Consider the following 49,738-nt stretch of genomic DNA (forward strand, 5'->3'; position numbering starts at 1 on the left):
AGTTTCCGCTGACGCCGGTGCAGATCCTGTGGGTGAACATGATCACCGCGGTCACCCTGGCCCTGGCGCTGGCGTTCGAACCGCCTGAGCCCGGGGTCATGCGCCGGCCCCCGCGCAATGCCGGCCAGCCGGTGCTGACGCCGCTGTTCCTGTGGCGCATCGGTTATGTCTCGCTGATCCTCATGGGCGGCACCTTCGGCCTCTTCCTGTGGGAACTGGAGGCCGGCGAAGGCATTGCGCATGCACGAACGGTGGCGGTTAACACCCTGGTCATGTTCGAGATCTTCTATCTGTTCAACTCGCGCTACATGACCGCCCCGGTGCTGAATCGCGAGGGCCTGCTGGGCAACCGCTTCGCATTGCTGGCGGTGGGCCTGCTGCTGCTGTTCCAGTTGGGCTTCACCTACCTGCCGCCATTGCAGGCGCTGTTCGGCACCGCCGCCATCGGTCTGACCACCTGGCTGCGCATCGTCGCGGTGGCGGCGTCCGTGCTGTTCATCGTCGAGCTGGAGAAGGCCCTGGTGAGGCGCTACACCAGCAACAGCAGACCTTGAGCTTGTGGCGGGCGGCGGGTAACCTGCGGCGATCTGCTTCAACAGACAGGCAACCCTTGCATGGCCGTGTCTCCCATCGTCGAAGTGCTCTGTCTCGGTGTCGACGCCGCGGGTCTCGGCGTCGGCGAGCAGCCGCAATTGGCGAACGAGGAACTGGCCTTTACCGTTGCGACGGACCGCCCGGCCGTGCACCAGGCCTTCTCGCGGTCGGGGCGCTGGGACATCATCCTGTGCAGCGCGGCGGCATTCTACGATCTTGCGGTGGACTACTGGCTGCAGGACGACGATGACGGTGAGCGGGTCGCGTCCTTGATCCTGGTGCGCGGGCCGGGGAGCCAGCTGGCACCGGCGGAGGCCGCGGCCCGCGGGGCGGCCGACCTGGTGACCCACGGCGATCGTGAGCATCTGGCGATGGTCATGGCCCGGGAACTGGCGGTGGCGCGGTTACGCCGCCGCCTCGATGAACAGCCCGCCACCCCAGGCCAGGCTGCGCTGCTGTTGCCGCGGATCATCGATTACGAACGTCCGGCGCCCATCAGTCGCGGGGCCGCCGCGGCCGAAACCGAAGCCGCGTTGCAGATCCCGCAACTGGCCGCCACCGCCGGCGAGATCACGGACCGGCATGTCAAGGCGTTGATCGAACACGGCGGCCTGACGCTGGAGTTCCAGGCCATCGTGCCCCTACGGCAGCGCCATGACCTTCGGGCGCCAGATGCGGGCATGTTCGAGGCCCTGCTGCGGCTGCGCGACGAGCAGGGCCGCTTGTTGCCGCCGGGGCGCTTTTTCCCTGCCGCGACGCGGCATCAGTGGCTGGGTCGGCTGGACCTCTGGGTCTTTCGGCGCGCGCTGTCGGTGCTGGCGGGCGTGCAGGCCGCCAGTGGCGAGATGCCCCGGCTGTTCCTGAATCTGTCCGCGGAGACGCTGCACGCCCGGGAGGTCGGCGATGCGGTGATTGCTGCCGTGGCCGACGCCCGGATCGGCTACGGCAGCCTCGTGGTGGAAGTGCAGCGCGACACGCTGATGCAGGACCCCCCTGCCCTGCGTCGCTTGGCCAAGACGCTGAAGGCCAACGGCCACGGATTGCTGCTGGAACAGTTCGGCAGCGCGGATTGCGGCCTGCTGAGCGCGCAGAAGGACCACCTGACCCATGTCAAGCTGGCGGCGGCGCTGGTCCAGGGTGGGGACCGCGCGTTGCTGCGCAGCGATGACATCCGGCAGTGCGTGCGTTGCGCCCGCAACCACGGCGTCCAGGTCATCGCGCTGGCAGTGGATGACCCGGCGATGCTGCCGGGCCTGCATGCCCTGGGGGTGGATTACGTCCAGGGGCACCTGTTCGGGTTGCCCAGCGAGAAACTGGTCTACCCGGCACTGGTGCGGACGGAACTTGGACCTCCCCAGGGGCCGACTCGAGGGTCATCTCAGCCCGGCTGATCGGCGCTGCAGATGCGGTTTCGGCATCATTCAGCGTGCGGCAACTCCGGCTCGACGACGCCGTTGCGCACCAGCACGCGATGCACCTTGCGGCTGGTTTTGGCCAGCCGCGCGAGGTCACCGAAATCGGGGCGTTCGCCCCGGCCCAGGCGTTGTTCCCAGTCGCTCAGCTCCGCCTCCAGGAACTCCAGCAACTTCACTGAGCAGCCATTGCACGCGCCGTCGCACAGCCGGGCCGCTGGTGATTCGAACGGCAACGCCGCCCGCACCTGGCCGATCAGCCGGCGCATGGCGGTGCGGGTGTCCGGCTTTCGGCGCGGTGCCGCGGCCGCCATGGGGTGCGGCTCCGCCATGCTGCTGTTGGCCCGTCAGTCGACCAGCTCACCCTCGACCACGGAGCCGAAGGCGAGCTGGCCGTCGCGCACGTCCACCTCGATGAGGTCGCCGGGGGAGAAATGCCCGGCCAGGATCTCCTGCGCCAGCGGGTTCTCGAGCTGGGCGCGGATGGCGCGTTTCAGCGGCCGTGCGCCGTAGACCGGGTCGAACCCGGCCTCGCCGAGCAGGTCCAGGGCCGCGTCGCTGATCTCGAGCTTGATCTCGCGGTCGGCCAGGCGCTGCTTGAGGTACCGGATCTGGATGCCGGCGATGGCACGGATCTGTGCCTGTTCCAGCGGGTGGAAGACCACGATCTCATCCAGTCGGTTGATGAACTCCGGCCGAAAGGCGACCCGCACCACCTCCATGACCGCATCCTTCATCTCGGCATAGTGTGCCTCACCCGCCTTCTGCTGGATGATGTCCGAGCCCAGGTTCGAGGTCATGACGATCACCGCATTGCGGAAATCGACGGTGCGCCCTTGCCCATCGGTGAGGCGCCCATCATCGAGCACTTGCAGCAGGATGTTGAACACATCCGGATGGGCCTTTTCCACCTCGTCCATCAAGATCACCGCATAGGGCCGGCGGCGAATGGCCTCGGTCAGATAACCGCCCTCCTCATAGCCCACATAGCCGGGCGGCGCACCGATCAGCCGGGCCACCGAGTGCTTTTCCATGAACTCCGACATGTCGATGCGCACCATGGCCTCTTCGGTGTCGAACATGAACTCGGCCAGCGCCTTGCACAGTTCGGTCTTGCCGACGCCGGTCGGTCCCAGGAACAGGAAAGAGCCGATCGGCCGGTTCGGATCGGACAGCCCGGCGCGCGAGCGACGGATGGCGTCGGCCACCGCGCGCACGGCCTCGCCCTGGCCGACCACCCGCTCGCCGATCACGGATTCCATCTGCAACAGCTTGTCGCGCTCGCCCTCGAGCATCTTCGACACCGGGATGCCGGTCCACTTGGAGACGATATCGGCCACCTCTTCCGCGCCGACCTTGTTGCGCAGCAGTCGGGTCTCGCCCTGCTCCGCCTCATCGGCGGCGGCCAGCTGTTTCTCCAGCTCCGGGATGCGCCCGTACTGCAGCTCGGACATCCGCGTCAGATCGCCGGCACGACGTGCGGTCTCCATCTCCACTCGGGCGCGGTCCAGTTCCTCCTTGATGTGCGCCGTGCCCTGCACCGCCGCTTTCTCGGACTTCCAGACCTCGTCCAGATCCGAGAACTCGCGCTCCAGCTTGGCGATCTCGGTCTCCAGATCGGCCAGACGCTTCTTGGAGGCCTCGTCGGCTTCCTTCTTCAGCGCCTCGCGCTCGATCTTGAGCTGAATCAGCCGGCGGTCGAGCCGGTCCATCTCCTCGGGCATGGAGTCGATCTCCATGCGGATCTGCGAGGCGGCCTCGTCGATCAGGTCGATGGCCTTGTCCGGCAGCTGGCGGTCGGTGATGTAGCGGTGCGAGAGCGTGGCTGCGGCGACGATGGCCGGGTCGGTGATCTCCACCGCGTGATGCACCTCGTAGCGCTCCTTCAGGCCGCGCAGGATGGCGATGGTGTCCTCCACGTTCGGCTCGTCCACCAGCACCTTCTGAAAGCGCCGTTCCAGCGCGGCGTCCTTTTCCACATACTTGCGATACTCATCCAGTGTGGTGGCGCCGATGCAGTGCAGCTCGCCGCGGGCCAGCGCGGGTTTCAGCATGTTGCCGGCGTCCATGGCGCCCTCGGCCTTGCCGGCGCCGACCATGGTGTGCAGCTCGTCGATGAACAGGATGATGTTGCCTTCCTGCTTTGCCACATCGTTCAGCACCGCCTTGAGGCGCTCCTCGAACTCGCCACGGAACTTGGCGCCGGCGATCAATGCGGCCATGTCCAGGCTCAGCAGGCGCTTGGTCTTGAGCCCCTCTGGCACCTCGCCGTTGACGATGCGCTGGGCCAGGCCCTCGACGATGGCGGTCTTGCCGACGCCGGGCTCTCCGATCAGCACCGGATTGTTCTTGGTGCGCCGTGCGAGCACCTGAATGGTGCGGCGGATCTCGTCATCGCGACCGATCACCGGATCCAGCTTGCCCTGCTCGGCGCGCTCGGTCATGTCGATGGTGTATTTCTCCAGCGCCTGACGCTGCTCTTCGGCGTTGGGATCATTCACCGACTCGCCACCACGCATCTGCTCGATGGCCTTCTCCAGCGCGCCCTTGCTGGCGCCGGCCTGGCGCAGCAGGTTGCCGAGTTCACCCTTGTCCTCGAGTGCGGCCAGCACGAAGAGCTCGGAGCTGATGTACTGATCGTTACGGGCCTGGGCCAGCTTGTCGGTCAGGTTCAGCAGCTTGCCCAGGGCGTTGCTGACGGTGACGTCGCCGCCGGTGCCGGAGACCTGCGGCAAACGTTCCAAGGCCTCGCCGAGGCTTGAACGCAGCCGGTTGACATTGACATCTGCCTGGGCCAGCAGGTGACGAACGGTGCCGCCGTCCTGGTCCAGCAGGGCCGCCATCAGGTGCACGGGCTCGATGAACTGGTTGTCGCGACCAACGGCCAGGCTCTGGGCATCGGCCAGGGCCATCTGGAACTTGCTGGTGAGTTTGTCCATTCTCATCGGTATGTCCTCATGGCGAAGAAATCTTGAAAATACTGATGTTTTTCGTTCTGTGCGCGAAATGCGGGGTCCGTTGCATCAATTCAAGCACATACGGGACGCGTTGGCCCGTCGGCGTGCCAATCCTACCCTTGTGGGGGTTACGGATTCCCAATCAGGGTGTTGCGTTGCAAACCTCTAGTGTATACTGACTGTTCCAGGGGCGCGTGCCAGTCTCTTTCGTAGCATCTGGCTGGGTAGGTCGACTGGGTCGCTCGGCTGGACTCGCCGGCCGCGCTGGCCTGGCGCCTTGGCAGGCCGCCCTGACCGCTCGCATGCAGCTGCCGAATACCGAACCCGTGAACAGTCCCTTCGACCGGATGCTTGCCGACACCAGCGCCGCCTGGCGCTGGCCCGACTACCAGTCTCTGCTCGAAGGGGCACTTCCCGGCGGCGCCCCTCTCGAAGCTGGCGATCCGGGGCGGGCGCCGGGCGGTCGGCTGCTGGCGTTGATCCGCGCCGCCTGCTTCATCGAGTGGCGCTACTATTCGGTGCTTGCCCCTGCCTTTCGTGGCATCGTCGGCCTGGCGCTGGTCAACCCCCGGGGGCATGCGCCGTCGCTGACCGAAAGCGGTCTGCTGACCATCGTCGCGGGCGTACTGCCCCCTATCGAGACCGCCGATCAGGCCGTGACTGATCCACCGGCACCGGTCGATTCGGCGGTATCGCCGGAAAGTCTGTCCTGGATGCACCTGTTTCCGACTGCCGCATGCCGCTTCAACCAGCCCGATGCCGGCGGATTGATCGCAGAGGACGCGACCTGTCGGCTGGAACTGCGGCACGACGGCGCCGGCGGCGCCGATCTGACGCTGCAGGTGGGGCTGGGACCGGGACTGCGACCAGCGCTGAAACTGGAGTTGCAGCACCGCGGCCTGACCGCGCTGGCCAATCCGCCCGCGGCCGGTCGCGATCTGCGGCGCGTGCCGGGTGGGCATTGGGTGGTGCACACGCCGTCGCCGGCGGCGTTGACCAGCGGCCGGCTGCGACTCGGGCCGGATCTTGAATCGGCGCTGTCGGCAGCCGTCGGCGACGGCGCCGGCGCCTTTGCGTCGCCCTCCTTGTTGCAGCGGTTGCGCGGCCAGGCGCAGGATACGGCGGCATGGCGCTCTGCCAACGGCTATTACGAGCACAGTTTCGGCATCCATCCGTTGCCGTTCCACGGGTGGGATTTCCTGTTCGTGCCGGATGCCGAGCGCGGCCAGTCCCTGGTGATGCAGACTTATCGCGGGAGTCGCCAGTTGCGCTACGTTGAGGTCGGCTGGCAGCAGGGTGGGCGACCCAGGCGGCACCGGTTCAACCACCACGAACTGCAACTGACCTGGCCCGAACGCATTGCGGACCCTGTGCTCGGGGTCGAACGGCCGGTTCGGCGCCGACTGATTGCCGAGGGCCGCGGACTGCGGCTGACGCTGGACGCTCATGTGCAGCATTGCATCCCGCTGCTGCGAAGCGCGCGTGCGGCGGTACGGCACTTCTTCATCTGCGAGGAGATCGGCCTGGCGAACTGGACCCTGACCGACGCCAGCGGCCAGGTGTTGGCAGCGGTTGTCGACCAGCCCTGCGGCGGTGAATTGGCCCATCGTCGCTGGCGTGTGCCGGCGGCGGATCCGGCCCGGTCATGAGCCCGGTCATGAGTATGCCGCCGCCGGAGGTCATCATCGTCGGCGCCGGCCCGGCCGGCTGCGCCCTCGCCTGCCGTCTGGCCCGCGCCGACGTCTCCACGCTGCTGCTGGACAAGGCGTCGTTTCCACGGGACAAGGTCTGCGGCGACTGCCTGAGCCCAAGGGCCCAGCACCATCTGGCGCGCCTGGGGCTGCTGGACGACATCGCCGCGGAGGCCCATGCGGTGTCGCGCATCGGCTTCCAGGCACCCAGTGGCGCCCGGGCATCCGCAGACATCGCCCGGGCGCTGCGTGCGGATGCGGCGGATCCCCGGTCGATGCCGGGCCGGGCGCTGGTGCTGCCGCGCCGGCGGTTCGACGAACGGCTGTGGCGACACGCGCTGGCGGCCGGCGCACAGTTTCGCGTCGGCCATGTGCGGCAATTACTGCGCAGCGGAGAGCCGGGCACGGCTGACTCCCGCTTGGTTGGCGCTGGCGCCGGTGTGTTCGCCGGCGTGGTGAATGACTCGGTCGATAGTTCGACGAACGGCACTGTCTGTGGTGTGCTGCTGAACGGCGAACCGGTCCCGGCGCGGCTGGTGGTGGTCGCCACCGGCGCTGCAACGGGGTTGCTCCGGCGGAGCCCCCTGTACCCGGCGAGGTCGGTGCCCAATCCTGTGCACAGGCCGATGAACAGAGAGGCGCACGGGCCGCTGCACAGCGTGGCCGCGCGCTGCTACCTCAGCGGCGTTGCCATGCCGGATGCCGGTCTGCGCTTCTTCTTCGACCACCTGCCCCTGCCCGGATATGCCTGGGTGTTTCCGACCGGTCCCCGCAGCGCGAACATTGGCTTCTGGTACAACGGCAAGCAGCGGCAGTCTGCGGCGGCGCTGCTGACGCAGTTGCTCGCCAGGCACCCGGTGCTGTCCGCGCTGGCGCGGGATGCGGAGACGGTGGGTCCCGTCGCCGGTTTTCCGATTCGCACCGATTTCCTGACCGCGCCCAAGGTGGCGCCGGGGCTGCTGGCCATCGGCGAGGCCGCGGGCCTGGTGAATCCCTTCACCGGCGAGGGCATCGACTACGCGCTGGAATCCGCCGAACTGGCGGCGGAGACCGTGCTGGAGGCCTTCGGTCGGCTTGACCGGCAGCGAGACTGGCCGCACCAAGGGCCGCTGACGGCCGGCGCCCTGGCCAGCTATCCCCGCGCCCTGAACCGGCGCTTCCGTTCGCTGTTCCTGGTCATGGCAACGGCCCATCGCTATGGCTTCAATCCCTGGGTGTTCAACCGTCTGTTCGGCGGCGGCGAGCGCGGACAGCCCCTGGTGGATACCCTGGTTCGGGTCTGTTTCGGTGCCGCGCCGCCGTTGAGCCTGCTGCATCCGATCCCCATCGCACGGCTGCTGTGGAGCCGCGCCGAGCGCTGATCAGAACCGTCCGCCGATCTCCAGACCGACCAGCGCGGCCGGATCCTGATCCTCGCTGTAAAGCCGTCGACCGCCCTCGTCTTCCACCCGCAGCTCGCCGTTCAGCGCGGCACCGGCATACAGCCGCAGCCCGAGGCCCGGCGAGAACCGGCGGCCGATGCTCGCGAGCACCGGAATGCTGCGGTGCTCACCCACCCCGGCGGCGAAGGTCCCGTTGCGGTCAAGCCGGAACCGGTCCGAGCGGTAGGCGGCACCGAGGGCGAGCTCGAAGCCCGAGTCCAGCGCATAGCTGATTTGAAGCCCTGCGGGACCTGAGGGGCTGGTGGCGGCGGGATTGGACAGGCGCAGCCGGTCGGTGATGCGCCAGTCGACCATGATGAAGGGAAAGGCGCTGGTCTCTTCGATCCGCTCGTAGATACCGACCCCGAGCCCCAGGGTCAGATCGGGCCGCATGGAACGGGCCACCGCCAGGCTGGCACCGTACTCCAGGCTATCGGAAAAGCGTGCGCCGGATTCGCCGGCGGATTCGATGCTCGGTGTCAGGCTCAGCAGCCAGCCCCCCTGAGTGGACAGACTGTAGGGCACCGCCACGCCATAGCGGTAGACCTCGCCCCAAGGCTTCCTGCCACCGAAGGGGCCTCCGAAGGCGCCCAGGCCGTTGAAGTCCCAGTCGCGATAATCGAAGCGCAGGCGCAATCCCAGTGAGGAGCGCTCGTCGAGCGCCCAACGGTGTCCGATGGATGTCAGCACACCGGTATAGCCCGCATCGCCGCCGGAATCGAGGTCGGCACTGGCCTCGTGCACGGGCACCACGGCGTAGCTGGTGCCAGAGGCTGCGAGCACCGGGGCCGGTACCACGGCGGGCAGCGTGGCCGTCAGGACGGCGATGATGCCCAGCGGTGCAGCCAGAGGGGCCGCGAACATACGAAGAATCTGCAAGGTCGGAATCTCCCAATGGGGCGAACGTGCCAGCCTCACCCACCATCATCGCACCTAGCAAGCATCCGGGACTGGGCAGTCGCGACAGAAAATCTAGCCGCCGTCGTGCCTGTACGGTCATGACGACTCTGGGTAGACTGGGGCAATGCTAATTTTTGGCCCGGACCGGATCAAGGCGGCGAAACAATCAGCGCCCCCCTGGGCCTTCCTGTATCAACCCGAGCCGTTCGACACGACCATGATAAATCTCCGCTACCTACCCCTGTTACTGCTGTTTGCCATCGCCCCCGCCCTGGCGGCGCCGTTGGACGTGGGCGACGCCCTGCCGGCGATGACCCTCGAAGATCAGCACGGCGTCGGCCATGCCGTCGACGACCAGGTGAAACTGATCGTTTTCTCCGCCGATCGCGCCGGCTCCAAGGTGGTCGAGGCCGCGCTGGAGGGCTGGGATGACGACCGGCTGGCCGCCGCCGGGATCCGCTACGTGGCGGACATCAGCGGCATGCCGGGGCCGATCACCCGCCTGTTCGCGCTGCCGTCGATGCGCAAGCAGCCCTATGCCATCCTGCTGGGGCGGGAACCGGCGCAAACCGAGGCCCTTCCGCGACAGGAGGATGCCGTGACCCTGATCCACCTGCAGGACGGCACGATCAGGGCGGTGGCCTTCGTGCAGACTTCCCAAGCGCTGGCTGAACGGCTGGCTGAAGCACAGGCCGACTGACAAGCCGAACACCAGGCAGAGAAACCGGCCGATAAACAGGCCGGACATCAGACTGAGCCGCTGGCCGAGGGACCGGCAGCCTGACATCGGGCGCCTCGGTTCGGTTCAACGAGCCTGGTTCCGATGTCGGGCGCTGGATGCCGAGGGCCTTGCTCACGCCCTCGGTATGACCTCCTCCGGTGTGATCCGGATGCCGTCCGTCAGGTCCCTCGGCGGCGAAACGATCACCCGATCGCCCGCCTGCACACCGCGGGTGACCTGTACCTGCTGATCATTGCCGATTCCAAGCGTGACCGGCGTCAGCAGGGCCTTGCCACCGACCACGCGATACAGGGCCCAGCCCACCCCTTCGCCGCCGCTGGGCCATTTGCCACTCGCACGCAACAGCGCCAGACGCGGCACGGACAGCGCGTCCTGACGGCTATCGATGTAGACCCGTGCATGCACGCGGTAGTCGATGCCCAGATGCCGCCCGGTCGCGGCCAGCTTGTCCAGCTCGCCGTCGTCGAACGCGACCTTCACCGAGACCCGCTGTTGCTCGACCCCCAGCGACGACACCTTGGTGAATCCCTGGGGATCCACCCGCGTCACGTGACCGGCCAGGGTCAGGTCGCCCAAGGCCGGACCGTGGATGTCGACCCTGTCGCCCGGGCGGACCAGGCCGGCGTCGTCGCTGAGCAGGTCCACCTGCACGCGCAGCCCGTCTGGATCGCCCAGGGTCAGCAGCAGGGTGCCGGCGGGCAACACGCGCTCGCTCTCGATCAGGCGTTCCAGCACGACGCCGGCTAACGGCGCGATGATCTGCGCCCTGGCCAGACGCCGCTGCGCCTCCCCGACACGCGCCTGGGCCGCGGCCCGCTGCTGTTCCAGCACTGCCGCCTGCAGTTGCTTGCGTGCCAGATAGTCCTGCACATACTTCGGCCCGAGCTCGAAGATTTGCTGCACGACCGTGATCATCTGGTGGTTCAACTCGGAGACCGCCAGATCGACCTCCGCCTCGGAGCTCTCGGTCTTTGCGCGGCGGTATTTTTCCTCCGCCACGGCACCCTGTTTGCGCAGCGTCTCCTCGGCCTCGGTCCACCAAAGGGCGAAGTCCAGGTGCGCCTGATTGGCAGCGATCAGGGCCTGCGCCGACTGCTCCAGCGTGCCCACGGCGGCGATCCAGTCCAGCAACTCCTGCAGCGCGGTCTCTTCGAGGCGGTTGTCGGTCAATACCGCCAGCTCCGCGTCCACCTGCGCCAGCTCTGCCTGAGCGACCTCCAGCGCCGCCTGTAGGTCGTCGCTGACCAGCCGCGCCAGCACCTCGCCGGCGGCAACACGGGTACCCGGCTCGACGGTGATGGCCTCGACCCGACAATCGAAGGGCATGGTCAGACGCGCGATACGCGGCAGGGTGGTCCGTGCCCGCTCCTCCACATAACTGAGGATCTCTCCCGCCGTGACCTTCACCACCTGCACCGGCGGACCGGGCCGCAAGGCCGCGTGCAGCGCATAACCACCGATCAGCAGAACGAACGCAGCAAGGCCAAGCCAGAGATTGCGGTGTTTCATCAGTTTCTCCTGTCCCGAATTAACCGCAGAGCCGCAGAGTGCGCATATAAAACAAATGGTTACAGAAAGTTTATTCTGCTTAATCTTTCTTCTCTGCGTCCTCTGCGCCTCAGCGGTTCGAATTCAACGCCAGCGGTGCGGCTGGCGGCTGGTGGCTGGAGGCTTCTCTCACTCCTTCATGCTCAATGCCTCATTCCAGTGCATGCAGTTGATCCGCCGCTGCACGATCAGTTGGGCGATCAGCACGAAGGCGATGGCCAGGCCGATGGACCAGAACCACCCGGCGGGGGTGATCACCGAAGGCATCATGTACAGGTCGTTCTTGTACTGAGCGTTCATGCCCAGCAGCATCCACCAGCCCAGGGGCAGACCCAGCAGGATGCCGCCGAGATTCAGCACCAGCGTCTCGCGCAGGTACATGGCCCCCACCTCGCCGTTGCGGTAACCCAGCACCCGGTAGGTGGCCAGTTCGCGCTGACGCTCGATGAGGCTGATCAGGGCGCCGTTGAGGATGGCGCCGAAGAAGATCACGGCGCCGAACAGGATCATGACATAGGCCATGCTGCCCATCTTGACGACGAAGGTCTGCCACATGTTGGCGCGTTCCTCGGCCATGTCCTGTACGCTGAGCAGCGTCGGCAGGCGCTTGAGCTCCGTGTAGAAGGCGGTGCGCTCCGCCGGTGTCTGCGCCGTTCGCAGACGCACCGCAGAGACGGCGGCGGACTCGCCGATGAGGCGATTCAGGTAGTCGTAATCGGCGTAGACCCCCAGGCCGAATAGACTGTCCACCAGATCCGCAACCGGTACCTGTAGCGGGGTCTGCAGGCCCTTGGTCGGCAGCAGCCAGACGCTGTCGCCGACGGCCAGGTCCAGCTGTTCCGCCAGCCGGCGCGCCATGAGCAATCCCTGCGGCGGGATCGGCACCACCGAGCCGTCGGTATTGGTGGGCAGGGTCATGGTGGCGTCCGGCGTCACGCCGACAACCGCGCCGCGGTGGCGATGATTGGCGTTGACCAGGGTGGCGGAGACGACGAACAGCGGCTCCGCCCGCAACACGCCCGGCAGACGGCGGGCCTCGGTCAGCGCACCGGCATCCAGGTCATCGCGAAAGCTTACCGCGTAATCTGCCAGCAGCACCTTGTCGAACTGGAACTGCACCATGTATTTCAGCGAGTCCAGCATGCCGAATGTGCTGACCAGCAGTGCCGTGCCCAGCGCGGCGGCCACCACGCCCACCCCGGAGCGCACGCGGTTGCGGAACAGGCTGCGCAGGGCCATCTGCCAGTAGAATCCGACCCGCCGCCAGGCGCCGGTCCAGCGTTCCAGCACAATGGCGCCACCCTCGGGCGGCGGCGGTGGGCGCATGGCCTCGGCGGGATCCAGCCTGGTGATGGCGCGGACCCCGTTCACCGACCCGAGCACCGCAAACACCAGTGCCAGGGCCACTGCGGCGGCCATCAGCCCCGGATAGAGCCGGTTGGACAGGTTCGGAAAGGTGAAGAAGCCCTGATAGAAGGCTGTAAGGCCGGCGGCCAGCAGGTAGCCCAGCAGCAGGCCGAGAGCGGCGCCGATCAGGCCGACGATGACGCCGACCTGGATGAAGTGCGAGAACAGCGCGCGGTTGTCGTAGCCCAGGGCCTTGAGCGTACCCACCACCACTCGCTGCTGGGCGGCCAGTCGCATCATCAGCACGTTCAGCACCAGCGCGGACACCGACAGGAAGATCAGCGGCATCATCGCCGCCATGGTACTCAGCCCGCCCAGCTCCGCGGTCAGGTTGAGATTGGAGTCCTGCTGCTTCAGCGGGGTCACGGCAAAGACACCGAAGGGATGCAGTTGCTCCGCGAGGGCCTGCAAAACCGGCTCCGGCGCCTGTCGGGCCGCCGGGGTCAGCCGGCCGACCAGGCTGTTGGCGGCGCCATCCATGCCCAGCACGTCCTCGGCAAAGGGCCGCGCCAGGTAGAAGACACCGTAGTTGGCCGGATCCGGAACGATGCCGCCGGGGGGAATCAGGTAGACGAATTCCGCCGAGATGCCGATGCCGACGATCCGCAAGGTGCGCTGCTGACCATCCAATGTCAGGCGCAACGGATCTCCGGGGCTGAGCCCGCGTGCGTCGGCGAAGGCCCGGGAGACAATGACCTCGTTCTCCCCATCGGCGCTGAACCAGCTGCCGGCGGTCAGTACCAGATCATTGATCACCGGCGTGCGCGTTGCAGGCATGCTCAGCAACAGGCCGGAGACGGGCTCGCTGACCCCCGGCAGATCGACGATGACCGGCCGCGAAAGGCGGCTGCGCAGCTCGGCCACGCCGTCGATGGCCTGCACCGCCGCCAACGCCGACAGCGGCAGTTTCTTCAGGTCCACCCAGAAGTCCGCCAGACGGCACTGGGCGTAGTAGGCATCCCGCGCCGAGGTGAGATTGTTGGTGGTGGTCTGCAGGCCCACCAGGGCCGCGATGCCGAAGGCGACGATGGCCACCACTGCCGCCAGCATGCCCCGGGCAGCGACGAAATCCCGCCGCAGCTTGCGCGCGAGGATGGTCATTGGGAAGCCTCCAGCCGCCAGCACCCAGCCGCCAGCGGAAGAGCCCCAGCCAAGCGCCGAGGCGCTGAGAACGCAGAGATCCTATGAAACAAGCGACAGCCACGCGCGCTTTTCTCTGCGCTCTCTGCGACTCTGCGGTTCATCACTGCGCGCCGAGTGGCGTAGGTGATCATTCGTCTACTGGCGGCTGGGGGCTGGCAGCTTCTTCACCAACTGATCTCCGCCGCGCATGCCCGGCGCGTATTGCGCGTTGCGGTGATGCCGTTCATGGTCAGGTGCAGCACCGCATGGGCGAGCTGGGCCACGGGCGCGGCATGGGTGACGATGACGATGGTCGCGCCGGTCTGTTCGTTCAGGCGCGTCAGCAGATCGAGCACATGGCGGCCGGTGTTGGCGTCAAGCGCGCCGGTGGGTTCGTCACAGAAGACCACCAGCGGGTTCTTGGCCAGGGCCCGGGCAATGGAGACCCGCTGCTGCTGGCCACCGGAGAGCTGGGCGGGAAAATGGTCGCGCCGGTCGTCGAGTCCCACCAGTCGCAGGGCCTCCGCCGGGTCCATGGGGTCGTCGGCGATCTGGGTTGCCGTCTCGACGTTCTCCAACGCCGTCAGCGTCGGCACCAGGTTGTAGAACTGGAAGACGAAGCCGACGGAGCGCCGGCGGTATTCGGTGAGGTGGCGGTCGTCCAGCACCGCCAGGTTCCGACCTTCGCACCAGACCTCGCCCCGAGTAGGACGGTCGATGCCGCCGATGATGTTCAGCAAGGTGCTCTTGCCCGCCCCGGAGGCCCCCAGGATCACGCTCAACTCACCCCGGCGGATCTCCAGGTCGATGCCCCGCAGCACCGGTGTTTCCACATCGCCGGAGCAATAGGTCTTGTGCACATCCACGCAGCGGATGGCAATGTCAGGGTCGGCTGTAGCATTATTGCCCATCACTGGTCGTCCGGCTTGCGCCCGATGAGGGCGATACTTGAAAAGTAGCCTGTTTTCCGCTGGATCGCCATTCGCGCTTGCGCGGAGTCTGCTGACGGGGTTGCAAGTTCAATCCTTACCATTGACAGATTCCTTCAGTGCCCCGTGTTGCCATAAGCTATTCTTTTCTGTTTACGCGGCCCAGCCTTCGCCGGCCGTGGTGACATTAGGCGATGTTTCCAAAGGAGATCGACGATGGCTGACTATGTGCGCTGGCTGAGTGAATTGGGCATGGACGACGTGGGCGTCGTCGGCGGCAAGAATGCCTCCCTGGGCGAGATGATCCAGCATCTGACCAAGGTCGGCGTGCAGGTGCCGGGGGGGTTCGCAACGACGGCTGATGCCTATCGCGACTTCCTGGCCATCAGCGGCCTGGACAAGCGCATCGCCGACGAGCTCGAGAACCTGGACGTCAACGACATCGCCGCCCTCAGCGAGGCCGGTCCGAAGATCCGCGGCTGGATCATCGAGCAGCCCTTCCAGCCGGAGCTGGACCAGGCCATCGCGGCCGCCTATCAGGAGCTCACCGCCCAGGCCGGCAACGCCGACTGCTCCTGGGCCGTGCGCTCCTCCGCCACCGCCGAGGACCTGCCGGACGCCTCCTTCGCCGGCCAGCAGGAGACCTTCCTGAACGTGCATGGGCTGGACAACATCAAGCACCGCATCAAGGAAGTCTTCGCGTCACTCTATAACGACCGCGCCATCTCCTACCGCGTGCACAAGGGCTTCACCCACGCCGAGGTGGCCCTGTCCGCCGGCATCCAGCGCATGGTACGCAGCGATCTGGCCGCCAGCGGCGTGGTCTTCACGCTCGACACCGAGTCCGGCTTCCGCGACGCGGTGTTCGTCACCGCGAGCTATGGTCTTGGCGAAATGGTTGTCCAGGGCGCCGTGAACCCGGACGAGTTCTATGTGCACAAGCCGACGCTGGCTGCCGGCCGGCCCGCCATCCTGCGCCGCACCGTGGGCGACAAGGCCATTCGCATGGTCTATGCCGAGCCGGGCAGCAACCCGCCGGTGCGCACCGAGGACGTGCCCGAGGCGGACCGCCTAAAGTTCAGCATCAGCGACGAAGAGATCGAAAACCTCGCCCGCCAGGCGGTGCTGATCGAGCAGCATTATGGCCGGCCCATGGACATCGAATGGGCCAAGGACGGCAACGACGGCAAGATCTACGTGGTGCAGGCGCGCCCGGAAACGGTGCAGAGCCGCACCGGCCAGGTCATCGAGCGCTATCACCTGCAGGGCAAGGGCGAGGTGCTCTCCACCGGGCGCAGCATCGGCCACCGCATCGGTGCCGGCAAGGCCCGCGTGGTTGAGTCCATCCGCGACATGGAGCATGTGCAGCCCGGCGACGTGCTGGTGACGGACATGACCGACCCGGACTGGGAGCCGATCATGAAGCGCGCCGCGGCCATCGTCACCAATCGCGGCGGGCGCACCTGTCACGCGGCCATCATCGCCCGCGAACTCGGCGTACCGGCCGTGGTGGGATGCAACGATGCCACCGACCGCATCACCGATGGCGCCGAGGTCACCGTCTCCTGCGCCGAGGGCGACACGGGCTACATCTACGCCGGCGCCCTGCCCTTCGAGCACAAGACCATCGAGCTCGAGAACATGCCGGCCTCGCCGGTGAAGGTGATGATGAACGTCGGCAATCCGGAGCGTGCCTTCGCCTTTGCCGCCACGCCCAACGCCGGCATCGGCCTGGCGCGGCTTGAGTTCATTATCAACAACACCATCGGCATTCATCCGAAGGCGCTGCTGGAATTCGACGCCCTGCCGGAGGACCTGCGCGCGCAGATCGCGCCGCGCATCGCGGCCTACCCGAGCCCGCGGGACTTCTACGTCATGCGCCTGATCGAGGGCATCTCGACCCTGACCGCGGCCTTCGCGCCGCATCCGGTCATCGTGCGCATGTCCGACTTCAAGTCCAACGAGTACGCCAACCTCATCGCCGGCCCGCGCTACGAGCCGGACGAGGAAAACCCGATGATCGGCTTCCGCGGCGCCGGGCGCTATGTGGCCGACAACTTCAAGGAGTGCTTCCGCATGGAGTGCGAGGCCCTGCGTTATGTACGCGACGAGATGGGGCTGACCAACCTGCAGATCATGATCCCCTTCGTGCGTACCCTGGGTCAGGCCAAGGCCGTCACCGAGGCGCTGGCCGCCGAGGGTCTGGAGCGCGGAAAGAATGGCCTCAAGCTGATCATGATGTGCGAGATCCCGTCCAACGCCGTGCTGGCTGAGGAGTTCCTTGAATATTTTGACGGCTTCTCCATCGGCTCCAACGACATGACCCAGCTCACCCTGGGCCTGGACCGCGACTCCAGCCTGGTGGCCGAGCACTTCGACGAGCGCGACCCGGCGGTGAAGAAGATGCTGTCCATGGCTATACAGGCCTGCCGCGCCCAGGGCAAGTACGTTGGCATCTGCGGCCAGGGCCCGTCGGACCATGCCGACTTCGCCGACTGGCTGGTGCAGCAGGGCATCGAGAGCGTCTCGCTCAACCCCGACACCGTCATCGACACCTGGATCTATCTGTCCGAACAGGCGAGCAATCGTTGAGCAGGTTAACCGCAGAGTCGCAGAGGGGGGGAGAAGAGTAGGGAAAACGTAGGGGTCGAATCCTTTGCGTATTCTCTGCGTCCTCCGCGCCTCTGCGGTTTACCCGCATCGACGCTGGGCTGTAGTTAATCGGCTTCCACGCTAGTGCTCCAGCTGCGACAGGTCGCGTACGGCGCCGCGGGCAGCGCTGGTGGTCATGGCCGCGTAGGCACGCAGGGCGGCGGAGACCTGGCGCTGGCGCTCCTCCGGCTGCCAGGCCCTGTTGCCGCGCGCCTCCATGGCATGGCGTCGCTCGGCAAGGACCGCCTCATCCACCAACAGTTCGATGCGACGGCTCGCAATGTCGATCTCGATCTGATCGCCCTCCTCCACCAGGGCGATCAGGCCGCCTTCCGCCGCCTCGGGCGAGATATGGCCGATGGACAGCCCCGAGGTGCCGCCTGAGAAGCGGCCGTCGGTGATCAGCGCGCAGGCCTTGCCGAGCCCTTTGGACTTGAGGTAGCTCGTCGGATAGAGCATCTCCTGCATGCCGGGACCGCCCTTCGGGCCCTCGTAGCGGATCACGACCACATCCCCGGCCCTGACCTGATCGGTCAGGATCGCCGTCACGGCCGCCTCCTGGCTCTCATAGACCCGCGCCGGACCACGGAACACACGCAGCACCGAGGTCGGCACGCTCGTGGTATAGCGCAGCTGCTCCGCCTCGAACATGCTCTCGTCGATGCCTGCGGTCTTGACGATGCAGCCCTGCTCGGCCAGGTTGCCGAAGAGCACGGCCAACCCGCCGTCTTGGCTGTAGGCATGCTCGCGATCGCGGATACAGCCCGCGGCCCGATCCAGATCCAGCGACTCCCAGGTCCGGGACTGACTGAAGGCGACCTGCGTGGGCACACCACCAGGCGCGGCCAGATAGCGCTCGTGGGCGGGCTCCGCGCCCGGACGCATCACGTCCCAGCGTTCCAGGGCCTCGCCCATGCTCTGACTGTGGATCGTCGCCACGTCCCGATGCACGAGACCGGCCCGGTCGAGCTCGCCCAGGATGCCGAACACCCCACCGGCCCGATGTACATCCTCCATGTGATACGTCTGGGTCGCCGGCGCCACCTTGCAGAGATTAGGCACCTGCCGGCTCAGACGGTCGATATCGGCCATGCTGAAGGCGACACCGGCCTCTTCGGCCGCGGCGAGCAGGTGCAGCACGGTGTTGGTCGAGCCGCCCATGGCAATATCGAGGCTCATGGCATTCTCGAAGGCCGCGAAGCGCGCGATGGAGCGCGGCAGCACACGGGCATCATCGTCCTCGTACCAGCGTCGCGCCAGCTCAACGATTAGCCGGCCGGCCTCCAGGAACAGCGCCTTGCGCCCGGCGTGGGTGGCGAGCAGCGAGCCGTTGCCCGGGAGGCTGAGCCCCAGGGCCTCGGTGAGGCAGTTCATGGAGTTGGCCGTGAACATACCGGAGCAGGAGCCGCAGGTGGGGCAGGCGGAACGCTCCATCTCCACCACCGCCTCGTCGCTCTTGCTGGCGTCGGCGGCGGCGACCATGGCGTCGACCAGATCGAGATGCAGCTCGCCGCCATCGTGCCGGACCTTGCCGGCCTCCATGGGTCCGCCGGAGACGAACACCGTCGGGATGTTCAGCCGCAGCGCGGCCATGAGCATGCCGGGGGTGATCTTGTCGCAGTTGGAGATGCAGACCAGGGCATCGGCACAATGGGCGTTGACCATGTACTCCACCGAGTCGGCGATGAGCTCGCGCGAGGGCAGCGAATAGAGCATGCCGCCGTGGCCCATGGCGATGCCGTCGTCCACGGCGATGGTGTTGAACTCCTTGGCCACACCGCCGGCGGCCTCGATCTCGCGCGCCACCAGCTGGCCCATGTCCTTCAGGTGCACATGGCCCGGCACGAACTGGGTGAAGGAGTTGGCGACGGCGATGATGGGCTTGTCGAAGTCCGCGTCGGTCATGCCGGTGGCCCGCCAGAGGGCACGGGCGCCGGCCATGTTGCGGCCATGGGTGGTGGTGCGGGAGCGGTAGTTGGGCATGATTCGGGACCTGTGGGGTGGCTGGTGGCGCCAGTATACCCAAGGCGCCAGGAGGATCGGGGGCGACGTGGCTGCCTGGCAAGGTCAGATGCTAAGCACGCCATGAGAAGACCCGGGCGCGCTGGCCAAGGAGTTTCTCAGGCAACGGGTATCCACCTTGAAACGGATGATATTCCCGCCTTCGGTATGCCTTGTGGTTCACGCTTTTCGATTCATTTGACCTGGCCGTATGGCGGCTCAGACCACGATGACCGGATCGCCATAACGGGCAACTTTCTCGTCGTGACTGACAAGCCACATGTTGCCGACTCGACTTTGGGCGATCAACAGGCGGTCAAAGGGATCGGCATGGTGCATGGGCAGGTTTTCTACTGCCGCGGCGTGTTCTGCCTCGATGGGCAGTATGCGATAACCCGAGGCGCGAAAATAGGAGATGGCCGACTCTCCGGAGATGGGCATATCGCCACGCTGCAGGGCGTGTTTTATGGCGATCTCCCACACCGATGCGGCACTCACCCAAAGGGTGTTTTCTGGCTCAAGGAGCAACTTGCGGGCTTCGGGCGAAAGTTTGGGATCATCGGCTATGGCCCAGAGAGCAACATGGGTATCGAGCAGGAGAATCATGACCTGTTGTCACCCAGAAACAGGCGGGCAACTTCCTCGTTATTGGCATCGATATCAGCCGGCACCCTGAAGGCGCCTTTTGCCACTCCTATTCTGTGTTCAATCGGGTTTGGCTGTATTGGCACCAGGCGAGCGGCTGGTCGGCCGTTACAGTCGATAATGATCTCCTGTTCCCGGCCGCTTTCAATGGACTCGACGAGTTCCGGCAGGTGCTTGCTGGCGTCGAGAAGACTTATTGCGGTCATAGTGCTCTCCGGATGACTACATGAATTGATTCATGTCGTGTGAGCAGCGGCAATTGCGCCGTGGTTTTGTGCTTTGCGATCAATCGCGCCTTGGCAACGGGGTCAATCTATCGTTGCCGATCATCGCCGAGCATCACGGCGTCGGCGCGTCCGGCGCGCACGTCCACCCGCCAGAGCAGCAGGGCACCGGCCAGGAACAGCCCCAGCAGTGGCAGCAACGACAGCCGTGGCTCGCCGGTCAGGGCCGCGGTGGTCCCCACCAGGAACGGCCCCAGCACGGCGGCGAACTTGCCGACCATGTTGTAGAAACCGAATAGCTCGGCAGTCCGCCCGGCGGGGATCAGGCCGGCAAACAGCGCCCGACTCAGGGCCTGGATGCCGCCCTGCACCAGACCGATGGTGACGGCCAAGGCATAGAAATGCTCCACCCGGCTCATCTGCGTGGCTGCCAGCACGACGCCGGCGTAGACGCCGATGGCCAGCAGGATGCCGGGCTTCGGCCCCCAGCGTGCGCCGAGACGGCCGAAGACCAGGGCCGCCGGAAAGCCGACGAACTGGGTGATCAACAGGGCCACCATTAGGCTGGAATCCGGGAACCCCAGGTCCAGGCCATACTTCACCGCCATGAAGACGATGGTGTCGACACCGTCGATGTAGAACCAGTAGGCGAGCAGGAACAGAAAGGTATTCGGCAGCCGGCGCACCTCCAGGAAGGTCCGCCACAGCTCGCCGAAGGCCCTGCGCACCGCACTGCCCAGGGCGTGGCGGCCGGCGCCCCGGCTTTCCGGCACGAACAGCACCAGTGGCAGCGAGAACAGGGCCCACCACAGGGCCACCCCCAGAAAGGCCGCCTGCACCGCCTGAGACTTGTCCGCGAAGCCGAAAGCGCCGGGCCAGAGCACCATGGCCACATTCAGCGCGAACAGCAGCCCGCCACCCAGGTACCCCAGTGCATAGGCCCGGGAGGAGATCCGCTCGTAGTCCTCCGGCACGGCGATGTCGGTAATCAGCGCGTCATTGAAGATATTGCCGCCGAAGAAACCCAGCAGTCCGGCAAGGTAAAGCGCCAGCGCCGCCTGCCACTGGCCCGCCTGCAGCCAGAACAGCGCTGCGGTGGCAAGCACGCCCAGCAGCGTGAAGCCGAGCAGGAAGCGTTTCTTCGCGCCGATCTGGTCCGCCAGCGCCCCCAGCACCGGGGCGCTCAGCACCAGCAGCAGACTGGCGGTGCTGCCGGCATAGCCAAGCCACTGGGTGCTCTCGGCGGGGGTCAGATCCGCGGCCCAGAACTGAGCGAAGAACACCGGAAAGAAGCCGGCGATGACGACGGTGGCGAAGGCGGAGTTGGCCCAGTCGTAGAAGGCCCAGGACCAGGACGCGGCCTCGCTCCGTGCGGGCGTCGGCATGCGCGACGGATTCAGGTCGGCTCGCCGCGGGCGATGAGCGCCATGCGCACCAGCTCGGCCAGGGAGTTGGCGCGCATCTTGTCCATGACCCGGGCGCGATGCACTTCGACGGTTTTGGCGCTGACCCCTAGGGCGGCGGCGATCTCCTTGTTGGACTTGCCGTCGGTCACCATGCTCATCACCTCGTGCTCGCGCGGCGTGAGCTCCGCTAGCCGCATGGCAATGGCGGCGCGCTGGGCCCGCAGGGCGCGTTGCTTCTCATCATGTTGCAGGGCGTTGCGGATGCTGTTCAGCAGTTCCTCGTCATCGAAGGGCTTTTCGATGAAATCCACCGCCCCCGCCTTCATCGCCTTGACCGCCATGGCCACATCGCCATGGCCGGTGATGATGATGACCGGGATGCGGATCTCCCGTCGGGTCAGGTAGGCCTGCAGCTCCAGCCCGCTCATGCCGGGCATGCGCACGTCCAGCAGCAGGCAGCCGGCGCGCCCGGGATAGTAGGCGTCCAGAAAGGCCTGGGCCGAGTCGAAGGTCTCCACCCGCATGCCGATGGACTCGATCAGCCACTGCAGCGACGCGCGCATAGCCTGGTCGTCGTCCACCACGAAGACCGTTGTCACCTGGGTCATCGGCTGCTGTCCCCCGCGGTTTGCGCAGCGGTCGGTCCGGCGGCGTCGGTCATGCCGTCGCCGATCGATGATGCTGCCACCGGCAGCCGCACATAGAAACGACTCCCGCGCCCGGGGGCGGATTCCGCCCAGATGGTGCCCTCGTGATTTTCCAGAATGGTCAGACTGATCGGCAGCCCCATGCCCATGCCGCTCTCCTTGGTGGTGAAGAAGGGATCGAACAGATGCGTCATGCGTTCCGGCGGGATGCCCGGGCCGTTGTCGGCAATGCGCACCAGCGCCCAGCCGTCCTCGACCCAGGTGCTGATCTCCAGCCGGCGCGCGTCGGCCGGCTGCTCCTCAAGTGCGTCCATGGCATTGCGGACCAGATTCAGCAACACCTGTTCGATCTGCACCAGATCCACGTTCACCGGGATCTCGCCGTCGGCCAGCGCCAGCTGCCACTGTAGATCGAGCCGGGTGGCCTCGAACTCAACAAAGCCGCAGACCTCGCGCACCAGGTAGTTGAGGTCCACCACCGAGCGGATCGGTGGCTGCTTGCCCACCAGGGCCCGCAGGCGGCGGATGATCTCTCCGGCACGCTGGGCCTGGCTGGAGATGTGGCGCATGGCGTCCACCAGCGCCTCGCGGTCGCCGCTGTCGTTCTGCAGCCGGCGGCTGGCGCCGTTGGCGTAATTGACAATGGCCGACAGGGGCTGGTTCAGCTCATGCGCCATGCCCGTGGCCACCTCGCCCATGGTGCTGAGCCGGCAGACATGCACCAGCTCCGACTGGTGCTGGCGCGACTCCTGCTCCGCCCGTCGCACGGCGGTGATGTCGCGCCCGTAGATGTTGACGTAGCCCGGATCTGCCACCGGCACGAACAGCAGCGAATAGATCTGGCCGCCCTGGTCATCCTCGTGCTCGCTGGTGTTGCCGTTGTCCAGGGCCGCACGTACCTCCTCGATCCAGGGCGTGGGCAGGCGTTCGCCGGGGGCGCCTCCCCAGTGGGCCAGCAACGGCAGGCTGGCGGCATTGGCGTAGGCGATGCCGCCGTCTCCCGTCACCCGCAGGATCGGGTTCGGGCTCTCGCTGGCGAAGCGCGCCAGGCTCTTGATCTCGCGCTCTGCCTCCTTGCGCTTGGTGGCATCGTGGATGTAGAGGGTGTAGACACGCTCTGCGTCGACATCGATGGGCACGATGGACATCTCCACCGGAAACCGCGAGCCGTCCATGCGCCGTGCCTGCAGTTCGCCACGGGCGAAGGGCGCCTGGGCGTCGCCATGTCGCCGCGTGGAGTCGCGCAGCATGGCGGCGAATGCGGCGTGCTCGGCGGGGTCGAGGAACTGCGTCGCGAAGTCCGCAGCGAGGATGTCGGCGGGGGTGAAGCGCAGCATCACCCTCGCCATGGGATTGTAGTCGATGATCTGTCCGCGCTGGCTCAGGGTGACGATGGCGTCCAGCGAGGCCTCCATGATGGCCGCCTTCAGCGCCTCCGTCTCGCGCAGTTCGTGGGCGTGACGCAGGCTCATCTCTTCCCGTGCCCGGAGCACCAGGTTGGTGAAGTGCTGGATCCAGTCTTCCAGCAGCAACAGCTGGTTGCCACCCTGCTTGAATCCCGGTTGTTCGATCTCAAGCGCCCGTTGCGAAAACCGCGACATGCGCGTCAGCACCTTGTTCAGCCGTACTGATACCAGGTAGATCAGCAGCGTGAACACGCCGATGAAGGCCAGCGCGGCGATGAGCCGCTGCCGGCGCTCGAAGTCCACCACCCGCTCGGACATCTTGGCGACGCTGCGATGCGGAATGAAGGTGGCGAACAGCATGTTCCAGTTGGACGCCTCGTACCGTGGCAGGGATTGCAAGGTGACCAGGTACTCCGCCGTCCAGTCCTCGATCAGGCTGCCAGGGAGCAGCGACTGCGGCTCGTTGCTGGCCAGGATGCGCTGCTCGTCGGCGTCTACCAGCGCCACCACGGAGCTGTCCGAGGACACTGTGCCCTCGGCGGCGGTGAGGAAGGCCGCGTCGATGGGGATCACCACCACCAGATGCCCCATGCGGTAGCCGCTGGCGTCCTCCACGCGATCGCTGACGATCAGAAAGGGCGCCGGGCCAGCGCGCGTCAGCACCGCATGCACGTCCTCGTCGTCGCCGATCCACTGGCCCGCGTCCGTCAGGATGTCCGCCGGCATGGCCTGCTCCACCGCCTGATAGACCTCGCGCACCCGCCCGCGGGTGTCGATCAGCAGCACGTAGCTCGGCGCCAGCAAGGCGTTGCGGTCGAAGAAGTCCGGCAGCCAGAAAGGCCGGAACCCCTTGTAGACCACTGGCGTGATGTCCTCTTCCGGAAACCAGAACAGCGGCTCGAGGTACTGGGCGAGCCGGCGATGGTTGGCCAGCAGCCGGGCGGTGGCGGCGTAGTTGGCCATGTGCTGGTCAAACCGCAGCAGGCTTTCGCGAGCGCGCAGGTCCAGGCGGGCCCGCAGTTCCTTGCCGAAGATGCGCTCGATGGCCCGGCTCTGCACCTGATCGAGCACGCCCCAGACGCCGAGACCGGCGATCAGGCCAATCAGGATCGCGATCACCGGCATCGGCAATCGCCGCAACAGTCTGTAGAATGGCGATTTGACCTTGCTGCCCGACTGACTCATCCCAACCGCGTCCGATGACTGATTCCGAGACCCCCGCGGCCTCCGCGTCCGCCGCCCCCATTACCGCCGAGACCCTTGCCCGGGCCCGCGCCCCGGGTCTGCTGCGCCGCCTCGCCACCATGCTCTACGATCTGATGCTGCTGTTCGGCGTCCTGGTGGTGGCGGCCGGCCTGTACTATACGCCGTTCCATCTGACAGGCCACGAAACCATCGCCGGACCCTTTCGCGTCGGCTTTCAGGTCTATCTGCTGGCGGTGGTGGCACTGTACTACGGCTACTTCTGGACCGGCGGACGCCAGACCCTGGGCATGCGCGCCTGGCGCACCCGGCTGGTGCGCAGCGATGGCGCCGGCTTGACTGCGGCGGATGCGATGCGTCGGCTGCTGTTGGCGGCCGTGACCCTTGCACCCCTGGGCATCGGCCTGTGGTGGGTGCTGTTCGACCGCAACTCCCTGACCTGGTACGACCGCCTGTCCGCCACCCGGCCGGTGCTGTCGGCACGCCCCGGACGCGGCGCCTGAACCTCTTCCAGAGCCCTATGCATTACACGTTGATTCCCGTCACGCCGTTCGCGCAGAACTGCACCCTGCTCACCTGCCCCGTTACCCGGGAGACCGCCGTCGTCGACCCCGGGGGCGAGGTGGAGCGTATCGTCGCGGCCCTGGAGCAGGATGGACTGCGTCCGGTGGCGATCCTGCTGACCCACGGCCATCTCGACCACGTCGGCGGCGCACCGGAACTGGCGGCCCGGCTCGGGCTGCCCATCCGCGGTCCGCACCCTGATGACGCCTTCTGGCTACAGGCATTGCCGCAGCAGGCGCAGATGTTCGGCCTGCCGCAACAGCCCGGATTCGAGCCGGATCAGTGGCTGCACCAGGGCGACGCACTCCAGGTGGGCGAACAGCGCCTGGAGGTACTGCATTGCCCGGGCCATACCCCCGGCCACCTGGTGTTCCATCACCAGGCATCTCGGCTCGCCCAGGTGGGGGACGTGCTGTTCCGTGGCGGCATCGGCCGCACGGATTTTCCCCGTGGGGACCATGCCGCATTGCTGGCGTCGATCCATGACCGCCTGCTGCCGCTGGGCGACGATGTCACCTTCATCCCGGGCCACGGCCCGGCGGGCAAGCTCGGCGAGGAGCGCCTGACCAACCCCTTCCTGCGCCGCTGAGTTCGTTCGTCACGCGGCCGAGACCCCAGTTCAAGCACGGGACCAACCCCCAGACAACCACGGAATCAACCGCAAAGCCGCTGGGCACACGGAGAACGGGCAGCGAAAGCCCGAAAACGCCGCGGCAACAGGGTACAATCCGCGTTCAATGTTTCGTAACGACGTCAGGCCACCATGTTCTTCAAGCGACTGTTCGGCACCAGGGCCGACGCTACCGCCGCGACGGACCCCACCCGACTGCTCGACATCGCGCTGACGGATCCCGACAGCGCCGCGCGACGCGACGCCTGCCGCGCGCTGTCGGACCTCGCCACGCTGCGGCGGGTCGCGGAGCAGGACCCCGATGCCGGTGTGCGCGATCTGGCCAACGCCCGTTACCGCCGTCTGCTGAGCGGCGCCGATGACCAGGCGCCGAGCCTGGATGCCCGCCTGGCTGAACTGGCGCGGATCGCGTCCCCTGCGCTGCTGGCTCTGGTCGCGCGGCAGGGCGATGAAGCGCAGCTGCGGCTCACGGCCATCCAGGCCGTGACCGACGAGGTGGTGCTGGCGGATTGCGCGCTGCAGGATCCGCTGGCGAGCAATCGCCTTCAGGCCGCGGAGCGGGTGCAGGGTCGCGATGCCCTGGAGCAGATCCTGCGTGGCATCGGCAACCGCGACAAACGTGTCTACCGGCTGGCCAAGGCCCGGCTCAAGGCCATCGCCGAGCGGGCCGAGCGGGCGCATCTGGTCACGGCCCGCTGCGAGGGCATCTGCGACAAGCTGTCGCGACTGGGGCGATTCGACACCTGGTCGCAGGATCATGCGCTGCTCATCCACCTGGACCAGCAGTGGGCCGAGATCGAAGGCGAACTGGGCCCGGACCAGCAGGAACGCCGCCGGCGGCTGCGACAGGCGTTCCTCGATGGCTACGAACGCCAGGCGCGGGCACGCGCCGAGGCCGAGGCGGCCAAGCGCGCGGCACCGGAAGTCCCGCCAGAAACTCCGCCGGACATCCACCCAAAATCCCAGCCGCAAGCCCAGCCGGAGGCCCAGCCCAAGACCTTGTCGGAAACCCCGGTTGATCCTACTCGGCAATCGTCTCAACCCCTCTCTTCGGCACCGGCGCCGGAATCCCCTGCGGATGGGCCGGCCGGCAGGTCGCCGGAAGCCCCGCCAGCCGCTGCGCCGGAAACGTCTGCACATGCGGCCCTGCCGCCATCTCGGGTCGAGACCGCCGCCGCCCTGCATGCGGACATCCGGGCGGCGCTGGAGCAGGATGCCGGGCCCGGCAGACGACGCCTGGCAGACCTTCGCCGACGCCTGGCGCAGTTGCCCGCGGAAGACGCCGAGGTGGCGGCCTGTGGCGCAGACCTGGATCGGTTGCAGCAACGTCTGGAGCGCCAGCGACACCGACTGGAGCAAAAGCTCGCCGCAGTGCCGGAGCGTATGCGACAACTGGACGAACTGGTGGAGCAGGGTCGGCTGAAGCAGGCCGAGTCGGTGTATCAGAGCCTGGCGGCCACCCTGGAGCATGCGCGCCAGGCGGGGCTCAGGCAGGCAGAATCCAGCGCCGCCGAGACGCATCTCAAGACCGTGGCACCACGGCTGCGGGAGCTGCAACACTGGCGCCGCTGGAGCGCCGATACCCATCGGGAGCAGCTCTGCGCCGAGATCGAGGCGCTGGCCGCGGACGCCGAGCACCCGCTGGAACCCGCCGCCAACCGGCTGCACGAGCTGCAGGCCGCGTGGCGTGGATTCGATCGCAATGGCGCCCCGGCGGATGAGGCCCTGTGGCAGCGTTTTCATGCCGCCGCTGAACAGGTGCAGCAGCGTTGTCGTCCGTTCCTCGACGCCCAGGCCAAGCTGCGCGCGGCCAGCCAGGCCCAGCGCGAGGCCCTGTGCCGGCAACTGGAGGCCTTTCTGGCGCAGGTGGACTGGCAGCGGGTGGACTGGAAGAAGGCCGCCCGCGCCCACCGCGAGATGCGTCAGGCCTGGGCCGCACTCGGGCCGGTGGCGCATGCCCGGCATCGCGCGCTGGAGGGACGCTTCCGCAAGTCGCTGCGTCGGCTGGAAAAGGCCCTGGACGAGGAACGTGCGCGCAACACCGCCCTGAAACAGGACCTGATCGAACGCATGCGCACCCTGGTCGACGAGCCCGACCTGGGCACGGCCATCGCCGCGGCCAAGGCGCTGCAACAGCAGTGGGCAACCACCGTCCCCAACCGCCAGCGCGACGAAAACGCCCTCTGGAAGGCATTTCGCCGCGCCAGTGATGCGGTGTTCGAGCGTCGGGCGGCCCAGCATGCAGCCCGGGACAATGCGTGGCGCGAGCACCTTGCAACCCGCCAGGCCATCTGTGCCGAGCTGGAACAGGAGGCCGGCGCGGCCGCCGATGCTGCCGCGCTACAGCGGGCGCTGGACGCACTGGAACGCCGCTGGCAGGACACCGAGGCACTCCCCCTGCCCCGCGATGCCGCTGCTGCCCTGCGGCGGCGCTGGGAGACTGCAGCCACAGCCGCCCGTGAACGGCGGGACGCGCTGCGGGACGCCGAGCGCTGGGCGGCGCTGGCACAGGTGCAGGCGCGGGCGGATCTCTGTGATCAGGCCGCACGGCGGCTGGTCGAGGCTTTCGGCGGCGATGATCCCGAGGCCCCCGAGGCACTGGCCCGACAGTGGGCCGCCTTGCCGCCGCTGGCGGGCCCGGAGTCAGGCTCGGACCCGGACACGGTGGAGCCCTCGCCTGCGGACGCGCCGATGGACGGCCCCCGGACACAGGGGCCCCCAGCAGAAGACGCTCTGGCGGACCGTCTGGAGGCGGCGTTTCAGCAGGTGCTGCGGGCGACCCGGGGGCAGGCGCGAGACGCGTTGCAACAGCAGATGCAGGACAATGCCCGGCGCCGTGTCGCGCTCTGCCTGCAACTGGAGATCAGCTCCGGCGTCGACTCCCCTGCCGAACTGCAGTCGGAACGCATGGCGTTGCAAGTGTCGCGCCTGCGCGAGCACCTGGAAGATCAGCATCGGCGCGAGCCGCATCGGGACATTCGCGACGGGGCGGACGACGCCCCTGGCCACAGCGATGTCTGGACGCTGTTGCAGGACTGGTACCGCGCCACGCCAGCGGCGGATGTCGACGGGCTGGATGTTCGGTTCGCCCGGGTGCGGCAGGCACTGCAGCGCCGCTGATGCATCGCCGAGTCATTGCCGGGTGATTGTCGATTCAGGGGAAACCTCCAGCGGCCCTCTGGTAACCCGCTATTTGGCAACCGATTGTCCATGAAAAAAATCAATCCTCAAAATTGAATTGCTTGCGTTTTGTCAAGATTTCCATCATCTTGAAATTGCTGGCGAACCAATCGTCTGCAGCACGACAGCAAGAAACTGACAGCACGTACCTGACAGCAAGCATCTGGAGGATTTCGAACCATGGAACATACCGCCGTCGCCGGTGACATCCGGCCCGACGAGATCCGCGTCAATCGCGTCACCCTCGCACAACCCTGGCAGTGGATCGAGCGTGGCTGGCAGGACATGATCCGGGCGCGCAAGTACAGCCTGACCTATGGCGCGGTCATCGTCCTGATCAGCGGCCTCATGACCCTGGGCCTGATGGTGGAGGGCCTGACCTTCATCGTGCCCTTCCTGGCCGCTGGCTTCTATCTGCTGGCCCCGGTGATCGGTCTGGGCCTGTACCAGATGAGTGCCCGCCTGGAACGCGGCGAGCCGCTGCATTTCTGCCATTTCCTCGAGGCCTGGAAGGGCAATCAGGCCCAACTCGGCGTCATCACCGCTGGCCTGCTGATCATCATGCAACTCTGGATGATGGCCAATTTCGTCCTCTTTGCCCTGCTCTACACCGGCATGCACCCGCCACTGGAGAACTTCTTCAGCACCGTGTTCCTGTCGGGCAAGAACCCGGCCTTCGCCTTCGCCAGCATCGGCGTCGGCTTCTTGCTCGCCTGGCTGGCCTACGCCATCAGTGCCATCTCCGTACCCATGCTGATGGATCGCAAGGTGGACGGCTTCACGGCCATCCGTACCAGCGTCAAGGCGGTGACCGAGAACTGGCCGGCGATGACCCTGTGGGCAGCGCTGATCGTGTTCTTCGTCGGCGTCGGCCTGCTGACCTTCTATGTCGGCCTGTTCATCGCCATGCCGCTGATCGGCCATGCCACCTGGCATGCCTATCGTGATATTGTGCCGGCGGAAGCCTGATCGGACGCGTCCGGATCCCGCGGCGTCGAATCTTACAGGCAGATAGCCGGTTAACCGCCGGCCTGCCATCATCGGCGCCGCGGGACACTGCACTCTTGGCCGGCGCCTCCGATCCGATGACTTGTTCGATCGGATACTCCCTTAACGGTTGCTGCCTCTCATGGTGCTGCGTTCCATCGTCGGCAATCGTGCCGCAACGTCGCTTGTCGCTCTGGTGGTGTTCTCCGTCGCGGCTGTGGCGGATCCGGACGGAGAGGACGATGCCGCCCTGGCCCGTCGGCTGTTTTCCTCAGGCGTGATCAAGCCGTTGTCGTATTTCATCGAGAGGGCGCATGCGCTGCGGGATGGCTTGCTGATCGAGGCCAAACTGGAGTATGAGAGCGAACACGACGCCTATGTCTACGAGATCTACCTGCTCGATGATAGCGGACAGGTGTGGGAGATGGAATTCGACGCTGCAACGGGTGAACTGTACGAATATGAAGAGGAACGCGAGGATTGAGCGCGCGTGAGGCTGCTCCTGGTTGAAGACGATCACGCGCTGGCCCAGGGCCTGAAGGAACGGCTGAGACTGGAGGGATTCGCCGTCGACTGGGCGGAGGACGGGATCGATGGCGGGTTTCTCGGTGGTGACATCGCCTATGATGCCATCATCCTCGATCTTGGCCTCCCCGGCCGGCCTGGACTCGAAGTGTTGCAAACATGGCGAAGCACGGGTGTCGACACCCCCGTATTGGTGTTGACGGCCCGTGATGCCTGGCATGAGCGCGTCGATGGTCTAAAGGCTGGAGCCGACGACTATCTGGGCAAGCCATTCCATGTGGAAGAACTCCTCGCCCGGCTTCAGGCCCTGTTGCGACGCACCACGGGCCACAGCAGCACCACCTTGACCCTGGCCGGCCTGATGCTGGACCAGGACCGTCATTGTGTGTGTTTGCCGGATCAGAGGGAGATCGGCCTGACCGGCATGGAGTTTCGCCTGCTTCGCTATTTCATGCATCACCCGGACAAGGTGCTGTCCAAGGAACGTCTGCTCACACATCTCTACGACCAGCACGCGGAACACGGCAGCAACCTGATCGAGGTGTATGTACGCCGGCTTCGGGAGAAGATTGGGTCCGCCCATGTGGTCACGCAACGCGGCCAAGGGTACGTGTTTCCCTCCAACCCCTGAACGGGAGTCACCGCCGCCGGACGGACAGGTCAGCGGATGCAATCGATCGAAACCCGACTTCACTTCGGCCTCGTGCTGAGCCTCGCCGCGTTGATCGGTACTGCCTGGTGGTTCGGGCATGAAACCCTGCATCGCAGCACCCAGGGCTATGTCTTGTCGCGTCTCGCGCATGATGCCGAGGCCTTGCTCGGTCGGCTCCGGCGCGATCCGACGGGGCAGCGACTGGAACCGGAACTGGCGGTCACATCCATCTACCACCAGCCCCTCTCCGGTCACTACTACATCATAGACAGCAAGCAGAACCTGCGGAGACGGTCGCGCTCTCTCTGGGATCAGGATATCGACTACGGATTGATGGGGCCCGGTGAGGTCCGGCACTGGAACAGCCGGGAGATCCTCGGCCAGCGCCTGCTTGTGCGCAGTGCGGGCTATCGGCTGGGCAACGACGAGGTCACCATCACGGTGGCGGAGGACCTGGCGCCTCTGCTGGAGGTCTTGCACGATTTCGAGCGATTGCTCGCCCTGCTGGCGATTTTCGGCTTCGGTCTAGCGATGCTGCTGCAACGCCTGATCGTGCGCCGGACGTTTCGAGCCCTCGAGCCGGTGTATCAGGACATCGAACGCCTGGAGGGTAGAGAAACATCGCAGCTGACGGAACAGGTTCCCAGCGAGATCCAGCCCCTGGTGCAGAAGGTCAATCGGTTGCTGTCCGTCTATGGCAAGCGACTGGAGCGATCGCGTAATGCCGCCGGCAATCTGGCCCATGCGCTGAAGACGCCGCTGAACCTGGTGCTGCAACTCCTCGCCCAGGATCGGCCTCCCCTGACTCCGGCGGAACGCGCGATTTGCCGAGAGCAGATACATCACGTTCGGGCGTTGGTGGAGCGAGAACTGAAACGAGCCCGCATCGCCGGTAGCGGGCATGCGGGTTCCAGCTTCGAACCGGCGGCGGAACTGCCGGCACTCAAGGCCTTGCTGCTGCGGATGTATCCGGCCAAGGACTTGGTGATTCAGTGCCAAGTGGACCTGAACGGCTCCACGGAGGGTTCGATCCTGGCGGATCGGGAAGACATGCTGGAACTCCTGGGCACCCTGCTGGAAAACGCATGCAAGTGGGCGAAACGGACCGTTGCCTGCCAGGTGGGCGCCGATCAGGACGGTGTTCGCATGTGCATCGAGGATGACGGGCCAGGTTGCAGCGAGGAGGAGCTGCGATCCATCGGCCTGCGCGGTGCCCGTCTGGACGAGCGCGTATCCGGCCATGGGCTCGGGCTCTCGATCGCGAAGGAGATTGTGGAACTCTACGGCGGCAAGATTGATTTTTACCGCTCGACCCGGTTTGGTGGATTCGGTGTTGCGGTGCGTTTGCCGCTTAAAACTGGCCGGGGGTTTGCAAAACACGAAACCCGACGCTGATCCTTCAGCGTCGGGCAGGCGCTCACGCCTTAGTCATCGAACAACAATGCAGTGCTGAGCCCGCGCTCGGGGCGGCTGAAGCTATGACAGACGGAACAATCGCGACGTTTGTCGTCCACATGCTCTTGATGCACCTCCACGAAGCTCATGCTGCCTTCCCACTCATGGCACTGGGTGCACACTTGCTGCTCCGGCCCCTTGAGCTGGTAGCCGAGGGTTCCCTGCAGATCCATGCGCACCGGACCACCCGACAGACTGCTGTGGCAGGCGCCGCAGGCCAGGGCACTGTCTTCGCTCTCCACACCATGGTTGATGCTTTGATAGGTGTGCACCCCTACGATTTCGTAGGGATCGTCGCGACTCATGCCCTCGGTCTGGTCCAGCCCGCTGAGGATCGCATCGGTAAAGCTGCCGGTACGGAAGAACTCGAAGGTGGAGTGCGCGACCAGGGTGTTGGTGACGTTGTTGCGGGCGTTCTTGCTCAGATGTTCCTTCATCGGATGCAGCTTGGCCCCGGGCGTGTTGACGCCACCATTGCCAATGCCGAGCACATACGCCTCACTGCCCGCGGGAAGGCCAAGGGCGCTGGTCTCGGCATCGCTCAGCGCAACGGTCGGGACATTGGTCAGGTCCTCGCCCAGGTAATACACCTCGCTGGTGCCGTCGAACCACTGGTAGGTCGGGATCAGATTGGCCAGCTTGTCCTCTCGTGGCAGCCAGCCGCCACGCCCGTTGCAGGCGCTGTCGGACCAGTGCGGATCCTCCCAGTCGCGGGCGACCTCGGTGGCCATGCCCTTGGCAAAGGTCGGGATGTGACAGGTCTGGCAGGCGACGCGCAGGGCATGGGTATCGCGGGCTCGGCCATCGGTAGCACTGTAGTCTCCGTGCACACGCTCATCGTGGCAGCCGGTGCAGGTCAGCCGCTCGGGCACATCGTTGGGCCGCAGGTCCACACCACGCCCCATGACCCGGTGTCCGCCAGCGTCGTGGCAGTCCGCACAGACCAGACCGGCACCCGCGTCGCTCATGTGCATGTCGATGTGGGGATCAGGATTTGCCAGTAGCGAGGACAGATCGCCACGCTTGGTGCCGTCGCCGCCACCGGCCTTTGCGTGACAGCTGAGGCAGGACGCCCGGGTGGTCTGATGTACCGTCCGGGCCGCTTCGACAGCGGAGATGTCCATCAGGGGTACCGGGGCACCGGCCAGGTCTGGATTGGTCGGATCCGCGGGGACGAAGTCGAAGTCTCCGGTGATCGGATCGACGATGGGGATGCCCGACAGTCCGGTACGCTCGATCGGCGGAAGCGCCGGATCAGGCTTGCCGTCGGCGCCCTGAGCGACGATCTGCAGCGTCTCAAAGCCGCCGGCCGGGTCCGGGAAGCGCTTGTACTTTTCCTGGTGACAGGTAAGGCAGTCGATATTGGCCAGTTCCTTTTGCTGTGCCTCGTAGGCCAGGCTCGCGAAGGCGTCCGGCGTGGTCGGGAAGCGGCCGTTGCCCACGTGGCAACCGGCGCAGGTGAAGCGCGGGCTGTTCAGATGCGCGCCGCAGTAGGTGTTGATGCCGCTGAAGCCGTCACCCGGGGCGCCGTTCCAGCGCTCTCCGGCAGGGCCAAAGATGTTGGTCACGTAGTCCGTGGGGCCGCTTTGCTGGTAATGCACAGAGCCGTGCATCTGCTCCGCCTCCGTCTGGTGGCAGGCGATGCAAGTGGATGGGCCGTCGTAGCGTTCGATTCCGGCGTGTGCATCGTTACTCGGTGGTGGTTCCGGCGGCTGCGGCGGCTCGGGCGGCTGCGGCGGTTCCGGATCGGTCGGGCCACAATCGGCAGGGGCGCGGCGCACGTCGGCCTCCACCGTGGTGCCATCCTCGGCAATGGCGCGCACGCGACAGGGTACCGGAGAGGGCTGGCGGCTGCGGATACGCCAGTCGTCGTCATCGTCGTCATCGCGACCGAGCACCTGTGCCGGGTCGGCTGCATTGACGACGGTTATCAGCAGATTGCGCTCGCGCTCGCCCTTGACCACCAGTCGACTGTAGTCGGCATCCCAGGAGGCCACTTCGATGGTGATGGATGGACGGTCATCAGGCGGTGTTTCGGGATCGGTAGCGCCGCAGTCGGCAGGGGCGCGGCGCACGTCGGCCTCCACCGTGGTGCCGTCCTCGGCAATGGCGCGCACGCGACAGGGTACCGGAGAAGGCTGGCGGCTGCGGATACGCCAGTCGTCGTCATCGTCGTCATCGCGACCGAGCACCTGCGTCGGGTCGGCCGCATTGACGACGGTGACGACCATGTCGCGACCGCGTTTCCCCTTGACCACCAGTCGACGGTCGTCGGCATCCCAGGAGGCCTTTTCGATCGAGAATCGCGTGTCGGAATGATCATCGTCCCGATCGCGATCCCGGCTGTGGCTGTCGGCTAATGCGGTCGGCAGCACCGCGCAGAGCAACAGCGCAAATCCGCTGCACCTTAGGGTGCTGTGGATCGCACGCATGGCAGTAGGTTTCATCGTTCCCCTCTTGTCTGGAAGCATCGGCATGTCGGCCCGCCAAACCCGTGCATGTCCCGCACGGTGATGGCCAGGCCTCTGGTTGCGATCCATCGCAACGGGCGCGGGTCTTGTCGCTGTGGTGCGGCGAGCCGTGTCTTGCGCCCGATCAGAGGGTAGCGAAGCAAGCTGAATTGAATCTGAACGTGCGCCGGAGCGGAGCCGGCAGAGGGTGCTGATGCTGCCTCTGGCGCCCTACCAGGCCGGCAGACTTTGGGGCGGCGGTGGCGCGGCTGGCGTCAGCAGCCCGCCATCGGCCAGCCAGACGGCAAAGCCGGCCAGGATCACGGCGAGCAGTAGCGCCCACAGCTTGCCGCCACGGGCCGAACGCATCCCTGGGTCGTCGGCTTCGGTCCAGCCGGTCAGCATCGGCCGCACCAGGTTCTTGCCGCGCAGCACGGCGTAGAACAGGATCGCCAGGATGTGCAGCGTGACCAGGCCGACGATGGGCCACAGCGCCTGGCGATGCCAGCTGGTCAGCCAGTCGCTGGTGGCGCGGCTGACCAGCGGATACAGCGGGCCGTTGAAGGCGATGTCGTCGTTGGCGAACAGGCCGCTGACGCTCTGCCAGAGCAGCACGGCCAGCAGCGCCAGGACCGACAGGGCGCCGAGGGGATTGTGGCCGACGCCCCGCCAGCGACCTTGGACATAGTCCAGCAGCCGGCCCGGGGTCGGCACGAACTGCGCAAAGCGGGCGTAGGTCGAGCCGAGTACGCCCCAGACCAGACGAAACACCAGCAGACCCAGGATCAGCAGGCCGATCCGGCCATGCCAGACCATCCAGTTGCCGCCCTGCAGGCCAGTGAGCAGGGCCGCGGTTACGGCCAGGAAAAGCAGCCAGTGGAACAGGCGTGTGGGTAGATCCCAGACTTTCAGACGCATGTATGCATTGCTCCTGTGGTTAGGTCGTTCGGTCAGATTTGTCCGTTCAGATTTTCCATGCACAAAAAACCCCGCAAAGCGGGGTTTTTCGAGGCGATGCCGGACCTGCGCGCCAAGGCGTTGCTGGTCAGGCGGTCGACAGCAGGCCCTTACATCATGCCCATGCCGCCCATGTCGCCCATGCCACCCATGCCGCCGGCCGGGGCTGCCGCCTCGTCCTTGGGCTCCTCAGCCACCATGGCCTCGGTGGTGATCATCAGGCCGGCCACGGAGCAGGCGTTCTGCAGCGCAGTGCGGGTGACCTTGGTGGGATCCAGGATACCCATGCCGACCATGTCACCGTACTCGCCGGTGGCGGCGTTGTAGCCGAAGTTGCCCTCGCCGTCTGCGACCTTGTGCAGCACCACGGAGGCCTCATCGCCGGCGTTGGTGACGATCTGACGCAGCGGCTCTTCCATGGCGCGCAGGGCGATGGCGATACCGACGTCTTGATCGTGATTGCCGCCGGTCAGGCCCTTGATGTTGGTCAGGGCGCGCACCAGCGCGACGCCACCACCGGGGACGATGCCCTCTTCCACCGCAGCACGGGTCGCATGCAGTGCATCCTCGACACGGGCCTTCTTCTCCTTCATCTCGACCTCGGTCGCGGCACCGACCTTGATCACGGCCACACCGCCAGCCAGCTTGGCCAGACGCTCCTGCAGCTTCTCACGGTCGTAGTCGGAGGTGGTCTCCTCGACCTGGGCACGGATCTGGTCGCAGCGGCCCTTGATCTCGCTGTCGGAGCCGGCACCGTCGATGATGGTGGTCTCGTCCTTGCTGATCTGCACCTTCTTGGCCGAACCCAGCTCGTTCAGGGTGGCCTTCTCCAGCGACAGACCGACTTCCTCGGCAATCACGGTGCCGCCGGTCAGGATGGCGATGTCCTGCAGCATGGCCTTGCGACGGTCACCGAAGCCCGGTGCCTTGACGGCGCAGACCTTGATGATGCCGCGGATGCTGTTGACGACCAGCGTGGCCAGGGCCTCGCCCTCGATGTCCTCGGCAACGATCAGCAGCGGACGACCGGCCTTGGCGACCGCCTCCAGCACCGGCAGCAGCTCGCGGATGTTGGAGATCTTCTTGTCATGCAGCAGGATGAAGGGATCTTCCAGCTCGGCGGTCTGGCTCTGCTGGTTGTTGATGAAGTAAGGCGACAGGTAGCCGCGGTCGAACTGCATGCCCTCGACCACGTCGAGCTCGTTGTGCAGCGACTTGCCTTCCTCGACGGTGATGACGCCTTCCTTGCCGACCTTCTCCATGGCCTCGGCGATGATCTCGCCGATGGACTCGTCAGAGTTGGCGGAGATGGTGCCGACCTGGGCGATCTCCTTGTTGTCGGAGCAGGGCTTGGACAGATTCTTCAGCTCGTCGATGGCGGCAGTCAGGGCCTTGTCCATGCCGCGCTTCAGATCCATCGGGTTCATGCCGGCAGCAACGGCCTTCAGACCTTCGCGGACCATGGCCTGGGCCAGCACGGTGGCGGTGGTGGTGCCGTCACCGGCGATGTCGGAGGTCTGGGAAGCGACCTCCTTGACCATCTGCGCGCCCATGTTCTCGAACTTGTCCTTGAGTTCGATCTCCTTGGCCACGGAGACGCCGTCCTTGGTGACGGTCGGCGCGCCGAAGGACTTCTCCAGCACCACGTTGCGACCCTTGGGGCCCAGGGTGACCTTGACGGCGTTGGCCAGGACGTTGACGCCCTCCATCATGCGGTTGCGGGCGTCAGAGGAAAACTTGACTTCTTTTGCGGTCATCGTGTGAGTACCTTGCGAAAACTGGTTTTAACTTGCATCTGGCCGGACAGGCCTGGGTGAGGTTCCGGTGCGGGTTCAGCCCTCGATGACGCCCATGATGTCGTCTTCGCGCATCACCAGGACCTCTTCGCCATCCAGCTTCACCTCGGTGCCGGAATACTTGCCGAACAGGACGCGGTCGCCGACCTTGACGTCGAGTGCGCGCTGATCACCGTTGTCCATGATCTTGCCGTTGCCAACGGCGATGACCTCGCCCTGGATCGGCTTCTCGGTGGCGGAATCCGGGATCACGATGCCGCCGGCGGAGGTGCGCTCCTCTTCCATGCGACGGACGACGACGCGGTCATGCAAGGGACGGATGTTCATGGGTGTTTCCCCTCAGATGTCGTGGACTGAATGATCTGTGCCCCACCAGGTCTCGGCGCTGGTGTTAGCACTCATGTTTTGCGAGTGCTAATAATAGACCCGAAAGCGCGTGTGTCAAGGGGCAGCAGGCTTGCCGTGACTCGGTTTTCCTGCAGCGATGCAAGGGACCCAGCGAAGAGATCGGAGGCGGACAGGGCGCGCTCAGAGAGGCTGGCAGGCCGTCGTGGGGAGCGTGGTCGACGTCCCTCGAGGTCAAGAGCGGTCTGAAGGCTCGGGCACGGCCGGACGGCCGTCAGTCTTCGCGGCGATAATCGCCTTCGATCACCCGTGGTTCGTCATGCCCCGGATGCACGGCGTGCCCCGCCGGAACCACCTGAAAGTAGCGCCGGATCAGGGCGTGGCGCAGCGGCGGCACCAGCAGCAGGAAGCCGACGGCATCGGTGACGAATCCCGGCAGCAGCAGCGCGAAGCCGCACAGCAGCAGCACGGCGCCGTCGAGCAATTCAAGCGCGGGCATCTGGTTGCGGTCGAGCAAGTCGCGCACCCGCATCAGCACCGCGATCCCCTGCATGCGCACCAGGTAGCCGCCCAGGGCGGCGGTGAACAGCGACAAGGCGATGGTCGGCAGGGCGCCGATGACATCGCCGACCTGGATCAGGAAGTAGAGTTCGATCAGGGGGGTACAGACAAAGATGATCAGCACGGGCAGCATGATGGGTTTCTCGCTCAGCCACGGCCCCGTCGATGGTGGCGGGACGTCCAAAACCAGAAGGTCTGTCCGGACATGCCGGTTTCAATTCCGGTTGCGCTTCGCGTTGAAGATTGGCCTCAAATGCGGCCCCGCATCGCCGCCGATTCCGGTACCCTATGCGCCCTGTACCAACTCTGTGACCACGCCTGCATGCCGGGGCCGCCACCATGTCCGAAGCCGTCCGCGTCGTTCTCTGCACCTGCCCCGATCAGGACGTTGCCGAATCCATCGCCGAGTCGCTGGTGGCGCGGCGGCTGGCTGCCTGCGTGAACATCCTGCCCGGCGTGATGTCAGTTTATCGGTGGCAGGACGTCATCGAGAAGGAAGAGGAAGTCCAGCTGCTGATCAAGACGACTGACGAGCGGATGGCCGAGCTCGTCGAGCAGATCCTGTTTGAGCATCCGTACGACGTGCCGGAGGTGATCGCGCCCCCGGCTGTCGACGGTCACGATGCCTACCTGGAGTGGGTCCGTCAATGCACGAGAGTACAACAATGATGGCAACAGACCACCAATCGACCGGAACGGACGACAGGACGGCCGGGCGCAAGCGCCGTGATGCGGGTCGCCTCGTCGCCCTCGGCCTGTGCGTCCCCCTGTTCATCCTGGCCCTGCTGACGGCGACCGGCGCCGTCGCAGAAGAGGAATTCCTGCAGCCGGACCAGGCGTTCCGCATCTCCGGCGAGGCGCTTGACGGCAATGCCGACGCGGGCGACGGGGTGCTGGTGCGCTGGGACATCGAGCCCGGCTACTACATGTACAAGAGCAAGTTCCGCTTCGCCAGCAAGACACCGGGCATGGAAACCGGAACAGCTGCGCTGCCGCCGGCAGAGACCCGGCAGGACGCGTTCTTCGGCGCCGTGGAGATCTATCGTGACCGGGTCGAGGCCCGCGTGCCGGTGACCCGCAGCGCCGATGCGGGCCGGGTCATCGAGCTCGAGGCCACCTCCCAGGGTTGCGCCGATGCCGGGCTCTGCTATCCACCGCAGAAGCAGGTGATCCTGCTGGAACTGCCCACGCTGGCGGCGGCACAGCTGCCCTCCCCGGCATCATCCGGACAGGCGACACAGCCCCAGTCGCTTGCCCGATCCCTTGCCCCGTCGTTCAAGCAACCAGGGAACGCGTCCCTGGGCCTCGGTCTGGAAGACGACATCCTGCCGGCGGAGGAGGCATTCCGCTTCGCCGCGGAGGTGGCGGCGCCGGACCGCGTGTCACTGCACTGGCAGATCGCCCCGGGGACCTACCTGTATCAGGAGAAGATCACCCTGACGCTGGAGGATGCCGGCGGCGTCCGGCTGGGCCGGTTCGAACTGCCCGCGGCGGAGATCAAGCCGGACACCGTGCGACCGGATGGCAGCATTGGCGACGTGGCCATCTACCAAGGCGACATCAGCCTTGATCTGCCGCTGTTGCGCAGCCGGGCCGAACCCACCGGCATCACGCTGGTGGCCGCATTCCAGGGCTGTGCCGAACGGGGGATCTGCTACCCGCCGGTGACCGAGCGTGTCGCGCTGGAACTGCCGGCGGCGCCTGAAACCGTCGTGCTGGAGACCGTGGCGCTGGCGTCGGCGGATGCAACCGGCGCGGCAGCCACTGTGTCTGGTGACGCATCGGATGCCCCATCCGGTGCCGACGAACGGGTCTCTGAGCAGGACCAGATCGCCGCCCGGCTGGCCAATGCCGGCGTGATCGGCGCCGTGGCCATCTTCTTCGGGCTCGGCCTGCTGCTTGCGTTCACGCCCTGCGTATTCCCGATGATCCCGATCCTGTCCGGCATCATCGCCGGCCAGGGTTCCACCATCACCACCCGCAAGGCGTTCATGCTGTCGCTGGCCTATGTGCTGGCCATGGCGCTGACCTATGCCGTGGTTGGCGTCATCGCCGGGCTGTTCGGCGCCAACCTGCAGGCCACGTTCCAGAACCCCTGGGTGCTGACGGTGTTTGCCGGCGTGTTCGTGGCGCTGGCGCTGTCCATGTTCGGCTTCTACGACCTGCAACTGCCCAGCAGCGTACAGACCCGGCTGACGGAGATCAGCAACCGGCAGGAGGGCGGCACCCTGATCGGCGCGGCCATCATGGGCGCGCTCTCGGCCCTGATCGTCGGCCCCTGCGTCGCGCCGCCGCTGATGGGGGCCCTGATCTTCATCGGCCAGACCGGCGATGCGGTGCTCGGCTTCTTCGCCCTGCTCGGGCTCGGTCTCGGCATGGGCGCGCCCTTGCTGGTCATCGGCACCTCCGCCGGCAAGCTGCTGCCCCGCGCCGGTGGCTGGATGGACGCGGTAAAAGCGGTGTTCGGCGTGCTGCTGCTGGCAGTGGCCATCCTGCTGGTCGAGCGGGTGTTGCCCGCCGCGGTGGCCATGCTGCTGTGGGGTCTGCTGCTGATCGCCTCCGGCGTCTACCTGGGCGCCACCACCAGCCTGGACCCCGCCGCGAGCGGCTGGCGCAAGCTGTGGAAGTCCCTGGGCCTGGCGTTGCTGCTCTACGGGGCGCTGATGATCGTCGGCGCCGCCGCCGGCGGGCGCGATACCGTGCAACCCCTGCGTGGGCTGATGCCAGCCAGTGGCGGTGGCGCGTCAGCGGCCCATGCGGAGTTCCGGCGCATCAAGACCGTGGCGGACCTTGAGCGGGAGCTGGCCGCGGCCAGCGCCGCCGGCAAGCCGGTGATGCTGGACTTCTACGCCGACTGGTGTGTGTCCTGCAAGGAGATGGAGCGCTATACCTTCCCGGATCCGGCGGTCGCCAGCGCCATGCAGGCCTTCGTGCTGCTGCAGGCTGACGTGACCGCCAACGACGCCGAGGACAAGGCCCTGATGCAGGAGCGTTTCGGCCTGCCCGGCCCGCCGGCGATGCTGTTCTTCGATCGTGACGGCGAGGAGATGCGCGGCTACCGGCTGGTGGGCTTCGTGCCGGCGGAGGCGTTCGCGGCGCATCTGCGCGAGGCGGCGCAATGACCCAGGTCGCCACAGCCCTCGGCGCATCCCGGCGCGAGGCGATGCCATGAATCTGGCCAAGGTGGTCATCGTCACTGTGCTGGCCGGGACCCTGAGCATCGCCATCGCGCTGTTCAGCGAGCACTGGCTGGCGGAGCGCGGTGCCGACACCATCGGCCTGCAGCAGCACGGCAAGCATGCCACCGCGCTGCCGGACCTGCGACTGGCGGACCTGAGCGGACGCCAGGTGGCCCTGGGTGAATGGGCCGGCAAGGTGGTGGTGCTCAACTACTGGGCCACCTGGTGTCCGCCCTGCCTGCGGGAGATGCCTGTGCTGGCGGCGCTGCAGGCGGAGGTCGGCGCAGAGCGCCTGCAGGTGATCGGCATCGCCATCGACCGGCTGGATGCGGTTGCCCGCTTCCTGCAGCAGCAGGACGTCGGCTACCCGGTGCTGCTCGGCGATGCGGACGCCATCGAGGCGTCACGGCGCCTGGGCAATCGCACCAGCGGGCTGCCCTTCACGGCGGTGTTCGACCGTCGGGGCACGCCCGTGTTCAGCCATACCGGCGAGATTCGCCGCCAGGAGATCGAGCAGCACATCCTGCCGCTGCTGTCGCGGGATGCGGGCTGAGCGTTACCCTGAGCGCGAGGCATTCCGAAGCCCGCGCGTGGCGATGGGGCAAAAAACCGTTTGGAAAATCCGGCCCCAATCCCTTACCCTATTCACTCCAAAGATTAGCGGCAGGTTCCTGCCAGTTCGTGCGTGATCGCAACGATTCGCCGACGAAGTTCAGGCGCTCGGCCTCTATTGGCTGCCGCCTGCAGGGTACGCCAGATTCACACCCAGACTCACACGAGGTTCGACGGGGTCCGCCATGGCCAGACTGCTTTGCCTCAACGGCCCGAACCTGAACCTGCTTGGGCGTCGTGAGCCGGACAAGTACGGACACGACACCCTCGATACCATCGCCGGGCGGCTGGTCAGCATGGCCGAGGCCGCCGGACACCAGCTCAGGTTCGTGCAGAGCAATGCCGAACATGAGCTGATCGACAGGGTGCAGCGCGCCCCGGAAGACGGGGTCGCCTTCGCCATCATCAATCCCGCTGGATACACCCATACCAGCATCGCGCTACGCGACGCCCTGCTTGCCGTGCGTCTGCCGTTCATCGAGGTCCATCTGTCCAACGTGCATGCGCGCGAGCCGTTTCGCGCCCACTCGTACTTCTCGGACATTGCCGCGGGCACCATCAGCGGGCTCGGGGCCATCGGCTATGAACTGGCACTGACAGCGGCCATGCAGCGGCTGGGCTGACACGGTCCGGCCCGCGCCGGGGCAACGCAGACAACCGCCTTACAGAACGAGACCCGTCATGGACATCCGCAAGGTCAAGAAGCTCATCGAGCTGCTCGAAGAATCCAATGTCGCCGAAATCGAGATCCACGAGGGCGAGGAATCGGTGCGCATCAGCCGCCATGGCAGCGCCGCGCCACAGCTGCTGATGCAGGGGCCGGCCGCGGCCCTGACCACGCCGGCTGCAGCCCCAGCCGTCGCCCCGGCAGCCGCGTCGGCGCCGGAGCCCGATGACGCCAATCTGGTGCGCTCGCCCATGGTCGGCACCTTCTATCGCTCGCCCTCCCCCGGCAGCAAGCCGTTCGTCGAGGACGGCTCCGAGGTGAAGGTCGGCGACACCCTCTGTATCATCGAGGCCATGAAGATCCTGAACCAGATCGAGTGCGAACGCGCCGGTGTGGTGAAACGCATCCTGGTCGAGAACGGCCAGCCGGTCGAGTACAACCAGCCGCTGTTTGTCATCGAATGATCGAGAAGGTCCTCATCGCCAACCGTGGCGAGATCGCACTGCGCATCCAGCGCGCCTGTCGCGAACTCGGCATCAAGACCGTGGCCGTGCATTCCGATGCCGACCGCGACCTGAAACACGTGCTGCTCGCCGACGAGTCGGTCTGCATCGGCCCGGCGCCGTCCCGCGACAGCTATCTCCACATCCCGGCCATCATCAGCGCCGCCGAGGTGACCGATACCGTGGCCATCCACCCGGGCTACGGTTTCCTGTCAGAGAACGCCGATTTCGCCGAGCGTGTGGAGCGGTCCGGCTTCATCTTCATCGGCCCCAGGCCCGACACCATTCGCCTGATGGGCGACAAGGTGTCCGCCATCAGGGCCATGAAGGAGGCTGGCGTGCCCTGCGTGCCGGGCTCGGACGGCCCGCTGGATCACAACACCAAGCGCACGCTGGAACTGGCCCGCCAGATCGGTTATCCGGTGATCATCAAGGCTGCCGGCGGCGGCGGCGGCCGGGGCATGCGTGTGGTGCATTCCGATGCCACGCTGCTGAACGCCATCTCGCTGACCAAGGCCGAGGCCGGCGCCGCCTTCGGCAACGATACCGTCTACATGGAAAAGTACCTGGAGAACCCACGCCACGTGGAGTTCCAGGTGCTGGCGGACACCCAGGGCAACGCCATCCATCTGGGCGAGCGCGACTGCTCCATGCAGCGGCGCCACCAGAAGGTGGTGGAAGAGGCGCCGGCGCCGGGCATCACGCCGGAGCAACGCCGCTTCATTGGCGAACGCTGTGCCGAGGCCTGCCGTCAGATCGGCTATCGCGGCGTGGGCACCTTCGAGTTCCTGTACCAGGACGGCGAGTTCTACTTTATCGAAATGAACACCCGTGTGCAGGTGGAGCATCCGGTCACCGAGATGATCACCGGGGTGGACATCATCAAGGAGCAGATCCTGGTGGCCTCCGGTCAGCCGTTGCGTTACACCCAAGACGACATCGTGCTGCGCGGCCATGCCATCGAATGCCGCCTGAACGCCGAGCATCCGGAGACCTTCATGCCCAGTCCCGGCCGCATCGAGGACTTTCATGCCCCGGGCGGCCCCGGCATCCGGCTGGATACCCACATCTACTCCGGGTACGTGGTGCCGCCCTACTACGACTCCATGATCGGCAAGCTGATCGCCCACGGCGAGGACCGCAATGCAGCCCTGGCGCGCATGTGCAACGCCCTGCGCGAGACCGTCATCGAGGGCATCCACACCAATATCCCTTTGCAGCGGGACATCGTCAAGGACGCGGCGTTCCAGCAGGGCGGCGCCAACATCCACTACCTGGAAAAGAAGCTGGGCATGTGAGCACATGAATGCGACACCCATGGCCTGGCTGCAACTGGAACTGGTGGTGGAGCGCGAGCAGGCGCCGCTGATCGAAGCGGCGCTGGAGAACGGCGGCGCACTGGCAGTGACCATCGACGACGCCGCCGACGACCCCGTGCCGGAACCGATCCTGGAGCCCTTGCCCAATGCCACGCCGCTGTGGCGGCGCGTGCGGATCACCGCTCTCTACCAGGACGATGCCAACGGCAGCCTGCTCGCCGAGCAGGCGGCGGCTCAGCTCGGCCCGCAGTCCCTGGCCCCGGCCTGGATCTCCCGGCTTGAGGACCAGCCCTGGGAGCGGGTCTGGCTCCAGGACCTGGGGCCGCAGCGCTTCGGCCGCCGTCTCTGGGTCTGCCCCCAGGGACAACGCCCGGCGCTGGGGCCGGATCCTGATCCGGACCCGGGAGCAGACGCGGCGAGCGAGCCGCCGGAACCGATCTGCATCGACCTCGATCCGGGGCTCGCCTTTGGCACCGGGCATCATCCCACCACAGCGCTCTGCCTGGGCTGGCTCGATGGCCTGGCGCTGACGGATCGGGTGGTGCTGGATTACGGCTGCGGCTCCGGCATCCTGGCCATTGCCGCGCTCAAGCTCGGTGCGCGCCAGGCCATCGCCGTCGACCATGATCCCCAGGCGCTGGACGCGACCGTCGACAATGCCATTGCCAACGGCGTGCTGGAGCGCCTGGTCATCGCGCGTCCGGAGGCGATGCCCGCAATCCGTGCCGACGTCATCGTCGCCAACATCCTCGCCGGCCCGCTGGTGGAACTGGCACCGACCCTGACCGCCCTGGCCGCCCCCGGCGCCGTGATCGGTCTGTCCGGTGTCCTGTCGCATCAGGCGGCCGGCGTTGCCGATGCCTATCGCGACGGCTTCCTGATGGAACCGCCGGTGATCCAGGACGACTGGGCGCTGCTGACCGGCCATCGGCTGAGCCCTTGACGCGGCGCGGCGAAGCCGAGACGTGGGCCCACATGGGCGCCCAGACCGGCACAGAGACAGGGACGGCCTACCGGGTATCGCCGTCGCAGTTGTTGCGGCCATTGCAGATCGGTCCGTTGCGGCTCGAGAACAACCTGCTGCTGGCGCCGATGGCAGGCATCACCGACCGGCCGTTTCGCCACCTCTGCCGGGCGTTCGGCGCCGGGCTTGCGGTTTCAGAGATGCTGTCCGCCAATCCCGCCCTGCGCGGCACCCGCAAGAGTGCCGAACGCACCGATCACCGCGACGAACCCGGGCCCATCGCCGTGCAGATTGCCGGCTCGGAGCCGATGCAGATGGCGGACATGGCCCGTCGCTGCGTCGACCAGGGCGCCGACATCATCGACATCAACATGGGCTGCCCGGCAAAGAAGGTCTGCAAGGCGGCCGCCGGCTCCGCGCTGTTGCGCGACGAGTCGCTGGTACAGCGCATCCTGCAGGCGGTGGTGGATGCCGTGCCGGTGCCGGTGACCCTGAAGACCCGTACCGGGTGGTCGCCGGAGACAAGGAATCTTGCACGTATTGCATACCTTGCGCAGGAGTCGGGTATCGCCCTGCTGGCGGTGCATGGTCGGACCCGGGCCTGCGGCTACAGCGGCCGGGCGGAATTCGACAGCCTGCGAGCCGTCCGCTCGCAAACGACGCTTCCACTGGTGGTCAACGGCGATATTCTGACCCCACTGGAGGCTCGGCACGCCCTGGACTATACTGGCGCCGACGCGGTCATGGTCGGCCGCGGTGCATTGGGTCGGCCCTGGGTCTTCCGGGAGATGGCGCACTTTCTGACCAGCGGAGAGCTGGCGTCGCCACCGCCGCCGGCCCTGATCCGCGAGACCCTGATCGCCCACCTGCAGGCCATCCACGCCCAGTACGGCGAGCGCCGGGGCGTGCGGATTGCGAGAAAACACATCATGTGGTACCACGCCCCGCCCGGGAGCCAGACCGGGAGTAGGACTTGGCGCCAGCCCGTTTGCCCGTCAGGGGGCCGAGCCAAGGACCCGACGGGAACCGGGTATTCCACAGAGACCGGATCGGAAGACGAGACCCCCATGCGGACCGAACACCCGGACACCAGCCAGTTCCTTGCGCACATCAAGCGCATCGAAGATGCCCGTCGGCAGCTCGACGTCGTGGCGGCGTTCTTCGCAGACCGGCCTGCGCCGGAAGGCGGTGCCGTATGAGTGCGGTGGCGCGGGTCAGGCGTAGTACCGGATCAGGTTCCGAACCAGGCTCCGGATCGGTTGCGGCACCGGGTCCAGGAGCAACAGCGAAATCGGCATCCAGGTCGTGTTCCGCATCCACGTCCTCAGTCGCCGCGCTGGGGCCCTGGCCTGAAGCTGATCGAGTCGCTGAACGGAGTGCTGAACAGGGTCTGACGGTACAGTGGGCGGACCGCGACGAGCCGCTCCGGGAATGCGTGCGCGGCGCCCTGCGCTGCTATCTCTCCCACATGCACGGCCATGCGGTGGAAGACCTCTACCAGCTGGTGCTCGAGGAAGTGGAGCGGCCGCTGATCGAGACCGTGCTGGAATGCGCCGACAACAACCAGACTGTCGCCGCGCGCATGCTCGGTATCAGCCGGGGTACCCTGCGCAAGAAGATGAAGACCTTTTTCGATTGCTGACGCCACCGGCCGCGTCGGCCGGCGTAAAATTCCTCGAGATCCATCCGCGCGTCGCGGCCCTGCGCCGCCGCGACCGCCCGTGCCAGGAGTAATCCCCAGCATGCATGCCATTCGCCGCGCGCTCATCAGCGTATCCGACAAGTCCGACCTGGCCCCGTTCGCCCGCGCGCTGAGCGAGCGCGGAGTGGAGATCCTCTCCACCGGCGGCACCTCCAAGCTGCTCACCGAGGCCGGCATCCCGGTGAAGGAGGTGTCGGACCACACCGGCTTTCCTGAGATCATGGGCGGTCGCGTCAAGACCCTGCATCCACGCATCCACGGCGGCATCCTCGGCCGTCGCGGGCAGGACGAGACGGTGATGCGCGAGAACGAGATCAAGCCCATCGACCTGGTGGTTGTGAACCTGTATCCGTTCGAGCAGACCGTGGCACGACCGGACTGCGATCTGGCCAGCGCCATCGAGAACATCGATATCGGTGGTCCGACCCTGCTGCGCGCCGCGGCCAAGAACCATGCCGCCGTGACCGTGATCGTCGACGCCGCCGACTACGACCGCGTGCTCGCCGAGATGGCGCAGCACGACGGCGCCGTCACCGATGCCACCCGCTTCGATCTGGCGGCCAAGGCGTTCGAGCACACCGCCGCCTACGACGGTGCCATCGCCAACTATCTCGGCAGCCTGGTGGACAACCCCGACGGCGATCTGGCCAGCCGCGCCCGGGGTCTGCCGCGCACCTACAATGTCCAGTTCCGCAAGAAACAGCCCATGCGCTATGGTGAGAACCCGCATCAGCAGGCGGCCTTCTACGTCGCCCGGGAGCGCACCGAGGCCTCCGTCGCCGGCGCCCGCCAGTTGCAGGGCAAGGAACTCAGCTACAACAACATCGCCGATACCGACGCGGCCCTGGAATGCGTCAAGCAGTTCTCCGAAGGGCCGGCCTGCGTCATCGTCAAGCATGCCAACCCCTGTGGCGTCGCCCTGGGCAATACCCCGCTGGAGGCCTATGAACGGGCCTTCTCCACCGATCCGGAGTCCGCCTTCGGCGGCATCATCGCCCTGAACCAGCCGCTGGAGGCGGATCTGGCCTCCGCCATCGTCGAGCGCCAGTTCGTCGAGGTGATCATCGCCCCGGGGGTCAGCGATGCCGCCGCTGCGGTGGTGGCCGCCAAGAAGAACGTGCGCCTGCTGTGCTGCGACGCCTGGCCGACGGAGCGCAGGGGCTACAGCGATTTCAAGCGTGTTCGCGACGGCCTGCTGGTGCAGGATGCGGACCTCGGCCTGCATGCCGAGCTGAAGGTGGTGACCGACCGGGCCCCCAGCGCCGGACAGATGCAGGATCTGCTGTTCAGCTGGCGGGTGGCAAAGTTCGTCAAATCCAATGCCATCATCTATGGCCGCGACGGCATGACCATCGGCGTCGGCGCGGGCCAGATGAGCCGGGTCAACTCGGCGCGCATCGCGTCCATCAAGGCGGAGCAGGCCGGCCTGACCGTGAACGGGGCGGTGATGGCCTCCGATGCCTTCTTCCCCTTCCGCGACGGCATCGATCAGGCCGCCGACAACGGCATCGCGGCGGTGATCCAGCCGGGCGGGTCCATGCGCGATGAAGAGGTCATCGCCGCCGCCAACGAGCATGGCATGGCGATGGTGTTCACGGGCATGCGTCACTTCCGGCACTAATGAGCGATCGCATCCACGCCACCGCGATCATCGAGGACGGCGCCGCCCTGGATACGGGGTGCCGCGGCGGCGCCTACGCGGTCATCGAATCCGGCGCAGTCCGGGGCGAGGACTGGGTGGTGGAGACCGGCGCGCGTATATGCGGCCCAACCCCCCGGGGG

The 49,738-nt window shown here is 66.5% G+C and carries 40 protein-coding genes (1 of these 40 cut by a window edge); 23 read left to right on the top strand and 17 right to left on the bottom strand.

Annotated features, from left to right (window positions below; translation table 11 throughout):
• Positions 1–554: the 3' portion of a cation-transporting P-type ATPase gene (locus tag F2Q65_RS05945; protein ID WP_386114810.1), read on the top strand. Its footprint begins 2,161 nt before the window's first position; only the last 554 of its 2,715 coding nucleotides appear in the window; the start codon falls outside the window, past its left edge; the stop codon is at positions 552–554.
• 60 nt (positions 555–614) lie between these two features.
• Complete coding sequence (locus F2Q65_RS05950; RefSeq protein WP_150091384.1) at positions 615–1,985, top strand: EAL domain-containing protein; 1,371 nt, start codon at positions 615–617, stop codon at positions 1,983–1,985.
• A gap of 26 nt (positions 1,986–2,011) precedes the next feature.
• On the opposite strand, the gene F2Q65_RS05955 is transcribed toward F2Q65_RS05950, so the two are convergent.
• Both F2Q65_RS05955 and clpB read right to left on the bottom strand, forming a co-directional pair.
• Positions 2,012–2,320, bottom strand: a complete 309-nt coding sequence (locus tag F2Q65_RS05955; RefSeq protein ID WP_150091386.1) for a hypothetical protein — start codon at positions 2,318–2,320, stop codon at positions 2,012–2,014.
• Positions 2,321–2,353: 33 nt separating this feature from the next.
• The gene (gene clpB / locus F2Q65_RS05960; protein WP_150091388.1) at positions 2,354–4,951 is read right to left on the bottom strand and encodes an ATP-dependent chaperone ClpB; all 2,598 of its coding nucleotides are present in this window, start codon (positions 4,949–4,951) and stop codon (positions 2,354–2,356) included.
• Between the two features lie 338 nt (positions 4,952–5,289).
• Between clpB and F2Q65_RS05965 the strand changes: the two genes are divergently transcribed.
• Both F2Q65_RS05965 and F2Q65_RS05970 read left to right on the top strand, forming a co-directional pair.
• Entirely contained in the window at positions 5,290–6,612 is a 1,323-nt protein-coding gene (locus F2Q65_RS05965) for a hypothetical protein (protein WP_150091390.1), read from the top strand.
• Positions 6,613–6,620: 8 nt separating this feature from the next.
• Positions 6,621–8,015 (top strand): lycopene cyclase family protein, encoded by a 1,395-nt coding sequence (locus F2Q65_RS05970; protein WP_170265560.1) that lies wholly within the window; start codon positions 6,621–6,623, stop codon positions 8,013–8,015.
• On the opposite strand, the gene F2Q65_RS05975 is transcribed toward F2Q65_RS05970, so the two are convergent.
• Positions 8,016–8,939: a DUF6268 family outer membrane beta-barrel protein gene (locus F2Q65_RS05975; RefSeq protein ID WP_150091393.1), complete on the bottom strand. Its 924-nt coding sequence runs from the start codon at positions 8,937–8,939 to the stop codon at positions 8,016–8,018.
• A gap of 160 nt (positions 8,940–9,099) precedes the next feature.
• Here F2Q65_RS05975 and F2Q65_RS05980 point away from each other — a divergent pair, with 160 nt between their 5' ends.
• A complete protein-coding gene (locus F2Q65_RS05980; protein ID WP_150091395.1) occupies positions 9,100–9,675 on the top strand; it encodes a hypothetical protein in 576 nt (191 codons plus the stop codon).
• A gap of 153 nt (positions 9,676–9,828) precedes the next feature.
• On the opposite strand, the gene F2Q65_RS05985 is transcribed toward F2Q65_RS05980, so the two are convergent.
• The 3 genes from F2Q65_RS05985 to F2Q65_RS05995 form a co-directional block, all read right to left on the bottom strand.
• A complete protein-coding gene (locus F2Q65_RS05985) occupies positions 9,829–11,226 on the bottom strand; it encodes an efflux RND transporter periplasmic adaptor subunit (RefSeq protein WP_150091397.1) in 1,398 nt (465 codons plus the stop codon).
• Between the two features lie 168 nt (positions 11,227–11,394).
• Positions 11,395–13,773, bottom strand: a complete 2,379-nt coding sequence (locus tag F2Q65_RS05990) for an ABC transporter permease (RefSeq protein WP_150091399.1) — start codon at positions 13,771–13,773, stop codon at positions 11,395–11,397.
• Between the two features lie 206 nt (positions 13,774–13,979).
• Entirely contained in the window at positions 13,980–14,705 is a 726-nt protein-coding gene (locus F2Q65_RS05995) for an ABC transporter ATP-binding protein (RefSeq protein ID WP_150091401.1), read from the bottom strand.
• 234 nt (positions 14,706–14,939) lie between these two features.
• On the opposite strand from F2Q65_RS05995, the gene ppsA reads away from it, so the two are divergent.
• Complete coding sequence (gene ppsA / locus F2Q65_RS06000) at positions 14,940–17,315, top strand: phosphoenolpyruvate synthase (RefSeq protein WP_150091403.1); 2,376 nt, start codon at positions 14,940–14,942, stop codon at positions 17,313–17,315.
• Positions 17,316–17,456: 141 nt separating this feature from the next.
• On the opposite strand, the gene ilvD is transcribed toward ppsA, so the two are convergent.
• From ilvD to F2Q65_RS06030, 6 genes are all read right to left on the bottom strand, one after another.
• Positions 17,457–19,358: a dihydroxy-acid dehydratase gene (gene ilvD, locus F2Q65_RS06005; RefSeq protein WP_150091405.1), complete on the bottom strand. Its 1,902-nt coding sequence runs from the start codon at positions 19,356–19,358 to the stop codon at positions 17,457–17,459.
• 237 nt (positions 19,359–19,595) lie between these two features.
• The gene (locus F2Q65_RS06010) at positions 19,596–19,982 is read right to left on the bottom strand and encodes a type II toxin-antitoxin system VapC family toxin (RefSeq protein ID WP_150091407.1); all 387 of its coding nucleotides are present in this window, start codon (positions 19,980–19,982) and stop codon (positions 19,596–19,598) included.
• Positions 19,979–20,227: a type II toxin-antitoxin system Phd/YefM family antitoxin gene (locus F2Q65_RS06015; protein ID WP_150091409.1), complete on the bottom strand. Its 249-nt coding sequence runs from the start codon at positions 20,225–20,227 to the stop codon at positions 19,979–19,981. Before F2Q65_RS06015 ends, F2Q65_RS06010 begins: the two co-directional genes overlap by 4 nt.
• A gap of 107 nt (positions 20,228–20,334) precedes the next feature.
• The gene (locus tag F2Q65_RS06020; protein ID WP_150091411.1) at positions 20,335–21,630 is read right to left on the bottom strand and encodes an MFS transporter; all 1,296 of its coding nucleotides are present in this window, start codon (positions 21,628–21,630) and stop codon (positions 20,335–20,337) included.
• Between the two features lie 11 nt (positions 21,631–21,641).
• Entirely contained in the window at positions 21,642–22,259 is a 618-nt protein-coding gene (gene fixJ, locus F2Q65_RS06025; RefSeq protein WP_150091413.1) for a response regulator FixJ, read from the bottom strand.
• Positions 22,256–24,829 (bottom strand): PAS domain-containing sensor histidine kinase, encoded by a 2,574-nt coding sequence (locus tag F2Q65_RS06030; protein WP_150091487.1) that lies wholly within the window; start codon positions 24,827–24,829, stop codon positions 22,256–22,258. The genes fixJ and F2Q65_RS06030 overlap by 4 nt, the downstream gene beginning before the upstream one ends.
• 74 nt (positions 24,830–24,903) lie before the next feature.
• Between F2Q65_RS06030 and F2Q65_RS06035 the strand changes: the two genes are divergently transcribed.
• From F2Q65_RS06035 to F2Q65_RS06065, 7 genes are all read left to right on the top strand, one after another.
• Complete coding sequence (locus tag F2Q65_RS06035) at positions 24,904–25,410, top strand: RDD family protein (protein ID WP_150091415.1); 507 nt, start codon at positions 24,904–24,906, stop codon at positions 25,408–25,410.
• Between the two features lie 17 nt (positions 25,411–25,427).
• Positions 25,428–26,060: an MBL fold metallo-hydrolase gene (locus F2Q65_RS06040; RefSeq protein ID WP_150091417.1), complete on the top strand. Its 633-nt coding sequence runs from the start codon at positions 25,428–25,430 to the stop codon at positions 26,058–26,060.
• A 174-nt stretch (positions 26,061–26,234) separates the two neighbouring features.
• Complete coding sequence (locus F2Q65_RS20160; protein WP_150091419.1) at positions 26,235–29,222, top strand: DUF349 domain-containing protein; 2,988 nt, start codon at positions 26,235–26,237, stop codon at positions 29,220–29,222.
• 240 nt (positions 29,223–29,462) lie between these two features.
• Positions 29,463–30,251 carry a DUF2189 domain-containing protein gene (locus F2Q65_RS06050; RefSeq protein WP_150091421.1) on the top strand — a complete coding sequence of 263 codons (789 nt, stop codon included), beginning with the start codon at positions 29,463–29,465 and terminating at the stop codon, positions 30,249–30,251.
• Positions 30,252–30,411: 160 nt separating this feature from the next.
• The gene (locus F2Q65_RS06055; RefSeq protein ID WP_150091423.1) at positions 30,412–30,753 is read left to right on the top strand and encodes a PepSY domain-containing protein; all 342 of its coding nucleotides are present in this window, start codon (positions 30,412–30,414) and stop codon (positions 30,751–30,753) included.
• 6 nt (positions 30,754–30,759) lie between these two features.
• Positions 30,760–31,425, top strand: coding sequence for a response regulator transcription factor (locus tag F2Q65_RS06060; protein ID WP_150091425.1), 666 nt, complete (start codon positions 30,760–30,762; stop codon positions 31,423–31,425).
• Between the two features lie 36 nt (positions 31,426–31,461).
• Entirely contained in the window at positions 31,462–32,841 is a 1,380-nt protein-coding gene (locus F2Q65_RS06065; RefSeq protein ID WP_150091427.1) for a sensor histidine kinase, read from the top strand.
• Positions 32,842–32,870: 29 nt separating this feature from the next.
• On the opposite strand, the gene F2Q65_RS06070 is transcribed toward F2Q65_RS06065, so the two are convergent.
• The 5 genes from F2Q65_RS06070 to F2Q65_RS06090 all read right to left on the bottom strand — a co-directional run bounded on the left by F2Q65_RS06070 (position 32,871) and on the right by F2Q65_RS06090 (position 39,143).
• Positions 32,871–35,348 (bottom strand): hypothetical protein, encoded by a 2,478-nt coding sequence (locus tag F2Q65_RS06070; RefSeq protein WP_150091429.1) that lies wholly within the window; start codon positions 35,346–35,348, stop codon positions 32,871–32,873.
• A gap of 234 nt (positions 35,349–35,582) precedes the next feature.
• Positions 35,583–36,269, bottom strand: coding sequence for a cytochrome b/b6 domain-containing protein (locus F2Q65_RS06075; RefSeq protein ID WP_150091431.1), 687 nt, complete (start codon positions 36,267–36,269; stop codon positions 35,583–35,585).
• Between the two features lie 149 nt (positions 36,270–36,418).
• Positions 36,419–38,065 (bottom strand): chaperonin GroEL, encoded by a 1,647-nt coding sequence (gene groL, locus F2Q65_RS06080; protein WP_150091433.1) that lies wholly within the window; start codon positions 38,063–38,065, stop codon positions 36,419–36,421.
• A gap of 75 nt (positions 38,066–38,140) precedes the next feature.
• On the bottom strand, positions 38,141–38,431 hold the full coding sequence (gene groES / locus F2Q65_RS06085) for a co-chaperone GroES (protein ID WP_150091435.1): 291 nt from the start codon (positions 38,429–38,431) through the stop codon (positions 38,141–38,143).
• Positions 38,432–38,723: 292 nt separating this feature from the next.
• Positions 38,724–39,143 (bottom strand): FxsA family protein, encoded by a 420-nt coding sequence (locus F2Q65_RS06090; protein ID WP_150091437.1) that lies wholly within the window; start codon positions 39,141–39,143, stop codon positions 38,724–38,726.
• Positions 39,144–39,349: 206 nt separating this feature from the next.
• Here F2Q65_RS06090 and cutA point away from each other — a divergent pair, with 206 nt between their 5' ends.
• From cutA to purH, 10 genes are all read left to right on the top strand, one after another.
• Positions 39,350–39,679, top strand: coding sequence for a divalent-cation tolerance protein CutA (cutA, locus tag F2Q65_RS06095; protein WP_150091439.1), 330 nt, complete (start codon positions 39,350–39,352; stop codon positions 39,677–39,679).
• Positions 39,679–42,132 carry a protein-disulfide reductase DsbD gene (locus F2Q65_RS06100; protein WP_150091440.1) on the top strand — a complete coding sequence of 818 codons (2,454 nt, stop codon included), beginning with the start codon at positions 39,679–39,681 and terminating at the stop codon, positions 42,130–42,132. The genes cutA and F2Q65_RS06100 overlap by 1 nt, the downstream gene beginning before the upstream one ends.
• A gap of 46 nt (positions 42,133–42,178) precedes the next feature.
• Positions 42,179–42,742 (top strand): TlpA family protein disulfide reductase, encoded by a 564-nt coding sequence (locus F2Q65_RS06105; RefSeq protein WP_150091442.1) that lies wholly within the window; start codon positions 42,179–42,181, stop codon positions 42,740–42,742.
• Positions 42,743–42,986: 244 nt separating this feature from the next.
• A complete protein-coding gene (gene aroQ, locus F2Q65_RS06110) occupies positions 42,987–43,424 on the top strand; it encodes a type II 3-dehydroquinate dehydratase (RefSeq protein WP_150091444.1) in 438 nt (145 codons plus the stop codon).
• 58 nt (positions 43,425–43,482) lie between these two features.
• A complete protein-coding gene (gene accB, locus F2Q65_RS06115; protein WP_150091446.1) occupies positions 43,483–43,932 on the top strand; it encodes an acetyl-CoA carboxylase biotin carboxyl carrier protein in 450 nt (149 codons plus the stop codon).
• The gene (gene accC / locus F2Q65_RS06120; protein WP_150091448.1) at positions 43,929–45,269 is read left to right on the top strand and encodes an acetyl-CoA carboxylase biotin carboxylase subunit; all 1,341 of its coding nucleotides are present in this window, start codon (positions 43,929–43,931) and stop codon (positions 45,267–45,269) included. Before accB ends, accC begins: the two co-directional genes overlap by 4 nt.
• A 4-nt stretch (positions 45,270–45,273) precedes the next feature.
• Complete coding sequence (gene prmA, locus F2Q65_RS06125) at positions 45,274–46,233, top strand: 50S ribosomal protein L11 methyltransferase (protein WP_246156005.1); 960 nt, start codon at positions 45,274–45,276, stop codon at positions 46,231–46,233.
• A gap of 32 nt (positions 46,234–46,265) precedes the next feature.
• On the top strand, positions 46,266–47,453 hold the full coding sequence (gene dusB / locus F2Q65_RS06130; protein ID WP_211353965.1) for a tRNA dihydrouridine synthase DusB: 1,188 nt from the start codon (positions 46,266–46,268) through the stop codon (positions 47,451–47,453).
• 236 nt (positions 47,454–47,689) lie between these two features.
• Complete coding sequence (locus F2Q65_RS19890) at positions 47,690–47,896, top strand: helix-turn-helix domain-containing protein (RefSeq protein WP_246156007.1); 207 nt, start codon at positions 47,690–47,692, stop codon at positions 47,894–47,896.
• A 100-nt stretch (positions 47,897–47,996) separates the two neighbouring features.
• Complete coding sequence (gene purH / locus F2Q65_RS06140) at positions 47,997–49,577, top strand: bifunctional phosphoribosylaminoimidazolecarboxamide formyltransferase/IMP cyclohydrolase (RefSeq protein ID WP_150091452.1); 1,581 nt, start codon at positions 47,997–47,999, stop codon at positions 49,575–49,577.
• Positions 49,578–49,738: the final 161 nt, after the last annotated feature.

Source organism: Thiohalocapsa marina (assembly GCF_008632335.1).
Lineage (GTDB): Bacteria > Pseudomonadota > Gammaproteobacteria > Chromatiales > Chromatiaceae > Thiohalocapsa > Thiohalocapsa marina.

Coding starts and splice junctions, on each gene's coding strand:
- F2Q65_RS05950 (WP_150091384.1), top strand. CDS start 615: ATGGCCGTGTCTCCCATCGTCGAAGTGCTCTGTCTCGGTGTCGACGCC.
- F2Q65_RS05955 (WP_150091386.1), bottom strand. CDS start 2,320: ATGGCGGCCGCGGCACCGCGCCGAAAGCCGGACACCCGCACCGCCATG.
- clpB (WP_150091388.1), bottom strand. CDS start 4,951: ATGAGAATGGACAAACTCACCAGCAAGTTCCAGATGGCCCTGGCCGAT.
- F2Q65_RS05970 (WP_170265560.1), top strand. CDS start 6,621: ATGAGTATGCCGCCGCCGGAGGTCATCATCGTCGGCGCCGGCCCGGCC.
- F2Q65_RS05975 (WP_150091393.1), bottom strand. CDS start 8,939: ATGTTCGCGGCCCCTCTGGCTGCACCGCTGGGCATCATCGCCGTCCTG.
- F2Q65_RS05980 (WP_150091395.1), top strand. CDS start 9,100: ATGCTAATTTTTGGCCCGGACCGGATCAAGGCGGCGAAACAATCAGCG.
- F2Q65_RS05985 (WP_150091397.1), bottom strand. CDS start 11,226: ATGAAACACCGCAATCTCTGGCTTGGCCTTGCTGCGTTCGTTCTGCTG.
- F2Q65_RS05990 (WP_150091399.1), bottom strand. CDS start 13,773: ATGACCATCCTCGCGCGCAAGCTGCGGCGGGATTTCGTCGCTGCCCGG.
- F2Q65_RS05995 (WP_150091401.1), bottom strand. CDS start 14,705: ATGGGCAATAATGCTACAGCCGACCCTGACATTGCCATCCGCTGCGTG.
- ppsA (WP_150091403.1), top strand. CDS start 14,940: ATGGCTGACTATGTGCGCTGGCTGAGTGAATTGGGCATGGACGACGTG.
- ilvD (WP_150091405.1), bottom strand. CDS start 19,358: ATGCCCAACTACCGCTCCCGCACCACCACCCATGGCCGCAACATGGCC.
- F2Q65_RS06010 (WP_150091407.1), bottom strand. CDS start 19,982: ATGATTCTCCTGCTCGATACCCATGTTGCTCTCTGGGCCATAGCCGAT.
- F2Q65_RS06015 (WP_150091409.1), bottom strand. CDS start 20,227: ATGACCGCAATAAGTCTTCTCGACGCCAGCAAGCACCTGCCGGAACTC.
- F2Q65_RS06020 (WP_150091411.1), bottom strand. CDS start 21,630: ATGCCGACGCCCGCACGGAGCGAGGCCGCGTCCTGGTCCTGGGCCTTC.
- fixJ (WP_150091413.1), bottom strand. CDS start 22,259: ATGACCCAGGTGACAACGGTCTTCGTGGTGGACGACGACCAGGCTATG.
- F2Q65_RS06030 (WP_150091487.1), bottom strand. CDS start 24,829: ATGCCGGTGATCGCGATCCTGATTGGCCTGATCGCCGGTCTCGGCGTC.
- F2Q65_RS06035 (WP_150091415.1), top strand. CDS start 24,904: ATGACTGATTCCGAGACCCCCGCGGCCTCCGCGTCCGCCGCCCCCATT.
- F2Q65_RS06040 (WP_150091417.1), top strand. CDS start 25,428: ATGCATTACACGTTGATTCCCGTCACGCCGTTCGCGCAGAACTGCACC.
- F2Q65_RS20160 (WP_150091419.1), top strand. CDS start 26,235: ATGTTCTTCAAGCGACTGTTCGGCACCAGGGCCGACGCTACCGCCGCG.
- F2Q65_RS06050 (WP_150091421.1), top strand. CDS start 29,463: ATGGAACATACCGCCGTCGCCGGTGACATCCGGCCCGACGAGATCCGC.
- F2Q65_RS06055 (WP_150091423.1), top strand. CDS start 30,412: ATGGTGCTGCGTTCCATCGTCGGCAATCGTGCCGCAACGTCGCTTGTC.
- F2Q65_RS06065 (WP_150091427.1), top strand. CDS start 31,462: ATGCAATCGATCGAAACCCGACTTCACTTCGGCCTCGTGCTGAGCCTC.
- F2Q65_RS06070 (WP_150091429.1), bottom strand. CDS start 35,348: ATGAAACCTACTGCCATGCGTGCGATCCACAGCACCCTAAGGTGCAGC.
- F2Q65_RS06075 (WP_150091431.1), bottom strand. CDS start 36,269: ATGCGTCTGAAAGTCTGGGATCTACCCACACGCCTGTTCCACTGGCTG.
- groL (WP_150091433.1), bottom strand. CDS start 38,065: ATGACCGCAAAAGAAGTCAAGTTTTCCTCTGACGCCCGCAACCGCATG.
- groES (WP_150091435.1), bottom strand. CDS start 38,431: ATGAACATCCGTCCCTTGCATGACCGCGTCGTCGTCCGTCGCATGGAA.
- F2Q65_RS06090 (WP_150091437.1), bottom strand. CDS start 39,143: ATGCTGCCCGTGCTGATCATCTTTGTCTGTACCCCCCTGATCGAACTC.
- cutA (WP_150091439.1), top strand. CDS start 39,350: ATGTCCGAAGCCGTCCGCGTCGTTCTCTGCACCTGCCCCGATCAGGAC.
- F2Q65_RS06100 (WP_150091440.1), top strand. CDS start 39,679: ATGGCAACAGACCACCAATCGACCGGAACGGACGACAGGACGGCCGGG.
- F2Q65_RS06105 (WP_150091442.1), top strand. CDS start 42,179: ATGAATCTGGCCAAGGTGGTCATCGTCACTGTGCTGGCCGGGACCCTG.
- aroQ (WP_150091444.1), top strand. CDS start 42,987: ATGGCCAGACTGCTTTGCCTCAACGGCCCGAACCTGAACCTGCTTGGG.
- accB (WP_150091446.1), top strand. CDS start 43,483: ATGGACATCCGCAAGGTCAAGAAGCTCATCGAGCTGCTCGAAGAATCC.
- accC (WP_150091448.1), top strand. CDS start 43,929: ATGATCGAGAAGGTCCTCATCGCCAACCGTGGCGAGATCGCACTGCGC.
- prmA (WP_246156005.1), top strand. CDS start 45,274: ATGAATGCGACACCCATGGCCTGGCTGCAACTGGAACTGGTGGTGGAG.
- dusB (WP_211353965.1), top strand. CDS start 46,266: ATGGGCGCCCAGACCGGCACAGAGACAGGGACGGCCTACCGGGTATCG.
- purH (WP_150091452.1), top strand. CDS start 47,997: ATGCATGCCATTCGCCGCGCGCTCATCAGCGTATCCGACAAGTCCGAC.